The organism is Bacillus sp. JJ1562, assembly GCF_036962705.1.
Taxonomy (GTDB): domain Bacteria; phylum Bacillota; class Bacilli; order Bacillales; family Bacillaceae_L; genus Ferdinandcohnia.
The window spans coordinates 1-57,671 of record NZ_JBALOQ010000022.1; the positions used below are offsets into that span (position 1 = coordinate 1).

The window sequence follows — 57,671 nt, forward strand, 5'->3', positions numbered from 1 at the left end:
TTATTCGGGTCATAGTTCAATGAAGAAATGGTCCTTTTGATCGTTAATGAATGGTACGGTATACACCAATAACTTTTCCTAGAATGGATACATTCTTTAAAATGATTGGTTCGAGCATTGAGTTTTCTGGCTGTAGACGAATATGGTCTTTTTCTTTGAAGAAACGTTTTACAGTTGCTTCGTCTTCCTCTGTCATTGCGACAACAATATCACCATTGTTTGCTGAATGCTGTTGTCTAACGATGACATAGTCTCCATCAAGAATTCCCGCTTCAATCATACTGTCTCCCATAATTTCAAGCATAAAGATTTGGTCATCATGGGCAGCAAACCGGTCAGGTAATGGAAAGTACTCCTCAATATTTTCAATTGCTGTGATTGGTTGTCCCGCAGTAACCTTACCTATGACAGGAACATTCACAACATTTGCAGTTGGAATTGTTTCATTTTCATCAGCCTGTAAAATTTCAATTGCACGAGGCTTTGTCGGGTCTCTTCTGATCAAGCCTTTACTTTCAAGTCTAGACAAATGGCCATGGACTGTTGAACTTGATGCTAGTCCAACTGCCTCCCCAATTTCTCTTACTGAAGGTGGGTAGCCCTTTGCTTTTACTTCCTGTTTAATGTAATTCAATATGTCCTGCTGCCTTTTTGAAAGCTTTGTCGTCATCTACGCTCATCCCCTTACTGTTCATTTTTTATATGTATCTAATTCTCATTCTTCATCATGTTCGGTTATTTGTCTTTTGTATTCGACAAATACCGAATTTATTAACTAGAGTATAGCATGTTTTGGTAGATTATACAAACATAAGTTCGAATTTTTGTTGACACAAAACATTTGTTCGGTTTATAATAAAAATATCAAATACGAACAAACATTCTATAGGAGTGAAATGAACATGTTTAAAAAATTACAAGGCGGATTTATCTATTATGTATTATTTGTTTTATTAAGTATGGGAATGGTTTTAATCACTGCTAGTTAAGTGAATCTAAGTGGAAAACTTGTAAAAAACCTTTTCATCTAGTACTATGATTTAGAAAAGATGATACAAGGAGAAATTTTATGATTTCAAAAGATAAACTTGATCGGATCAATGCTCTTGCCAAAAAAGCAAAGTCACTTGGTCTTACAGATAAAGAAAAAGAAGAACAACAAGAGCTTAGACAAGAATATTTACGCGTTTTTAGAAGTTCTATGTCTAATACCTTACACTCAGTAACGGTTATAGATCCAGAGGGGAATGATGTAACCCCTGAAAAATTAAAAGAGAGTAAACGCAAAAATTTGCATTAATAAAGAATACATAGATTTCTATGTATTCTTTTTTTTTGTGCATACTACATAAGAACCGACTATTATTTGAAAGGATGTTTGTTTTATGACACACTCAATAACGGACTTGTCAATAGCGTCGATTCGAACACTTTCGATTGATGCAGTTGAAAAAGCCAATTCAGGACACCCAGGAATGCCAATGGGAGCAGCTCCAATGACGTATACTCTGTGGACCAGACATATGAAACACAATCCTAAAAATCCGAAATGGTTTAACCGCGATCGTTTTGTTTTATCAGCGGGACATGGATCGGCATTATTGTACAGTATGCTTCATTTATCAGGCTATGACTTAACGATTGAAGACTTAAAGCAGTTTCGTCAATGGAGAAGTAAAACACCTGGACATCCGGAGTATGGACATACAGCCGGTGTCGATGCAACAACAGGTCCGCTTGGACAAGGTATTGCAATGGCTGTTGGGATGGCGATGGCTGAGCGTCATTTAGCGGGTGTTTATAATAAAGACTCATTAGAAATTGTAAACCACTATACATACGCCATCTGTGGAGACGGTGACTTTATGGAGGGGGTTTCTGGGGAGGCATCATCACTAGCAGGTCATTTAAAATTAGGGCGTTTAATTGTTCTATATGATTCAAATGATATTTCACTTGATGGTGACCTTGACCAGGCATTCTCGGAATCAGTTGAACAACGGTACAAGGCTTATGGCTGGCAGTATCTTCGTGTAGAAGATGGAAATGATGTTGATGAAATTGATAAAGCAATCGAAGAAGCTAAAGGAGATTTATCCCGTCCTACACTCATCGAAGTTCGGACGACAATTGGCTATGGTTCTCCGAATCGTGCAGGTAAATCAAAGGCACATGGTGAACCTTTAGGTGCTGATGAATTAAAACTAACAAAAGAATCGTATAACTGGACCTTTGAAAATGATTTTCATGTACCAAGCGAGGTCTATGCTCATTTTGAGGAAACCGTAAAAAAGGCTGGAGAACAAACTGAACAAGATTGGAATCAATTGTTTAACAACTATAAAGAAAGCAATCCAGATCTAGGAAAACAATTAGAAATGGCTATAGATTGTAGGCTTCCAGAAGGCTGGGAAAAGACGTTGCCTGTCTATGAAGTAGGTAAGAAGCTTGCTACACGAGCATCATCTGGTGAAGCATTAAATGCAATCGCAAAGATTGTGCCACAATTCTTTGGTGGTTCTGCTGATTTAGCGGGGTCAAATAAAACGATGATAAACGATGCTGCTGATTTCATGCCTAAAGATTATAGTGGACGTAATATTTGGTTTGGCGTGCGTGAATTTGCAATGGGTGCTGCATTAAATGGAATGGCTCTCCACGGTGGACTTAAAGTATTTGGTGGAACATTCTTTGTATTCTCGGATTATTTACGACCGGCAATAAGGCTAGCTGCATTAATGAAAGTGCCAGTCACATATGTGTTTACTCATGACAGTATCGCAGTTGGTGAAGATGGACCAACACATGAACCGATTGAACAATTACCAGCATTAAGAGCGATGCCGAATTTATCTGTGATTAGACCGGCTGATGGAAATGAAACCGCTGCTGCATGGAGAACAGCTGTTGAATCAAAAGATGTTCCTACCGCGCTTATTTTAACAAGACAGAACCTACCGACTTTAGATGGAACAGATGAAAAAGCATATGAAGGCGTTCAAAAAGGCGCTTATGTTGTATCGCCTGCAAAAAGTGGTGATCCAGCAGCTCTTATTTTAGCAACAGGTTCTGAAGTAAGTCTTGCTGTGGAGGCACAAAAACAACTCGCAAACGAAAATATTGAGGTATCCGTAGTAAGCATGCCATCATGGGATCGTTTCGAGGCACAAACAAACGAATATAAAGAATCCGTTATTCCTAAAAATGTGAAAAAACGTTTAGCAATCGAAATGGCAACACCACTTGGCTGGGAGAGATATACCGGAGATGAGGGGGATATCCTCGGTATCCACGAATTCGGCGCTTCTGCACCAGGTGAAATTGTGATGAAAGAATATGGATTCTCAGTTGAAAATGTCGTGAATCGAGTGAAAAAATTACTTCAGTGACTAAAAAGGGGTCGAATCTGGCCCCTTTTCTATGTAAACACCGATTTCGACAAAACTAGACGATTCTTACTCCAGTTTCAGACAAAAAACACAGACTCTTTCGAATATACTATTCCTAACTGATAGTATTGGGAGGAAAGAGTATGAGAGAATATTACATATATCTAATAGAAGAAGAATTCGCCACTCATTACTTTGGGCGTGAATCACTAATCTATCATCTGTTTTTAGAATATAACCAATCCAAACAAGAGCGGCAACAAATTTTATATAAACAAATAGAGTTTATAACGAGGTCAATTCCAACTCTACGCATCCAGCAAAAAATTGAATCAAGCCTTGCACATTATTCCTATTATCAACGTGAAAGCCATATGCACACTCTAGATTGGAATGAATTTAATAGCTATGCAAAACTAACGATACATAATGATTACATCCATTTACAATCGACTGGAAGTTATGAGGCGGAAACTGCCTTTTTTGAAATCCTCCGTAAATATGATCGATGTTTTCTAGCAATGGATTTTTCTGCCAATAAATTTGGATGGCTAAATCCAATTAAGGAAAGAAAGTTTGTATAAAGGCTAGGAAAACATAAAACAAATATTGTATAATTGCTATTGGTTTAGTACACTGTAATGAGACAACATGAAGGAGGAAGTTTTTGTATGATGCAAATATGGTTAGCTATCGTACTAATCGTGGTAGCTTTACTTGGTGGCGCTGCATTAGGATTTTTTATTGCGCGTAAATACATGATGAATTACTTAAAGAAAAATCCACCAATCAATGAGCAAATGCTAAAAGTTATGATGATGCAAATGGGTCAAAAGCCATCACAAAAGAAGATCAATCAAATGCTAAAAGCAATGAACGGTCAAATGGACAAGCAATAAAAGTTGAACAACATAGTTTCAACTTCCATAAAAAGCCACTTTTCTAGTGAAATCTCACTAAAAGAGTGGCTTTTTTGTATTCGCTCTTATAAATCCCTTTGGTCTACATTTAGTTCGATTAAATTTCCATCAGGATCAGCACAAAAGATTTGTGCAAAACCGCTAACACTATCCGGTTTTTCTAGAACGATTACATTATGCATTGACAGCCAATTTAATGTGTCATAATAGTTTTCGACTCTTAGTGCGAAATGGCCCTCGCGGCTGCTGATGCTTTTATCCATTCGAATCGTCTGGGATTCCGGTAAGACAATTAAATGCAACTGTTGATTCTCAACCGAATACCAAGCACCAGGAAAATCAAAATTTGGACGTTCAATTTCTTTTAAACAGAGAATATTGCTGTAAAAATCCTTCGCTTTTTCAAGATTTGTTACTGTTAAACTCACATGATGAAGCTCCTTGTATTTAATCATCATTATTCACCTCAATTTATAATCTAAGGACAATTATAGTAGAAACTTTGGAAAAATATAATGATTTCAACTTATATATCATGAAAAGCTTTGTTACCATCTTCCTACAATTATAAAAATTTGGTAAACTTATATGGCACTTATTTCGTCAGTCGGAGGATTATTGGATGAAAATCTTTAAGGATCTAATGTGGTTTTTTAAGCAGGAGAAAAAATCATATATAACGGGTATATTCTTATTGCTGATCGTTGCTTTGCTGGAGCTCGTTCCACCCAAAGTAATCGGTATGACAGTTGATTTTATTGCACAAGGGACTTTAACGAAAGAAATCTTATTTAAATGGTTAGCTATATTATTAGCAACTGCATGTACCGTTTATGTCGTTCGGTTCTTTTGGCGAATCATGATTTTTGGGTCATCAGTAAAATTAGCAAGATTACTAAGGAATCGACTATATGAACATTTTACGAAGATGTCACAAGGCTTTTTCCAAAAAAGAAGGATTGGCGACTTGATGGCCCATTCAACGAATGATTTGCAGGCAATTCAGCAAACGGCTGGTGCAGGTGTACTGACATTAGTCGACTCACTTGCGACAGGCGGATTCGTATTATTGACAATGGCGTATACAATAAATTGGAGGCTCACATTAATCTGTCTGATTCCATTGCCGTTTATGGCACTTTCTACGAATTATTATGGAACGCTATTACATAGACATTTTCACAAGGCACAGGAAGCATTCTCAAGCCTTAATGATAAAGTACAGGAAAGTGTAAGTGGAATCAAGGTCATTAAAACCTTTGGACATGAGAAAGAGGATATTGAATCATTCCGAGAGCAGTCAGAAGATGTTGTTCAAAAAAATCTTAAGGTTGCAAAGGTTGATGCCCTATATGATCCAACAATTTCATTAATAGTGGGAATTTCTTTCTTTCTAGCTATTGTGTTTGGTTCTAGATATGTACTTGCAGGGGAAATGACGCTGGGAGAATTAGTTACTTTTACTACTTATTTAGGTTTGCTAATATGGCCCTTACTCGCCTTTGGCTGGTTATTTAATATTGTGGAGCGGGGAAGAGCATCCTACGATCGAGTATCAAACCTTCTAAATGAACCAATGGAAATAACAGATTGTGAGAATGCTAGTGAAATGACACCAACAGGTGATATTGAGTATTCCATTTCTCATTTTTCATTTCCAGGAGAGTCAAAACAAACTCTTCTAGGGATCCGTTTTAACTTAAAACGTGGTCATACACTTGGAATAGTTGGAAAGACAGGTGCAGGTAAAACGACATTATTAAAACTATTAATTCGCGAAAATGAAGGCTATGAAGGCAATATTATCATTGGAGAAAAAGAGATTAAAGCTTATACATTGGATGCGTTACGTAAGGGAATTGGCTATGTACCTCAGGATCATTTTCTTTTTTCTGCAACGGTTGCGGATAATATTGCTTTTGCTAATCCCGATGCATCAATGAGTGAAATTATGGAGGCAGCAAAGCTTGCCAATATTCATGATGATATTTTACAGTTTACAGATGGATATGAGACGGTCGTTGGTGAACGAGGAGTTTCATTGTCAGGGGGACAAAAGCAGAGAATTTCAATTGCAAGGGCACTGTTGATGAACCCGGAAATATTAATTCTCGATGATTCATTATCAGCAGTAGATGCAAAGACGGAAGAGGCAATTTTACGTGCCTTACGTGAAAATCGAGAAGGAAAGACAACATTTATTACATCACATCGTTTAAGCGCCATTCAGCACGCAAATCAAATCCTCGTACTAGAAGATGGCAGGATTGCTCAGCATGGTACACATGATGAGCTAATGGAAGAAGAAGGATGGTATCGTGATATGTATCATCGCCAACAGCTTGAATCACTTGTTGAGCATGGAGGGTAAATCATGAACATAATGTCAAAAAAAGAACAAAGGCGCACATTATTACGCCTCTTATCTTATACAAAATCACATACGAAGGAATTTATATTTGCATTTACTTTGCTTCTAATAGCAACCCTTGCGGACATCGCTGGTCCGATTTTAATTAAAATTTTCATTGACGATTATTTAACACCACGTCATCTACCGGTTGAACCATTAGTATACTTAGGGGCAATCTACCTCTTTATTCATCTTACAAAGGTAATTTTACAGTATTTTCAGCTTGTCAAATTTCAAGAAATTGCTTTGAAAATTATTCGTGAAATGCGGATTGAAGTATTTTCAAAGGTTCACAAACTAGGTCTGAAATATTTTGATAAAACGCCGGGTGGAAGTATTGTATCAAGGGTAACGAATGATACGGAGGCAATCAAGGATATGTTTGTCGAGGTTGTCGCCACGTTTGTACAAAATGGTGTGTTTTTAATTGGAGTTTTCATTGCAATGTTTTATCTAAATGTTCAACTTGCACTATTTTGCTTAGTGTTAATCCCGATTTTGTTTATTTTGATGCAAACATATCGTAAATTCAGCTCAAGATATTACCATGATATGCGGGAACGACTTAGTCAGTTGAATGCAAAGCTTAATGAATCACTTCAAGGTATGGCGATCATCCAGGTATTCCGTCAGGAAAAAAGATTGCGTCGTGAATTTGCCGAGATCAATGATGCCCATTATCAAGCGGGAATTAAAAATATAAAGCTTGATGGTCTGTTACTAAGACCAGCAGTTGATTTTATCTATATCGTGACAATTATTTTGGTATTAAGCTTTTTTGGAATATCTGCACTTGAAAGCCCGATTGAAATAGGTGTTCTTTTTGCGTTTGTGAATTACCTTGAACGATTTTTCGAGCCGGTTAACCATATGATGATGCGTTTATCGCTCCTGCAACAAGCAGTAGTCGCTTCACAGCGGGTATTCGAGCTTCTTGATCATGATGAACTAGCTCCTCAAACAGTTGGAAATGAAAACCCATCAATCAAAAAAGGGGAAATTGAATTTAAAAATGTCAGCTTTTCCTATGATGGAAAGCGAGATGTTTTAAAAAATATCTCCTTTACCGCAAAAAAAGGAGAAACTGTCGCTCTTGTTGGACATACGGGTAGTGGAAAAAGCTCAATTATCAATTTATTAATGAGATTTTATGAGATTGAACGTGGAGATATTTTAATAGATGGTCAATCCATTCAATCCTACGAAAATAACGAACTTCGGCAAAAGATAGGTCTCGTGCTTCAAGATCCATTTTTATTTGTCGGAACAATAATGGAAAATCTTCGTTTAAACAATCCAGATATCACGGATCATGATATTGAGGAGGCAGCTAAATTCGTTCAAGCCGATCAGTTTATTCAAAAATTGGAAGATGGCTACGATTATCAAGTTGTTGAACGTGGTTCAACCTTTTCGAGTGGTCAAAGGCAGCTATTGGCATTTGCACGGACAATTGTAACCAATCCGAAAATTTTAGTTCTTGATGAAGCAACCGCAAATATTGATACAGAAACAGAGGAAGAAATTCAAAAAGCTCTTGAAAAAATGAGGCAGGGAAGAACGACGATCGCAATTGCGCACCGGTTGTCCACGATTCAAGATGCCAATTTGATTTTGGTGTTGCATCAAGGGGAGATTGTAGAAAGAGGAACACATCAGGAGTTATTAGCACAAAAAGGATTATACTACAAAATGTTTTTACTACAGAATGGTAGTGTAGATAACGTCGAAAAAGCCGTCATGTAAAAAAAGCCTCTCATGAATTTGAGAGGCTTTTCTGTGTTCTTCCAGCATTATATTGATTTAAAAGATTATCTAAATCTTGGCTTACTTTAATGGTGACCGTAGCGGTAAAACCGTGTTTCAAGACAATTTCAACCAGTTCAGTTCTTTTTTGTTCAATTTTAAGCAGAAGTTGTTCTTTGGACACAAAGTAAAACCCCTTCGTTTGTTTTTAAAGTTTGTTATGGACAAGTTAGTTTATAGTATAACATATAATGGTAAATAGTTGGTAAGGATCTTACTTGGAAATATATTGCTTATAGTGGAATGACACAAAACGTTCATATTAAAAATTATGAATACGAATGTATTTTTGCTAGAATGGTAATGACGATCAATTTAGGAGTTGTTAAAATGGCAGATGTAAATGCGTTTCTTGCTTTTGGTGCAGGATTTTTATCTTTTATTTCACCTTGTGTTTTACCGATATATCCAGCATTTTTATCGTATATAACAGGTGCATCTGTAAGTGAATTAAAAACAGAAAATGGAATGCTGCAAAGACGTAGTATTTTACATACGATTTTCTTTTTAGTCGGCTTTTCAATTATTTTCGTTATGCTTGGCTTCGGAACATCTTTTGTTGGCCGAATTTTTAGTGAGTATCAAGATTTAATCCGTCAAATTGGTGCGATTTTCATTATTTTCTTCGGACTTGTTGTGCTAGGAATAATAAGACCTGGTTTCTTAATGAAAGATCGCAAAATAGAATTCAAACATCGTCCAGGAGGATATATCGGATCTATCTTTATCGGAATGGCTTTTGCTGCAGGATGGACACCATGTATGGGGCCAATTTTAGTGTCCGTTATCGCGCTTGCTGGTACAAACCCTGAATCTGGAATGCTGTATATGGTATTGTATTCATTAGGATTCTCCCTTCCATTCCTTGTGCTTTCATTTTTCATTGGACGGTTACAATGGATTCGTAAAAATAGCTTAAAGATTGTAAAAATTGGTGGCTATGCAATGATTATTATGGGAGTTGTACTGTATTTTGACTGGATGGCAAAAATAATTGCATATGCAACTGCACTCTTTGGAGGATTTACCGGTTTTTAGTCGAATTAGTTACTAGATAAGTGTTTTCAAGGAGGGAAAGTAACTGTGGCTAGAATCTTAGTAGTTGATGATGCGAAATTTATGAGACTTACTCTCACAGACATATTAGTTAAAGCGAATCATGAAGTGGTTTCAGAGGCAGAAAACGGACTTGAAGCTGTTGAAAAATACAAAGAGACAAAACCAGATCTTGTGACAATGGACATTACAATGCCAGAAATGAATGGAATTGAAGCTGTTAAATTGATTAAAGAATTTGACCCAAAGGCCCGAATTATCATGTGTTCTGCTATGGGTCAGCAAAAAATGGTCGTTGATGCTATCTCAGCTGGTGCGAAGGACTATATTGTAAAGCCGTTCGATGAAAGCAGGGTTGTTGAAGCGGTTAATAGAGTGTTAAATTAAGTGTAAACCCATTTAAGAAGCAACATCTTAAATGGGTTTCATTATCTATACATTAGACGATTAGTAAAAGGACTGATATATTTGGTAATTGCATCTTCAATTGTCGCAATTATGATGGCGATCTTCGTAACCTTTTTAAGAACAAAATCTTCCCAAAAACCCGCATCCGTAAAAAAAATAATTTTGCCTCCTGTTTTTATGAGCACAGGGGCACTCATGTTTGTACATCCGATGTTTCGTGTGACTCCAATTGAGATTTTAGAGGCTGTTGTCATTGGAATGCTTTTTTCCATCCTACTAATAAAAACTTCTTCATTTGAAATTAAAGAGAATGAGATTTATTTAAAACGGTCGAAAGCATTTATTTATATTTTAGTAGGTTTATTGGTAGTTCGAATTGTTTTAAAATCGGTATTAAGTACGGCGATTGATTTTGGAGCATTAAGTGGAATGTTCTGGATTCTTGCTTTCGCGATGATTGTCCCATGGCGGATTGCGATGTATGTAAAGTATAAAAAACTTGCTGCAGCAATATAAAACACTCGGCAGAGATGCCGAGTGTTTTTAAAATAGTTCATTATATGGTGTTACATCTATTTCCTTTTCATTTAAAGTTTTTATTAAGAATTTATGGTCACGCTTCGGTGTGGCTATGATATATCCTCGAACAACTAAATCCTGTGTAATTTTTTTCGCTTTTTCGGCTAGTGCAAGTTCTCCAATTTTACCAGCGATTTTTTGTCTGGCTACATCTCGGAAGAGCTCTGGTACAGGCTTTACTAAATCCTCTAATAACGCTTTCAGTTCGCTTGGCCACATATGACGCGTTTGTTCTATGTAATAATCCTGCCAATCTAAATCTGACATTCCATCTTCCTTTGGAAGTTTTTTTAAAAACTTTCGAAACATAAAAAAGCCGCCAATTGCTAGAATTGTGATAAAAAAGAATACCCAAATTAAAATAAACCATAAAAACCATCCAGTTAACTGCATGAAATTGTTCACCTCAATGGTTCATTATACCTTATTTAACGATAGATTTGTAATATGAAACAATCAAAAATTGATAGTCATATATTTCTTCATGAATGGGAAATATAGGGATATGAAAAAAATACTATTTTTTACGTGTTTATTTATTATTACATTTAATTTATCGCATGGGGATGCAGAAGAATTTGTACGGGTTCGCCTTGAAAATTTTGTAGGAGATGCGCAAGAGATACAGATGCAATTCACAGGTGATTATTTCACATTGGACCCGGCCTTATCATTGCAAGAAGGAGTGAACTATCGGCTATATGTCAAAAAGGGGAATCTCTATCTTAAAGGAGGAGAAGTAAATCAGCAGGTGGATAATAGTTTTTTATTAATCCCTCGAAGCTATAGTGAGAATCATCGCGTTTATATCAATGAACGACCATACTTAGGTGCGATGGAGTTTCAAGTAGAAAATAACCATTTTGTACGTCCGGTTAATCAGCTCCCTTTAGAAGATTATTTAAAAGGAGTTGTCCCACTTGAGGTGTTCCCTTCATGGAATATCGAGGCGTTAAAGGCTCAGGCGCTTGCTGCGAGAACGTATGCGGTATCCCATCTTGACGAAGATATGGATGATACAACCTTCTATCAGGTGTATGGTGGTTATGCATGGAATGCACGGACAACAAAGGCTGTTGAGGCTACAAAGGGTCAGGTGATTACATATAAAAATAAGCTAATTGATGCTTTTTATTCTGCTAGCAACGGCGGAATGACAGAGAATAATAAAAATGTGTGGGGAGGAGACAGTAGGTCATTCTATCCAATTAAAGAAGATCCATTTGATCCAATTCATCCTTGGGAATTTACACTATCAAAATCACAAATAAACCTTGAAGAGATCGATTGGGAATCGGTTAATGCATGGGAGAGTCTCCAGGAAAAGGACAAAGAAATTACGGCTGCCATGAAAAGATCAATTAATCGACAAGGGTATCCGGGGGATATTGCGATCCTTTCAATTCCTAAATTCGTAGTAGATGTAAAGAAATATAAATCAAACCGATCCATGATAGGTTCTATTGAAGTTGAATTTTTACAGAGATTACTTGATGGAACAGTTTTATTAGGGAAAGTTACGCTTGAAAATGTTAATTTAAATCGAATCCGACCGATGATTGGTGGTACTATTTTTAAAAGCTATTACATTGACTCACTTGATTCTGATGATACAAAATATGTGATGAAGGGAAGAGGCTATGGACATGGAGTTGGGATGAGTCAATGGGGAGCAAGTATTATGGGGGATAAAGGGAAAAAATATGAAGAAATCATTCAATTTTATTTTCCTGGTACAACAATTACAAATTTTGAAGGTATTTTAAATTAGAAAGGGTCCTGTAGCTTTTACAGGACTTTTACTTTTATCCTGCTTTTTTTCTTTTTACGGGTGCTATTTTTTTTGATGTATATTTCCAGAATTTCATTTTGAAATAGTGCTTGTATCCTCTTTTTTTCTAATTCGAATGGAAGGGTAACGACTCTTTCGGTCAATATTGTATCAATTGTAGGTTTTTCGCGATCTGTCAGTTTGATATGGAAGTTGTCGTTTTTCACATTTAGCTGGATCTGCTCGGGTTGATATCCTGATAATTCAGCCTCTATAATGTACTCATTTTGTGTTTCAAACAAATCAATTCGAAATTGATAATCGTCTAAAAGATACGGGTCTTCAAGAAATTGTTTCATCCAGTCCTCCACCCCATTTAAGGAGAGAGGATTTGAATCATCGAATTTATTCATGTTTTCAACCTCCGTGTAATTCTATATTTAGAGTATTCAAATGGAAGGCTGTTCGTGATAATGAAAACGTTGAAATTGTACAATCTGTTGTAAAGTCGGGTGCAATCATGTAAAAATAGACTTACATATGAAAGCTAATGTGGAGGAAATGGCATGAATAATAATTTAAAACTACTCCCAGCCATACATGATCTACAAGCGCATCCATCCTTTGGGCAGATTCAAACACTTCATCGTGTGGAAAAGGATTATATGACGACCGTATTACGGGATGTAGTAACAGAGATTCGAAATGAGATCATTCTTGGAGATTGGGATAAAGAGGTTTCATCTAAGGAAGATATGACGGCTTTTATCTTTCAAAAAGGGGAAAAAGAGCTAGTAAACAGAACTAAATACTACTTAACAAAAATAATCAACGCAACTGGGACGGTTTTACATACAAATTTAGGACGAGCAAGGCTAAGTGACGAAGCCATCCAACATGTTGTTAATATCTCAAAAGGTTATTCCAATCTAGAATACGATATAAGCAATGGCAAGCGTGGTTCAAGGTATTCAATTGTGGAATCTCTACTAACGGAGTTAACTGGTGCCGAGAGTGCGATGGTTGTTAACAATAATGCTGCAGCTGTCTTTATCGTTTTACGTGCATTGGCTAAAAACCAAGAGGTGATTGTTTCGAGGGGTCAATTAGTGGAGATAGGTGGCTCATTTCGTATATCCGCAATCATGGAGGAAAGTGATGCAAGGCTAGTTGAGGTAGGTACAACAAATAAAACACATCTAGAAGACTATGAGAACGCCATTACAGAAGAAACAGCAATGATTCTTAAGGTACACACAAGTAACTTCAGGACAATTGGATTTACGAAAACAATTGAAGTTTCAGAATTGGTTACACTCAAGGAGAAAAAAGACAATCTTGTTATTTATGAAGATCTCGGAAGTGGGGTTCTCTACGATTTTTCGCAGCATGGAATTGGGGATGAGCCTGTCATAAAAGATATTTTGGAACAAGGAGTTGACCTTGTATCATTTAGTGGGGATAAGCTTCTCGGTGGACCACAAGCAGGTATAATCGTTGGAAAGAAAGAGTTAATTGATCAATTAAAAAAACATCAGCTTGCTCGAGTTTTGCGTGTTGATAAAATGTCGTATGCAGCACTTGAAGCAACTTTATTTTCCTGTTTGAAAGGAAAGTACTCCGAAATACCGACCATAAGGGACATCATCGTTCCAAAAGAGGAGATCATGGAACGATGTCAGCTTTTTAGTAAATGTTTATTAGAAAAAACAAATCAATTTACAATCGAAATAAAAGAGGAAGGTTCGCCAATCGGAGGTGGAACAATGCCTGGAATTGAAGTTCCAACTAACGTAGTTTGTATATCACATTCTAAAAAGTCTGCAGAGGATGTGGCAACTCACCTTCGTCAGCACTCCACACCTATCGTTGTACGGATAAAAAATAACAAAGTCGTTCTTGATTTTCGGACAATTGAAAATGACGATATGAAAGAAATGGTAAAAGCTTTTACTCTTATAGGATAAAAAGCCGCAATTTGTGCGGCTTTTTATATTTAGAATCGTCCTTTACATATCATGTCCTTGGTTATGTTTTTGTCTTGTATGGTTGCGGTTTTTCACTTTTTTTGAACCACTTAAAGGCTGAGGTTGACTTCCTGTGTTTTGACCACCGTTTGCTCTAATATCCTTGAATGTATTTTTTTCACCCATGTTTTTATCCCCCCTTATATGTATTAGGATAGTGTTTTTCCACTTTTTTATGCGACCTAAGTTCTGAATGATTTTTTGGAAAAAAGGTAAGCTATAATTGCACGAATTACGTTAAGGGAGTTGAAAAAATGCCGTATCATAAGGATAAACAGCAGGCCTTCCAAGCTGCACAACAAGGGACAGAGCAAGCGAAAGATATTTATGCAAATATCGTCAGCGATGATCCGGATTATGGTGCTCATCTAAAACAATTGAAAAATGAGGTTAATGAAGCCTATCAACAAATCGAAAACGCGTTGGAAGTGGCTTCAGAGCACCAAAAATCTCAGCTTCAGCAATTTCAACAGGATTTACAATCGATCATTAATGAAGTAAATGAATAAAAACAAGCCCGCTTATGCGGGCAATTCATTTGTCTAGCTCCAGGAGCCATCGGCTCTATGGTGGTCTAGCCAATCGCTTTTGAAGGTAAAAGGCACCTTCTGTCAGCGCTCAGCTTATGCTTGTCGAGATGAGGGGCTCCTGGCTTTTCTATTTTATTGATTTTTCTTACGCTTTTTATTGTTTTGACGTTGTTCTGCCGTTAATGGCTCATTTGCAAATTCCTCGTTATATCCCGCTCCAACACCTTGTGCACTTGCATCGTTCATTCCAGGTCGAACATGATTGGCTTTACGTTTCGACATTCTTTTCACCTCCGACCTTATTTTATTCTTTTTTCAACAAATTATCCTTCCGTGTGATAAGTAAAACTTATAGAGGATAATAACAATCTTGTTATTTACTTATGTATATAGTTATATTAATATATGTATTGGAAGGGATTTAATGGGAGGAGTTTTAAAATCTCATAAATTTCGACAATTGCGTAAAATTTCGTTATCATTATAACAAAGGGGGAATACATATGGCAAAGCACGATGTATTTAATGCTCGTTCTTCTTTCGAAGCAAACGGAAAGAAGTATAACTTTTATAGCTTACAAGCACTAGAAGATGCTAAAATTGGTAACGTTTCAAAGCTGCCATATTCCATTAAGGTTCTATTAGAATCTGTATTACGTCAAGTTGATGGAAGAGTAATTACAAAAGAGCATGTTGAAAACTTAGCAAAATGGGGAACTAATGAATTAAAAGAGGTTGATGTTCCATTCAAACCTTCACGTGTAATTCTTCAAGACTTTACTGGGGTACCTGCTGTAGTTGATTTAGCTTCACTCCGTAAGGCAATGGCTGACATGGGTGGAGACCCACAAAAAATCAACCCAGAAATCCCTGTAGACTTAGTAATCGACCACTCTGTACAGGTTGACAGAGCAGGTACATTAGATGCACTTAAATATAATATGGAACTAGAATTTGAACGTAATGCTGAACGTTATAAGTTCCTAAGCTGGGCTCAAAAATCATTCGATAATTACCGTGCAGTACCACCAGCAACAGGTATCGTACACCAAGTAAACCTTGAATACTTAGCTAATGTTGTTCATGCGGTAGAAGGTGAAAACGGTGAGTTCGAAGCATTCCCAGATACACTTGTTGGTACTGACTCACACACTACAATGATCAACGGTATCGGTGTTCTTGGTTGGGGTGTTGGAGGAATTGAAGCTGAGGCTGGAATGCTTGGGCAGCCATCCTATTTCCCTGTACCAGAAGTAATCGGGGTTAAATTAGTTGGTACATTACCAAATGGTACAACTGCTACTGACTTGGCACTTAAAGTAACTCAAGTATTACGTCAAAAAGGCGTTGTTGGTAAATTTGTTGAGTTCTTCGGTCCTGGAGTTTCCCAACTTCCACTAGCAGACCGTGCAACAATTTCCAACATGGCTCCTGAATACGGTGCTACATGTGGATTCTTCCCTGTTGACGAAGAAGCTTTAGAATATCTTCGTTTAACTGGCCGTGATGAAGAGCAAGTGAAAGTTGTAGAAAAATACTCCAAAGAAAACGGCTTATTCTATACAGCTGATGCAGAAGATCCAATTTTCACAGATGTTGTTGAGATTAATCTTTCTGAAATTGAAGCAAATCTTTCAGGTCCAAAGCGTCCACAAGATTTAATTCCACTTTCAGAAATGAAAGATGCTTACCAGACTGCATTAACTGCAACTGGTAACCAAGGCTACGGTTTAACTCCTGAAGAAATTAACAAGGAAATTACCGTAAAATTCAACGATGGTGAAGAAGTACAAATGAAGACAGGTGATATCTCAATTGCTGCGATCACAAGCTGTACAAATACTTCAAACCCATACGTTATGTTAGGTGCGGGTCTAGTTGCGAAGAAAGCGGTTGAAAAAGGCTTAGAAGTTCCTAAATTTGTTAAAACATCTTTAGCACCAGGTTCTAAGGTTGTTACAGGTTATTTAGAAGATTCAGGTCTATTACCATACCTTGAAAAGCTTGGCTTTAGTACAGTTGGTTATGGTTGTACAACATGTATCGGTAACTCAGGTCCATTAGCTCCTGAAATTGAAAAAGCAGTGGCTGAAAATGACTTAGTCATTACATCTGTTCTTTCTGGTAACCGTAACTTTGAAGGACGTATTCACCCACTAGTTAAAGGTAACTACCTTGCATCACCACCACTTGTAGTGGCTTATGCACTTGCTGGTACTGTCGATATCGACCTTCAAAAAGAACCTATCGGTACAGATAAAGACGGAAATGATGTATTCTTTAAGGACATCTGGCCATCTGCTGAAGAAGTTAAGGCAGAAGTTAAAAAGACTGTTACACCTGAGCTATTCAGAAAAGAATATCAGCGTGTATTTGATGATAACGAGCGTTGGAACGCAATTGAAAGTACGGATGAAGCCCTTTACGTGTGGGATGAAGATTCAACCTATATTCAAAACCCACCATTCTTTGAAGGCTTATCGAAAGAGCCAGGTGAAGTTAAGCCACTTAGCGGTTTACGTGTAGTTGGTAAATTCGGAGATTCCGTAACTACTGACCACATTTCACCAGCAGGTTCAATTGGTAAAGATACACCAGCAGGTAAATACCTTCAAGAAAACGGTGTAACGCCACGTGATTTCAACTCATATGGTTCACGTCGTGGTAACGACCGTGTTATGACAAGAGGAACTTTTGCGAATATCCGTATTCGCAACCAAATCGCTCCTGGTACAGAAGGTGGATGGACTACTTACTGGCCAACTGGAGAAGTTATGTCTATCTATGATGCATGTATGAAATACAAGCAAGATGGAACTGGCTTAGCTGTTATCGCTGGTAACGACTATGGTATGGGATCATCACGTGACTGGGCTGCTAAAGGTACAAACCTACTTGGCATTAAGACAGTCATTGCTGAAAGCTTCGAGCGTATTCACCGTAGTAACCTTGTATTAATGGGTGTACTACCATTACAATTCAAGCAAGGTGAAAATGCTGAAACTCTTGGCCTAACTGGTAAAGAAGCAATCGAAGTTCAAATTGACGAAAATGTAAAACCACGTGACTATGTAAAAGTTACGGCTACTGACGAAGAAGGAAATAAGAAAGAATTTGAAGTACTCGTTCGTTTCGATAGTGAAGTTGAAATTGATTACTACCGTCACGGCGGTATTCTTCAAATGGTACTTCGTGAAAAAATGAAGGGTTAATTTCCTTTAATTCTAAGGCAGTTTTGTGGAGTTCACAAAACTGCCTTTTAAATTTGTCAACTTGTATGGTTAAATAGATATAATGATAATAGGGAAGACCTTTGATTTTGTTGAATGAATTACGGAGGATTCAAATGGTTAAAAAAATTGTTATTACACTCATTCTTATTGGCCTGATAGGTTATGCTGTTTTTGAGTTTGTTCAAGATCAGAAAAGAGGAGTAACCGGTATTGAAATTGGAAATATGGCACCTGATTTTGAACTTCAATTATTGAATGATGAAAACGAGACTATTCGTTTATCCGATTTAAAAGGGAAAAAGGTTGTTGTGAACTTCTGGGCATCATGGTGTAAGCCATGTCGAGAAGAAATGCCTGAAATTCAAACGTTTTATGAAAATAAAAGCGATGATATTGAAGTGCTAGCTGTCAACATGACTGCTTCCGAAGTTAAGGCAGAAAATGCACATAAATTTGTCGAAGGTAAGGGTTACACATTTCCACTTTTAGTCGATCCTAAAAACCAAGCTAGTAGTGATTATAAGGTATTAGGATTACCTGAAACATTTTTCATTAATTCTGATGGAACGATTAATGATTATATCAAAGGTCAAATGGACTTAGAAATGCTCGAAAGCAAAGTAAATAAATTAAAGTAACAAGAAGAACCAATATTCAATTTGGTTCTTTTTTTCTGCTCCTTTTTCAACAAAAACAGTACTTTTTAACATTTTTAAATAAATTTTCGAAAATTTGTAATAATTTTATCTGTTTTTGGGGATTATTACTATTACAATAGTAGTTAGAGGAAGGTGAGAAAATTGAGAAAAGTTAGAAAGATATCGTTTGCAGATTTGGTTAAAGAAAACAAGCAACAATTGTTAAAGGACCAAGAAGCAATGGATCGTATTGAGGCTAGGTTAGAGCAAAAAAGATTAGAAAAAGCTGAGTAAATTTCCATCAAAATCCTTTACTGAATATAATCTCCACTCTTCTTTTTACATGAGAATCCCCTTTCCGGGTGATAATGAAAAGGAGGAGGGGAATAAATAATGCCACAAAAAGACCATGAAAAATACAAACCTAACCAGATTGGTACTCAACCACGTGGATTTGGTGGAAATAAAGGGAAAAAGATGCAGGATAAATCAGGCCAGCATGTTCAGGTTATGCAAACAAAAGGTGAATAATTTTGTACACACTCAATAAAAGGGCGTTTTTACAACGTCCTTTTATTTTTGTAGCAAAAATTATCCTTTATTTACATGAGAATCCTCTTTCTTTTCAGAAATAAATTTTATATATATGAAGCAAAATAGTGGTGTACTACATTACATAGGAGGAAGAAGCATGACACAAAACAAACCAAAACCAGACGATCGTAGTGATAATGTAGAAAAGCTACAAGACATGGTTCAAAACACAATAGAGAACATTGAAGAATCTCAAGAATCAATGGAGTTCTCAAATGCACAAGATCGCGAAAGAATTCAGGCAAAGAATGAACGTCGTGAAGAATCAATAGCTGCAATGAGAGAAGAAATTCAAGACGAAGCATCAGCACGTGAAAATGGGTATCAATAACAAAATGGAGTATGCCTAGTTTATGGCATACTCCATTTTTTTTAGCTTGCATCCATTTCTTTTTAAGAGCTTTTCCATTTATGTTACTATATTTGTATGAGAATTACATTTCAATATAGTGTAGGGAGAGATCCGAATTGCTCATTTCAAAGAAGGAAGTCGAAGTACGATATGCAGAAACAGACCAAATGGGTGTCGTTTATCATGCAAATTATTTAGTGTGGATGGAGTTAGGAAGAACCCAGCTTATTAAGGATTTGGGTTTTAGCTACGCATCGATGGAGAGCGATGGTATTATTTCTCCTGTTATTGATCTGCAAGTTTCTTACAAAAAACCGTTAAGTTATGGAGAAACGGCATTAGTTAAGACTTGGATTGAACATTATGATGGTCTTCGTGTCATATATGGGTATCAAATTGAAAGGCCAGATGGTGAGGTTTCCGTTAATGCGACCTCATCACATGTTTGTGTAAAAAAAGACTCATTCCGTCCAATCTCAATTAGAAAGCATTATCCTGACTGGCATGATGCATACGACAATGCAAAAAAGCAAAAGGAATAGAAAAAACAAGGCATATCCATATGATATGCTCCCCTTAAGGTAGACAGATTTAAAAATAAAAATCTGTTTCCTTAGGGGGAGCTTTTTATGTCCAATAAATTTTATTCTAGTCAGTTTAAGTATGAAGTGTTGAAAGCTTACCAGACAGAAGCATATACTCTTGAGGAATTAACTACAAAATATCAGATCGCCTTAGTTACCTTATATAATTGGATAGAGAAATTTGAGAAAGATGGAATAAGTGGATTTGAGGACTCAAAAACATGGAAACCTTATTCTAAAGAATTAAAGAAAGCAGCTGTGAGAGATTATTTATCGGGGGAATACTCTCAAAATGAGATTATTCGTAAGTATGAAATTTCAAGTAGATCCGTCCTCCAAAGGTGGATTAACAAGTATAATAGTCATAGAGATTTAAAGGATACGTCGAAGGGAAGGACGAGCTCTATGACTAAAGGTAGAAAAACTACTTTGGATGAACGGTTTCAAATTGTACTTGATTGCTTGGGGAACGGAAAAGATTTTCAAAGAACAGCTGAGACATATAAGGTCTCATATCAACAAGTGTACCAGTGGGTTAAGAAGTATGAAGTTGGTGGAGATGAAGCACTTAAAGATGGGCGTGGAAGGAAGAAAGAAGCGGCTGAATTAACTCCGGAAGATGAAATCAAGCTTCAGATGAAAAAGCTAGAAAGAGAAAATGAACGTTTACGCGCGGAGAATTTATACTTAAAAAAGTTAGAGGAGATCGAAAGGAGGCGAAAATAAGCCAAATCCGATTCGAGGACAAGTATATCGCTATTCAGGAACTTCATAAGAAAGAAAATCTAAGTATTCTCTTGCTTTGTGAAACTGCTGGTGTTACACGAGCAGCTTACTATAAGTGGCTAAAGCGTACACCTTCCGCTCGAGAACTTCAGAATGAAGAAATTATTCAAGAGATGAAAGTTCTCCATGAAAAAGTGGATGGTATCTATGGTTATCGTAGAATGATGATGACCATAAATAGAAAACTGGGTCAAAATTTCAACCACAAACGCTATTATAGGCTGATTAAACTGGCCGGAATACAGTCTGTCATTCGAAAAAAGAAGAAACGTCATAAGCACTCTACCCCTGAACATGTAGTGGAAAACGTATTAAACCGCGAATTTACTGCAGAAAAGCCAAATGAGAAATGGGTAACGGACGTAACAGAATTTAAATATGGTTCGTCAAAGAAAGCTTATTTAAGCGCCATTAGAGATCTATATGATGGGTCGATTGTTAGTTATGTTTTTGGACATTCAAATAATAATAAACTTGTTTTCAAGACCTTTGACCAAGCTACAAAGTTGTTGGATGGAGACCATCCACTTATTCATAGTGATCGTGGTTTCCAATACACTTCTCATGGCTTCAAACGCAGAATAGACAAGGCAGAGATGACACAAAGCATGTCCAGAGTTGGAAGATGTATAGATAATGGACCGATGGAATCCTTTTGGGGAACACTCAAATGTGAGAAGTATTATTTGCGTAAGTATGAGACATTTGAAGAATTGTCTAAAGCAATAAATGAGTATATACATTTCTATAATCATTATAGATATCAAAAACGACTAAACGGCCTCAGCCCTATGGAATATAGAGCTAAAGCCGTTTAGGTACCTTTTTATTATTTCCACTGTCTACTTGACAGGGGGCAGTTCAATAGGATGTGCCTTGTTGGGTTATTGCGCTGACTCTAGCCACTGATTCATATGATTAGTCATTTCTTCATATTTACTAGTTGCATTGCCTAACCCAAAGTTATTCGCGTCTTTGAGTGGTACGACTTTAAAGCTTTTATTGTGAGTGTTTGATACAAATGTTGGTGTGAATTGCGGATTTTGAACTCGGATGATGGTTTCATCCTTTGATTTTACCTCTTTTACAATTTCAACCTGTAAAACCCCGCCAATATCCTTATAGTCCCACATCTGTCCAGATAAGAAATTGCCAAGTGAGTAAACAACAAATGTTTGATTTCCATTTTTACCTGTTAACCAATCCATCGGCTGTAATACGTGGGGATGGTGACCTATAATGAGGTCAACACCTTCATCTGCAAGTTGTTGGGCCAGTTGTTGTTGGTGATCATTCGGGTATAATTGATACTCATTTCCCCAGTGCATACTTACCGAAACGACATCAGCTACTTCCTTTGCTGCTTTGATGTCATTTTTGATCAATTCCATATCAATTAAATTAACGAGATAGTCTTTTCCTATTGGTACAGGTATACCATTGGTCCCATATGTGTAGGAAAGGAATGCAATGCTGATTCCATTTCGATTTAGCACACGAATTTTACTTTTATCTTCAGGACTTTGATAGCCTCCTGTATATTCCATGCCTATTTTATTTAAATAATTTGTTGCGCTTATAATTGCCTTTTCGCCTCGGTCTAGTGTATGGTTATTCGCAATTGAAACGATATCAACACCTGCATCCTTAAATGCATCAGCAACCTCATAAGGGCTATTAAAGCTCGGATAGGTAGATAATCCGATTTCAGTTCCACCAACGATTGTTTCCTGATTGGCAATCGTGAGGTCTGCATTTTCAAGTAAATCCTTTACATTTGCGATCATTGGTTTGAAATCATATCCATTGCCTGTATTTGCATCATTATAAACAATTGAGTGAATTAAAATATCCCCAATTGCTGCAAGTGTCATTGATGTTGTAAAAGGCTTAAATTCTTGCTCAGTCTTCTTATAATCATGATTTTGAGCAACGTAATTTTTAGTTACCGAATTAGCTTTTACACTATTTAGCGTGAAATAAACACCTAACGGAATAAGCAATAAAACAAGTAAACTGATGAGATATTTAATGATGTTGATTGATTTTCGTTTCCTTCTACTTCTTCTCATATGACACTGCACCCCATAAATATATAATAAGTCTACTATAATATAAAACTATAAAAAATGTTAGAAATTTATCGAATATTGTCAAAGATATTAGTTATTTCATAAGTCGAAATAACTAGGAAGGATAATTTGGAAATCTGTCGAATCTATTTATGTATGAGATATTAATCTGAAGAAGTAGGTGTTCATTGATGAAATTTCAAAAGCCGGATGTCGAACAGTTTTTTAGAACCTTTGGTATTCAAGACTTTACCATTAGTCCTGATGAAAAACAGCTCGTATTTAGTACGAATTTGAGTGGAAAATATAATCTTTGGGCAATGGACTTACCAAACCTATTCCCATATCCCATTACATTTATAGATCAAAGCTGTCAAGAGCTTACATATGATAAGAATGGTCAATTTTTAATTGCAGGGTTTGATAAAGATGGCGATGAAAATACTCAATTATATGCAATGCAGCCACAAGGTGGGGAGTTAAAGCCAGTAAGAATTCAAGAAGGGCATCGTCATATGATTGCAATTCTCTCAAAGGACGGAAAAAAATTGTATTATACTTCAACGAAGGACAATGCAATGTTTTTGAATTCATATTGTTTTGACTTAGAAACGGAAGAAGAGTCAATTATTAACGAAGGAAAAGATGCAGCGACCTATTTAGCTACACTCAGTCCAGATGAAAGTAGTCAAATCTATTTAAAGCATTTTGCAAACACATATTCATTAGCCTTTCTACGTAAAAACGGTAAGGAATATCGCTTAACACCAGAAACTGATAAACAACATACTGTTTCTGATGTCTTGTTTGCATCTGAATCTACGATTTATTTCTTAACAGATTATGATGATGATTTTTCATATCTTGCAAAATATGATGTAAACACGAATCAATTTTCAAAGGTTGTTTCACTTGAAATGGAAGATTTTAAGTCCATTAAATATAATGAACATACACAAACCATTTATATTGTTAGTGAAAAGGGTGTTGAGGACTTTTTGTATGTCTTTAATATCCAATCTGGTGAATTAAAGAAGCTCGAGACCCCGACCTCTATAATTGAAAAATTAATTGTGACCGACAATGATAACCTTTATTTACTTGGTCGTTCTGCTACAAGTCCATTTAACATCTATAAGTACATGGCTAATGAAAATACATGGGTTCCATGTACCAATTACGGAGTCCCTGGTGTAACAGAAGAGGAGCTTGTTCAGCCTGAAGTTATTACTTATCCGTCCTTTGACGGGCTAGAAATAGAAGCGCTCTTTTTTAAGGCAAATGAAGATGTATCGAATGGTCATGTAATATTGTGGCCACATGGTGGTCCACAGGCTGCTGAAAGAAAATTCTTTCGAGCGATGTTTCAATTTTTAACTAATCGAGGTTATAGTATTTTTGCACCAAATTTCCGTGGTTCAACGGGCTACGGTTTGGAATTCACGAAAATGGTAGAGGGTGACTGGGGACATGGACCTCGCCTAGACAATATCGAAGGACTGGAATGGTTAATAAAAAATGGCTATGCTGACCGTGACAAAATCCTTCTATTGGGTGGAAGCTATGGAGGGTATATGGCACTTTTACTTCATGGTAAGCATTCAGATTACTTTAAGGCCGTAATTGATATCTTTGGACCTAGTGATTTATTCTCCTTTATTGATTCAGTTCCCGAGCATTGGAAGCCTGTCATGAATCAGTGGGTAGGGGATCCTATAAAGGACCGTGAGAAGTTAATCGATTTTTCACCAATTACCCATTTAAATGGCATGGTGAAGCCGATGTTAGTGATCCAAGGGGCTAATGATCCCCGTGTTGTAAAGGCAGAGTCTGATAAAATCGTCCAAGCTTTGCAAGATAAAGGTAGAGAAGTCGAATATCTTGTCCTTGAGGATGAAGGACATGGATTTTCGAAGAAGGAAAACGAAATCAAGGTAAACCGAAAAATATTAGAATTTTTTGATCGATTTATCTAGAAAGAAAGACGTGTGACCAATTAGGCTCACACGTCTCTCTTATAACCATTTAATCTTAGGTTCTGTTTTATTTTTTATCCGGGAGATGTTTGCACGGTGGCGATAAAATACGAATACCGCAAGTAATGAAACAACGATAATTAAAGGATAATCTGTTTTAATAAAAATACTATACATAACACTGTATGTGATACAATAAATGGCAACTAGCATAGAAGATAACGAAACCATTTTCGTCAATTTTAATAAAATAAAAAAACATAATAAGGTCGTTAAAAACAGAATTGGATTATAACCTAACAGAATCCCACCAGAGGTTGCGACTGCTTTACCACCTTTAAAGCCTGCGAAAACTGGATACATATGACCCACAACTGCTACTATACCAACTAATAAAGGGAAATAATCTGGAAATGAATCACCCAATAATAGAAAAGGAAGCAAGGTTGCCAAAGTTCCTTTTAAAATATCAGCGGTCGTTACAATTAAACCGGCCTTTTTCCCAAGCGTACGGAATGTATTTGTCCCACCTAAATTTCCGCTGCCATGTTCCCGAATATCAATACCGTAGCCAACCTTTCCAACGATTAACCCAGATGGAATCGAACCAAGAAGATAAGCTAGGAGAATAATCACAATATTTAATACCATACACATAACTCCTTTAATAAAATAATATAGATAAGTGCTACTGAGCAACATTGTACCATGCTATTGTAATAATACCATGCTTGTACAAGTATTCTCATTATACTAGAAATTTTTCCTTACAATGATTATTTTTATTAATTTCGACAAAAAATTGTTGGATGCCTTATAATGAACAATCAATCGTATTGAAAATCTAATTAAATGAAGGAATATCTATGCTTGGGACCGAAATACTATGAGAGATATCAAATCGTAAAATTTTAAAAGGGGATATAAATATGGTATTAGAAATTCCAGCTCGTGCTGAGCTCGGTGAGATTTTAAAGAAAAGTAAAAGGATTGCTGTTGTAGGATTATCAGATAAGCCTGAAAGAACTTCCAATATGGTTAGCAAGGCCATGCAGGATGCTGGATACGAAATCATTCCTGTAAATCCTACTATTGATGAAGCAATTGGTGTAAAAGCAGTTAAGTCACTTAAAGATATTGAAGGGCATATTGATATTGTCAATGTTTTTCGCCGTTCTGAGCACTTAATGGATGTTGCGAAAGAATTTGATGAAATCGATGCAGATGTGTTTTGGTCTCAGCTTGATTGCGTTAGTGAGGAAGCATATAACTTCTTAAAGGGTCGCGGATATACCGTTGTCATGGATCGCTGTATTAAGGTTGAGCATGCGCTGACAAAATAACAGATCGCGAGACAAAAATCCTTGTTTTTACACAAGGATTTTCGCCTTTTTGCGAGAAACGGTTTGCGAAATCTGGATAAAGATATAAAATAAAGGATAGGGCATTAAAAAACAAAACATTTGTTCTGTAAAGTAAGATATACTTATATTAGTGAAACTACTTATATAGAGAGAAGCTATTTGTTAGCTATGTACTTGGGTATCTCCCAAGTGTTTTGTATATGAAAGGGGTATGTTTTTTGGTTAAGCAACAATTTGATTACAATGATGATGCAATTCAGGTATTAGAAGGCCTTGAAGCCGTTAGAAAAAGACCTGGTATGTATATAGGAAGCACCGATGGTAAAGGTCTTCACCACCTTGTCTATGAAATTGTCGATAATTCAGTGGATGAGGCTTTATCTGGTTATGGAAATCACATCATTGTTAAAATCCATAAAGACAATAGCATAAGTGTCCAAGATAAGGGTCGTGGAATGCCAACCGGGATGCATAAAATGGGTAAGCCAACACCAGAGGTTATTTTCACAGTACTGCACGCAGGTGGAAAATTTGGACAAGGTGGCTATAAAGCGAGTGGCGGACTCCATGGGGTTGGAGCTTCTGTTGTAAATGCATTATCTGAGTGGCTAACTGTTACAATTAAGCGTAATGGATTTGTTTATGAGCAGCGCTTTGAAAACGGTGGAAAACCTGCTACTACACTTGAAAACATCGGGAAAACGAATCAATCAGGTACGACTATCCATTTCAAGCCAGATACAACGATTTTTAGTACAACGACTTTTAATTTTGAAATTTTAAGTGAACGCTTGAGAGAATCAGCCTTTTTATTGAAAGGGTTGAAAATTGAAATTATAGATGAGCGTAATGATTTCCGTGATGTTTATCATTATGAAAATGGCCTTGAAGCGTTTGTGGAATACTTAAACGAGGAAAAGGATGCCTTACATCCTGTTGTATCATTCGAGGGTGTTCAGAACCGAATGGAAGTAGATTTCGCCTTTCAATTTAATGATGGGTATTCAGAGAATATTTTATCCTTTGTAAATAACGTTAGAACAAAGGATGGAGGTACTCATGAAGTTGGATCAAAGACTGCTTTAACTCGTGCCTTTAATGAATATGCACGGAAAACGGGCCAATTAAAAGAAAAGGATAAAAACCTTGATGGCTCTGATATTCGTGAAGGATTAACGGCGATTGTGTCTGTTCGTATTCCTGAAGAATTATTACAATTTGAGGGTCAAACAAAAGGTAAGCTTGGAACAAGTGAAGCCCGTTCTGCTGTTGATTCAGTTGTGTCCGAAAACCTTTCATATTTCCTTGAGGAAAACCCAGATGTAAGTACACTTCTTGTAAAAAAAGCAATCAAAGCTTCTCAAGCAAGAGAGGCTGCTCGAAAAGCAAGAGAAGAAGCTAGAAGTGGAAAAAAACGTAAGAAATCTGAAACATTGTTAAGTGGTAAGCTAACTCCTGCTCAATCTCGAAACCCTGACAAAAATGAACTTTACTTAGTTGAAGGTGATTCCGCAGGGGGTTCAGCGAAACAAGGTCGTGACCGTCGATTCCAAGCGGTTCTTCCTCTTAGAGGTAAGGTCATCAATACGGAAAAAGCAAAGCTTGCTGATATTTTTAAAAATGAAGAAATCAATACAATTATCCATACTATCGGCGGTGGTGTTGGGGCAGATTTTACTGTTGAAGATATCAATTATGACAAAATCGTTATTATGACGGACGCTGATACCGATGGGGCGCATATTCAAGTCTTGCTATTAACGTTCTTTTACCGTTATATGAAGCCATTAATTGAAGCAGGAAAGGTCTATATTGCCCTTCCACCACTTTATAAGGTAAGTAAAGGAGCAGGTAAGAAGGAAGTCATTGAGTACGCATGGAGTGATGATGAGTTACAGGGTGCAATTAACAAAATAGGAAAAGGATATATGATTCAGCGCTATAAAGGTTTAGGAGAAATGAATGCTGATCAACTATGGGATACAACCATGAACCCCGAAACGAGAACGTTAATTAGAGTCCGGATCGATGATGGAGCAAGAGCAGAGCGTAGAGTAACAACACTGATGGGTGATAAGGTAGAACCGCGACGTAAGTGGATTGAATCCAATGTTGCCTTTGGTCTTGAAGATGATTCGAATATATTGGACAATGAAAATTTATCGGTAGTAGAAGGGGAGTAACAGATAGATGGTACAAGCAGAGAAATTTCGTGATTTACCTCTTGAGGATGTAATTGGTGATCGCTTTGGTAGATATAGTAAATATATAATTCAAGAGCGTGCATTACCAGACGCAAGGGATGGACTAAAACCAGTGCAAAGACGTATTCTGTACGCGATGCATGTTGAAGGAAATACTTCAGACAAAGGATTCCGTAAATCGGCTAAAACAGTTGGTAACGTAATTGGTAACTACCATCCACATGGCGATACATCTGTTTATGATGCGATGGTTCGTTTGAGCCAGGACTGGAAGGTTCGGAATGTCTTGGTTGAAATGCACGGAAATAACGGTAGTAATGATGGTGACCCACCAGCAGCGATGCGTTATACGGAAGCACGACTTTCAAGCCTTGCTTCCGAGCTTTTACGTGATATCGAGAAAAACACAGTTGAATTCATTCCAAACTTTGATGATACGAGTAAAGAACCCGTTGTATTACCAGCTAGTTTTCCTAATTTACTTGTAAATGGTTCAACTGGAATCTCAGCAGGATATGCTACTGATATTCCACCACATCATCTTGGTGAAGTGATTGATGGTGTCATTAAGCGAATCGATCATCCAAATTCAACAGTCGATGACCTTATGCAGGTGATTAAAGGTCCTGATTTTCCAACGGGCGGTATTATCCAAGGAATTGATGGCATTAAAAAAGCCTATGAAACCGGAAAAGGAAAAATTATTGTACGTGGAAAAGCGGATATTGAGGATCTTCGTGGTGGAAAACAACAAATTGTCGTTACTGAAATTCCTTATGAAGTGAATAAAGCTAATATGGTTAAAAAGATTGACGAGATTCGTTTAGACCGTAAAGTGGAAGGGATAAGCGAAGTCCGTGATGAAACAGACCGAACAGGCCTAAGAATCGTCATAGAACTAAAAAAAGACGCGGATGCACATGGAGTTTTAAATTTCCTCTATAAAAATACTGATCTCCAAGTAACGTATAACTTTAACATGGTTGCGATTTTAGATAGAAGACCAGTATTGATGAGTTTACCGATGATTTTGGATGCGTATATTAACCATCAAAAAGAGGTTATTACCAATCGATCACATTATGAATTGGCAAAAGCACGTGAACGTCAACATGTGGTTGAAGGTCTTATTAAAGCTTTATCAATCTTAGATGAAGTCATTGCAACAATTCGTGCTTCAAAAGATAAAAAGGATGCAAAAAATAACTTAATCCATAAATTTGAATTTACAGAACCACAAGCGGAAGCGATTGTTTCCTTGCAACTATATCGTTTAACAAACACAGACATTACAGCACTACAGCAGGAATTTGAGGAGTTAAACAAAAAGATTAGCGAATTAGTTGAAATTCTTCAAAATGAAAGTAAGCTTTTACAAGTTATTAAAACAGACCTAAAGCGTGTGAAAAAGACGTATGCCGATAATCGCCGTTCAAAAATTGAAGATGAGATTGAAGAGATTAAAATTAATCTTGAGGTATTGATTCCATCCGAGGATGTAATCGTAACAGTGACCCAGGACGGCTATGTCAAACGAACAAGCCCTCGATCATATGCCGCATCAAATGGCCTTGATTTTGGCATGAAGGATACAGATCGACTATTACGCCAGTTTGAAATCAATACAACGGACACTTTATTACTTTTTACAAACAAAGGGAACTTCTTATATATTCCAGTACACGAGCTTCCTGATATAAGGTGGAAGGACCTTGGCCAGCATGTCACCAATATTATAAGTATAGACCGCGACGAGTTCATTATTGAGGCATACCCTGTTACGAATTTTGAGCTGCCAGAATATCTTCTTTTCATTACGAAAAAAGGAATGGTGAAAAAATCAGAGCTTTCGTTGTATAAAGCACAGAGATATTCAAAACCACTTGTTGCGATTAATCTAAAAAATGACGATGAAGTCGTAAATGTTTACATCACAAATGGAAACATGGATGTCTTCTTAGTTACACATTTAGGCTATGGACTTTGGTTTGGGGAAGAAGAAGTAAATGTTGTTGGTCAAAGAGCAGCTGGGGTTAAAGGAATTAATCTAAAAGACGATGATTATGTTGTCGCTGGAAATGTCATTCCTCCATCTACACCAGCTGAATTAAGCATTGTTACACAACGTGGTGCAGTTAAGAAAATGAAAATCTCAGAATTTGAAAAAGCAACCCGTGCAAAACGTGGATTAGTCATGCTTCGTGAGTTAAAAAATCACCCACATCGCGTTGCAGGAGCACATTTTGTTACGAATTTAGATGAAATTTTCCTTAAAACACAAAATGGAAAAATTGAATCTGTCGAAGCAAATTCGTTACGTCCAAATGATCGATATAGCAATGGTTCGTTTGTAGTCGATACAGATGAAGCGGGAGAAGTAATCGATACGTGGATTGTCACGCAAGAAGAAAACGAATGACGAAATAAAATAAAGATACGAAAGAACAGCTACTAAATGGTAGCTGTTCTTTGTCAATAAAAAGTTGTCAAATCAAATGTCTCAATTTCGAAAAATATTTATATTTTAAATATGGCTGCTTTACTGTACAATAATTTTATAAGGATGTCGGATTCAACAGGTAGAGAGTAGGTAATATTGCGAAAATGATTAAAAAATATATTAATAAAAGAAATATTATCCTTGTAATCGCACTAGTTGCTGCATTGTATTTATTACCAATGTCAATTTCATTAATTTTAGCCTTTTTAACCGCTCTATTATTGGAGCCAATTGTCAATTTACTAATTACAAATTATCGATTTAAAAGAATCTATTCTGTTACGGTGACGTTTGTCGTTTTTATGGTATTCGTATTGTTTTTGGGTTATTTATTAGTCAATGTGATTATTAATCAATTGATTACGATTGTGAAAAATATACCATTTTATGTTTCAAGTATTGATACAGACCAAATTATTGCGACCTTTCAAAAATTTGAAACTTATTTTGAGGATTTACCAAAGGAAGTTATGGATTCAATCATGAATACTCTGTATTCCTTCCAGGATTTATTGATTGTTGTAGCTAGGAATATAACAGAGGGAACTTTTGGATTTGTTTCGAGTCTTCCACAACTATTATTAGAGCTAATTGTGTATTTAGTTGCAGCTTTTCTTTTCATGAACGATCTTCCTACAATTAAAAATAAGCTTAAAGATATGCTACAGGAGAGTTCAATTGAAAAAATAAAAATCGTAACGACTCAATTGAAAAAGATATTTATCGGCTTTTTAAAAGCACAAATCGTACTTAGTGGCATAACATTTATCATCACTTATGTTGGACTTTGGATTTTAGATGTAAAGTATCTTTTAATTCTCTCCTTGCTCATTGTTCTTGTCGATTTGCTACCTATACTAGGGACTGGATCCTTCATTGTTCCGTGGGCCGTTTTTGTGTTAATTAACGGGAACACCAAGCTTGGGGTAGGATTATTGATTCTGTTTGTACTCATCACTGTGATTCGAAAAATTATCGAACCAAAGGTTTATTCGCAAAGCTTCGGTATAAGTGCGTTAGCTGCGCTAATTAGTATGTATTTAGGGTTTAAAATAATCGGGATTGTTGGTTTACTACTTGGACCGCTTCTAGTCATCCTTTACGATTCACTAACAAAAGCTGGAGTGATCAACTTTGGCTTAAAATCGGATAAATTTTAAGAAAAAAAGCTACCTTTAGGGGTAGCTTTTTCTCTTAAATCGTTTCTTTTATTTTTGTTTCTAGAAGGTTTTTAAATGCTTCAAGGTCGCTTAAGTTATCAAAAGCAGCCTGGGCAGTGGTATTGTTGCCGCCACCTTTACCATGGTAATTTTTTAATTCTTGTTTGAGTAATTGACCACAATGAACCGGAACGGAGCCATTATGTGAGATAAGCAGCTTATTTTCAAGTAGTGTCGTAAAAATCACACATTGATTAGATAATTCATTGATTTGTTTTGCAATTCCTTGAATTTCTTTTAAAGTTTTATCCTCGAAAGTATTGATAATCATAGGGCCTTCATTAGATTGAATTAATTCCCGTGCAAGAAATTGATTCATTTTTCCTTTTAATTCTTCAATTTCTTTTTGATATTGTTTGTTTTCAACTTCTATTTTGTTGATTTTTTCAATGAGACCCTCGCGATTTGTACTATATTGGTTGGCTAAGGTCGTTAATATCGAATGTGTAGTCTGATAATCTTTAAGTGCTCTACCTCCAAAAATAAAGTAAACCCGTGTATTTCCTTTATTTTTTTCAGTTTTTAATAGCTTCATTAATCCTAATTCACCGGTTCTCGATACGTGAGTACCCGCACATGCAGATGTATCAATTCCTTCAATCTCAACAATCCGCATTTCATCTCCTTCAACATCAGGCATTTTTCGAAGCGGAAGGGTGTCAGCTTTCTCCTTTGAAACAAAATATGTTTTAATTTCTCGGTTTTCATATATTGCTTTATTCACCTGTTTTTCAATTTGTAAAAGCTGATCATCACTAAATTCTGGAACACTTAAATCTATTGAAACGATGTCTTTTCCTAAATGAAAGCTTGTTGTGTGTGCATCATATTCATCAATACAAATTGCTGACAGCAAGTGTTGACCTGTATGCTGCTGCATGTGGTCATATCTTAGCTCCCAATCAATCTGACATTCAACTGTCGTATTTTCTGGGGGATGGGGGAGTTTATGGTATACTTCACCATCTTCCTGAAAGACGTCCAATACTTTAATAGTATCAATCAATCCTGTATCAGAGGGCTGCCCACCGCCATCAGGATAAAATGCCGTTTCCGCTAGGCTAACGAGGAAGTAATCATCCTTTGGTATAATATTGGTAATTGTAGTTGTCCATCTTGTTAAATAAGGATTTTCATAATATAGCTTATTTGTCATTCTTGTACTCGATCCTTTCGACATCAGATATTAAAAACATACTAGAAAAGGTAAAAAGATTCAATTATTTAAATGGATTAGTTGTAATAAATAGAAGGGAGGAAGAGCAATTTAACATTAGATAAGGAGGCATATTATATGGAAGAGAACAGACTGATTGCTGGTGAAATTGAAGAAGGTGTATATGTTTTAACACAATTTAAGCATCTGCAAACGCAATCTGTAATAAGTAGAGAGAGGCTTGAGGCGATTTGCAATTATTTAGTGAAAAAAGTAGAAAGTGGGGAACAGGAGCATTTTATTACGTTGAATGACCAAATGCCAGTGAGGATTAGTCATTCAGAGATGGAGGAGCTGCTGGAAGAATTGATAGAAGTTCAAGGGAAGTTTAGTTGAGGTTAAGTATACGAGGTAATGAAAAATGATATTGGTTTATTATAATAATGTTATGTAAACTAAAATAATCAATAATATGAGGGAGGGTTGGAATTAATCATTTTTATATTTTTCAATAATAAATTCCATTCCAATTTCGATTAAAGTATTTGCGTGTGTATTAAGTCTTCGTGCACGAACTTTTAGCAATTCATATTGGATATTACTAAATGTTGTGCCCATTTGAATTCGATCCTTAGGTTTGACTGGAGTTTTAAATTCTTTAGTTTTCTTATAAGTATTTAGAACGTAATCAATTCCTTCAGCCAGTAATTGATTAATCGGAACTTGTTTGTGATTTGCAATTTCTTTAATTTGATCGAGTAAACTGCGGCTAATTGTCGTATTTTTGGTAACACGATCAGCATTATGCGGTCTAATTTTGCTTTCATAAGGCATATGTAGAACAACTCCTGGGCTAAATTTGCAATTTGACGTGCTATAAGATTCGTTTACTATATAGATTGATAAAAGGAAAATAATTTGAGTTAATTTAATTATAGCATCGATTGTTATAATTTTGTTTACTTTAACTAACTTCCTAGAATAGATATTATGTAAACTAGAATGAAAGTTAAATAGTTAGTTAGACTAGATACCTACCTACCATGACGAGCGACACGAAAAGTACTGAAATAAAAGACATAAAAGTGCTTAATCTTCTCATCTAATATTTGTCTCTCTTATTTTTATACAATAAATAAGCGCTTGGAAAGAAAACCAAACGCTTATACTAAAAATCAAAATTTCCTTATTGAACTAAAGCATCCGTTTCTTGAATAAATCATTTAAATCGAAAAAATGGCGACATATCTTCACGAAGATGGTGGATATAAAAATAATCATTACTTGCTGGATCATAAACGTAGTCCTTTTTCCACTCATCAATGTTATCTATAATTTCCCTTATCGCCTTAATAAAAGTTAGTATTTCTTCATCTGTCATAATTGGATGTATTGAAAATCGGACCCACCCAGGTTTAGTAGACATATCTCCATGAGTAATTTTTTCAGAAATTTGTTTGGAAGTGGTTTTATTGATATTTAAAAGATAATGACCATATGTTCCAGCACATGAACATCCCCCTCTTACCTGTATACCATATCTGTCGTTTAAAAGACGAACAATTAAATTATAATGAATGGTTTCAATATAAAACGAGACTATACCGATTCTATCCTTAATATTTCCTGCTAATATATGAACCTCTGGAAACTTTTCCAAATGGGAAAATAAAAGACTATGCTGTTCTTTTTCTCTTTTTAAAATATTTTTTATTCCCATTTTACTTTTCAAATTCATACATAGTGCTATCCGAATGGCCTGTAGAATCCCCGGAGTACCGCCATCTTCTCGCATCTCTACGTCATCGAAATAAATGTGTTCCCCCCAAGGATCGGTCCATAACACCGTTCCTCCGCCGGGATGATCTGGGACTTTATTTGTGTGAATTCTCGAATCAAAGACCAATACTCCACTTGTTCCTGGACCGCCTAAGAACTTATGTGGTGAGAAAAATATCGCATCAAGTTTCTCAAGCGGATCTTCGGGATGCATATTGATCTCGACGTATGGTGCTGATGCTGCAAAATCAACAAAACAAAGTCCTCCATGTTGATGCATAAGCTTGGCAAGTTTGTGATAAGGGGTTTGAATTCCTGTTACATTTGAACATGCTGTAAAAGAACCTATTTTCAGTTGGCGGTCCTTATAAATATTAAGCAGTTGTTCTAGATGATTTAAGTCCACCTTTCCTTCCCTATCCGGGTTTATCAAAATGACTTCCCCAAGTGTTTCGAGCCAGGATGTTTGATTTGAATGATGCTCCATATGGGTTATGAAAATGACTGGTCTTTCCCTTTCTGGAAGTTGCAGATGTTTTCTCCAAATCTCTGGTACTCTTAACCCTAAGATTCTTTGTAGTTTATTTACCACCGAAGTCATCCCAAAACCATCTAAGATTACTACATCATGTTTATCTGCATTAACATGTTCCTTAATAATTGTTTTTGACTCCTTGTATAGCCCAGTCATCATTAAACTGGTTATATTCGACTCTGTATGGGTATTCGCCATAAAAGGTCCAAAATCCTCGGATATTTTTTTTTCGATAGGCTGATATAATCGCCCACTTGCTGTCCAGTCGGCATAAATGATTTTCTTTTTTCCATTGGGGGAATCAAAATCTTGGTTCAATCCAATCACATGTGAACGGAATGGTTGAAAATATTCTTCAAGGGTTTCCGGGAATCGAAAGGTTTTACTTCCAATGGTGGCTGTGATCATTTGTTTCACACCTTACACTTTTTATTCTGTATTCAATATATGCAAGGTTCTTTTATATAGTTTTTTATTATTTTCAAGACAAAGGAAAGACAGTATAGATAAGTCCTTTACCATTTCCCTTTTTATTAACTCACATTAACTTATCAACTTTATTTTCTCCCACTTCATTAATAAACTCTTATTAAGCTCCCTCAGTTAGATTCAATTATCTCTCGTATGCTCACAAAAATGTATATTGTGAAGTTGGCTCAAACATCTAGCCACATTCAGAACCAAGTCCTTTACTCAGTTTCTTACTAGAATTGTGTGTTATTTCCACAAAAACAAGAAAAACCTGTAGCTTGGCTTACGTCTACAGGTTTTTCTTATCCTATCTACTCTTAACTATTTCTTCCTCCACATTATGGTCTGTTGCTAATGGTGGAGTAATTGCTAAGGATGCAATTTCTTCCCACTGATTCATTTTTAAAGAGATATTAATAGAATCAAGCGATGGTTCCAACTGCTCTAAGTTCCTCGCCCCAATGATAGGCGCTGTAATACTCGGATTTCCTTTCACCCAAGCAACCGCAAGAGAAACTGGATTATACCCATTTTCATTTGCATATTGTGTGAATCGATCAGCAATTTCATAATAATTCTCTTGCCCGTATCTTAGTTGATAATTTTGTTGTTCTATTAACCTGCCTTCCTTGGGCTTCTTTGCTTTTCCATACTTTCCGGTTAGGAGTCCTCCACCTAATGGGCTATAACTAATGACCCCAAGTTTCTCCGATTGAGATAGCGGTAGTATCTCAACTTCCGCTTGTCTTTTCACTAGATTATACATCGGTTGAATTAGTTTAAATTTAGCTAAAGCTTTTCGTTCGGATATACCAAGGGCTTTTGCAATTTGCCATGCTGCCCAATTACTAACCGCAGGATATAGTATCTTCCCTTGTCTTTGTAAATCATCTAAAGCAATCAGTGTTTCCTCGATATCGGTTTTATCATCGAACCGATGGAGGAAGTAAAATTCAATTCGATCTGTTCCCAAACGCTTTAGAGTTTTTTCAATAGAAAGAAAAATATTTCTTCTTGAAGTGCCTCCTACGTTTCTATCAACCCCAGAAGGAAGACCGACCTTAGATGTCAAAACAATGTCATCACGGCAATCGGCTATACACTTACCAAGTATTTCTTCTGACCTTCCATTATTATAAATATTAGCTGTATCAAAAAAAATTATCCCAACTTCCCTACACCGATTAAACATCGCCTCAGATGTTTTTTCGTCTGCAACTCCACCAAAAGACATTGTACCGAAACACAATTCTGATACGTAAATACCAGTATCTCCGATTGTTTTATATTCCATAAATACTCCCTATCCTTATAAAAAAATATATGTTACTTCCCTTCTAATATGGCTGCCTTCCGATATTGACTTCCCGGATGATCGTTTGGTAATAAACTACTTCCGTAATCAAATAACTTTTCTCTAAAGGTTCCCTGTTCATATTCTGTTTTGTAGATTCCTCGTCTCTGTAATTCAGGAATGACCAAATCAACAAATTCCTTTAGGTTTTCCGGTGTGACAAGATGAGCTAGGTTAAATCCATCTACACCACTCTCTTCGAATTGAAATTGAATCGCATCAGCCACTTCTCGCGGGTTTCCCACTAGTACATGGTTCCGATCTATTGTTTCAAATCGGTTTAATACCTCCCTGACTGTTAGTTTTTTAGGTGCATCTTTTGTAAGGGAAGCAGCTCTTGATTGTCCATGTTCGGTATGTTTATATTCAAAAGCACTGTCTAAGTCCGTATACTGTGATAAATCGTAACCACTAGATCCACCATATTGGGCTTTTGCAGCATCAGCACTCCAATACCTAGCTAATTCCTGATACTTTTCCTCTGCTTGTTCTGTGGTCTCAGCTACAATTACATTCAAAAAAGTAAATGCCTTAATATGGTCAGGGTTTCGACCATACTTTTGTGCTTTTTGTCGGATATCCTGAACAGAAGATTTAATTTTATCCACTGTTCCTCCAACAAATACACATTCCGCATGTTTGGCTGCAAACTCCTTGCCACGTTCAGAAGTACCTGCTTGATAAAGAACGGGAGTACGTTGTAAGGAAGGCTCACTTAAATGAGGGCCTTCTACGGAAAAATACTCACCTATATGATTTATCTCATGTACTTTTGATGGATCTACTAGGATTTCTTTAGCAGCATCCTCTATGACCGCATTATCCTCCCAGCTCCCTTCCCATAGCTTATAAGAGACTTCCAAGAACTCATCAGCCAATTCATAGCGTGTATCATGCTTGAGCATTTCTGGTAAACCGAAATTCCTCGCAGCATTAGGAAGATAGGAAGTCACGATATTCCACGCAACTCTTCCCTTTGTTAGATGGTCTAAGGTAGAAAACCTCCTAGCATGGCCGAACGGATGCTCATAGGTAGTACTTACTGTCACTGCAAAAGAAAGATGTTCAGTTACACTTGCCATCGCTGGTACAACAAAAGCTGGATCATTCAATGGTACCTGAACTCCGTCACGAATGGATGGATCTTTACTTTGCTGATAAACATCATAAATACCTAGCACATCTGCAAAAAACACCGCATCAAACTTCCCTCGTTCCAATAATTTGGCTAAGTCTATCCAATAGTCCAAATCCTTGTATCGAATATGTCTCTTACTATTTGGATGCTTCCAAAGCCCATGTGAATTATGCATAGCACTCGTCATATCAAATGCATTTAATCGTATTTGTTTTACCAAATTTGTCTCACTTCCTTTTCATTAATTAATAAACCTATAAGTACTTGATTTTACCTAATTATTGGCTATTCTTAATGCTTTCTTCTAACTGCTTTAAAGTCTTTTGAAGATCTTCAGCAGGAATATCAACGACAATACTTCCTCCATTCGTATCTGCTATGACAGCCTCTTTAACGTCAGCTTCCTGGTATAGCTTTGCAATCGTTTTGTATGTTTCATTGTCTTTATCCTCTTCGCGAACAGCAAATACATTAACATATGGTCTTGCTTCTTCACTTTCTGGATCGTCATATAATAACGCATCCTTAAAATTCAATCCTGCTTGACCAGCAATACCATTATTTATTAGAGATGCGGCAACATCCTGAAGCGCCTGTGCAGTTTGTTGAGAAACGACTGGAACGATTTCTAGGTTTTTCGGGTTCTTCGCAATATCATCTAGAGTTCCGTAAATACCAACACCATTTTTTAGCTCAATTAATCCTGCAGCTTCTAATAAAATTAAGCCTCTTCCAAGGTTTGCAGGGTCGTTTGAAACCGCTATTTGTGAACGATCTGGTATGTCTGATAAATTATCATGTTTTTCAGAATAAATACCTGTTGGGTTAATTGTCGTCGAAGCAATCGGAACAATTTTAAAACCATTCTCTACGTTAGCAGGACCTAGAAAAGCAAGATGTTGGAAAGAATTCATGTCAATCTCTCCATTTGCTAAAGCATTATTAGGCTGAATGTAATCGGAAAACTCTACTAACTCAATTATGATACCTTTTTCCTTTGCTTTTTCTTCTATTAGCTTCCAATAAGGTCCATCAGCACCTGTTACACCAATCTTTACTACCTCATTGGATTTTCCGGATGTACTATTATTGCACGCTGTAAGTATTGAAATTAAAACCACCATGGATAAGAAAATAATCAATCTCTTTTTCATATAAAACTCTCTCCTTTTTTAAAAAATTATCTTCGTAAAAAGAATCTAGATAAAAAGTTCCCCGAAAACTGTGCGATTTGAACGAGTAGTATTAATATAACAACTGTGACAATCATTACCGATGTATCAAACCTCTGGTAACCATATGTCATTGCTAGGTCACCTAATCCGCCACCACCAACTGTTCCGGCCATTGCTGAGAAATCAACAAGCCCAACAGTAACAAAGGTGAGACCAAGAATCAGAGGACCCAAAGCCTCAGGTATAAGTACGCCAAATATTATGCGGGCTGGGCTTGCACCCATAGCCTGTGCAGCTTCAATAATTCCTGGTTCAATCGAGACAAGGTTACTCTCTACTATCCTAGCAACCGCAAAGCATGCAGCTATTGTCATAGGGAAAATTGCTGCTGCCGTTCCAATCGTTGTACCCATTACTGCCCGAGTTAAGGGACTGAGTGCAACAAGCAAAATAATAAAAGGGATTGGACGAACAATATTCACTAATAAGTTAAGTACGAGAAATATATATTTATTTTCCAATATGTTCCCTTTACGTGTGACAAAAAAGAGCACCCCCATTGCTATACCAATAATGCTTGAAAAAACTAACGTAAAAACTACCATCAAAATCGTTTCACCAGTTGCTTCGACAATACGAGGCCAAAATGTACTCCAATCAACTCTCATGGTTAATCACCTCCCTTATTTCAACAATTTGTTCAAGTTCATTGATTACTTGCTGAATTAATTGATCGGAACCCTGAAACTCAACAATTAAACTACCAAACAATTGATCCTGTAACTCGTTAATGCTTCCGTAAATAATATTGAAATCAATCCCATGCTTTCTCGTTACTCGTGACAGTATTGGCTCACTAGAAGCACCACCTGAAAAAATCACACGATACAAATTTCCTGAATGGTTATTGCGCAATTTTTCTAAAAGTTTGCTAGAAAGCTTGTCGTTTAACACAGAACTAATAAAGTTTTTCGTCGTTTTTGATTGTGGGTTCGAAAATATATCATAAACATTTCCTTCTTCAATCACAGATCCATTTTCCATAACGGCCATTCGATGACAAATACTACGGATTACATGCATCTCATGAGTAATAAGCAAAATTGTAATATTATACTCTTCATTAACCTTACGTAATAATTGAAGGATTTCTCCTGTTGTTTCGGGATCCAACGCAGAAGTCGCTTCATCACAAATAAGAATGTCTGGTGATGTCGCAAGCGCTCTTGCAATACCGACTCTTTGCTTTTGTCCACCCGAGAGCTGCTCTGGGTATTGATCTGCCTTATCTTGCAAACCAACAAATTGAAGTAATTCTTTCACACGGTTGTCAATTTGCTGTTTCGGCATCTTAGCAAGTTTTAAAGGATAAGCGATATTTCCATATACTGTACGTGAGTTAAAAAGATTAAAAGATTGAAAGATCATCCCTATTTTTCTTCGTAATTTCCGTAGATTTGCTTGAGAAATACTAGAAATGTCTAAGTCGTTAACCAATACCCTTCCAGACGTAGGACGTTCCAGTAAATTAACGAGTCGGAGCAATGTACTTTTACCAGCACCACTAAATCCAACCACCCCAAAGATTTCTCCTTTTGAAATTGTTAAGGAAATATCTTTTACCGCTTGTATCTCTTTCCCACCGGAACTAAAAACCTTACTTACTTCCTCAAACTTAATCAACTTGTAATCCCCCTCTGTTTATGGTCACTTTTAATGACCCAAAGTTTTACTCCTAGAAAACGAATCCCCTTTAAAAAAGACAAGAAAAAAAGGCATCCTTATTCCAATATCATCAAAAGAAGCTATTGGATAAAGATGCCTTTAGTTGTCTAATCGGCATAGTATTTTTTTATATGTAATCTTTCTAGTTACGGAGCCATACTTTCCCATCCCCCCTATTCATTCAATGCCCTAATTGACCAATGAGCACGTAATTTTGGCAAAAAATAAAACCCTCTTCACCAAAGAAGAGAGTTTAAAGTTTAAATTTAATCTTCTCTTCTTATCTTTCAAGCTCTTTGCTTGCAGGATTTGGCACAGTACTAACTAGTCTGTTGCCGAGGCTTCAAAGGGCCAGTCCCTCCACCTCTCTGGATAAGAATTCATCGATAATTTAATTGTACTTAATAAGTTACATGGAACACCTTTAATTGTCAATAAGTTTTTTAAAAATTCTTGTTATTATTTTAGGTAATAATTTACTTATGATACGGTTAATCATAATGTATCTAAATGAGTATTTAACTTTTCCTATTTGGTGATTGAACAATATCCTTTTATCTATATAGTTATTTATTTTTCAACACCTCGGCAAGTTCATACAAGGAATGGTGTTGTTTAATTTGGTAGTTCCGACCTTCCTTTTGCAGGTAATTTTTATCGCAAAATTTTGTAAGTACATGCAATAGGTGCCGATAAGATACACCTAAATAATCACAAACTATTACGTGTTTCTCCCTATAAATCCCTTCATCAGCAGTTTGCAAAATAAAATCGGCAAGCCTATTTTCAAGAGGGAAAGCGAGGCTCTGTGAATACTTTGCTGCCATAAGTGTTGCTTTTACACTTAATAACTTAGTTAATTCACGTAGAAACTTTGTATCCCCAAGTAATTTTGCGCGATATCGATAAAATGGAAGTGCAAAACAAATAGTCTTCGTTGATACTTGAATTCCCTTTGTATAGTACACATCATTTAATAATTCCATCTCCCCAATGTAGTCATTTGCACTAATAAAATTTATTAAAGATACTTTCCCATTTTGATGTGTTACATATATTTTTGCTTTTCCTTCCGTTACATAAAATAAAAAATCCGGTCTCCTTCCCTCTTGAATAATCCATTCACCACGTTGATATTCGTGCACTTCTATAAACTCTTCAACTTGAAAGGAAAATAGATGTGCTATTGAGTTATTTTCCAAATACAGCCGTTTCTTCTCACCTTTGTAAATTTCCATACTCCACCTCAAAAACATGAGATATCTCATATTAATTCTATATATTCCATGATATCATGCGATCAATAAGGAGGGTAAGTATGAATACACAACGTTGGATGAGTACACATTTTTTTAGTTTTTTTATGACATGGGGTATTTTTCTACCTTATTGGTCAGGTTGGATGATTTTTACAAAAGGAATTACAGTCTCAGAAGCTAGTTTAATCATGAGCCTCGGTTTAATCGCAAGAGGCCTGTCCACATTATTTGCATTTCCTTATTTATCAGAGAGATTTAGCCATAAAATTCAATTAAATGTGGCAGGAATCGGCACACTGGTTGCACTTCTTTGTTATATTCCGGCAAGTTCCTTTGCTAGTTTACTAATAGTAACGATTGTTTTACACATATTTTATCCAACTTTGATGCCAGCTTTAGATAGTGCTGCTAGTGTCCTTGTGCAAAGTAAACAGTTAATACACTATGGAAGAAGTCGTCGATGGGGATCCATTGGATTTGTCTCAGTCGGCATAATTTTAACCATTTTTACAGGAATGTTTGGAGATGAAGTTATTTTCTGGGCACTATTGCTCGGTATAATTGGATTTTTGTGTCTTAGTTTTATGAGTGCGCCTGATATTTTATCTAAAAAGCCACAAGTAGATCAGACACAAAAAGTAAGTATGTTACATCTATTTCGCATCAAACATTTTATGTTAGTACTTATTATTGTCATTTTACTTCAAGCTGCACATGCTACTTATTACAATTATGGCTATATTTTTCTACAAGATATCCATGCACCAATATATCTAATTGGTCTGATTATTAACATTGCCGTGATAGCAGAAATCATTTTCTTTTCACTTGCAGATAAAAGCTTTAATAGATTTTCAACAGGCACACTTTTGATGTTAGCCGCAATTGGCTCTTCCCTACGTTGGATATTAGTGTTTGCCTTTCCGAATGTTATTGTTTTCTGTATCGCACAAACTTTACATGCATTCTCATTTGCTATGGCGCATTATGCCTTTATGAAATACTTAACCAACAACATTCCACTCGCACAGATACCGAAAGCACAAGGCATATACTCAGCCCTTGCACTTAGCTGGAGCACTGCAGTGTTTACAATTTTCGGGGGTTATTTATACGAAATTGAGCCAAGATTTGCCTTTATCGGGATGATAGTTTGTACCCTACCAGCAATGTTGATTGCGCTTGTATATCGAAAGCTTGAACTTAGAAAGGAAGTTTTATTTTCTATCTAAAACTTCTATTCTAAGTCCTATAAAGCTGATCCATTTTTTCAACTTCACTATTATTGTTTTTCTAACCTTTTATAGCCAAAACAAAAAAGATGAGATATCACTGATTTAGATAAGTCTCATCCTTTTTGTAACTATGCATAACAAATTAGAAAAACCTCATTTACATCTGATACGGTTCTCCCTAATAATTCTAATTGAGGTTTAAATTGCATTAGTATTTTCGATTTATTACATAAAAAAGATTCATTTTACTAATGCAACATCAAGGCATAGTATGGAGGTATTAAGAATTGTTTGAAAGGAGTTAATAAAAGATGAGAGAAATCAGAGTTTATCATGTAGATGCTTTTACAACCGAAAAATTTGGAGGTAATACAGCAGGCGTAGTGTTAGATGCTGAAAGATTAACTGAAGATGAAATGCAAAGTATTGCAAAAGAGCTAAATTTACCTGAATCTGTATTTTTACTACCTTCAAACAATGAAGAGGTAGATTATAAGGTGAAATTTTTTACTCCAGTTGAAGAAATCAATTTTTGCGGACATGCAACAGTTGGGTTAACCTGGCTTTTGGCGACAGAGTTTGGTTTAGCAGAGAAAAAAGAAGGCATTGTATTAGAAACGAACATTGGTAATGTACCTGTTATTTGGCATAAAGAAAATGGAAACCTAATTGATGTGGTAATGACACAAGTTACTCCAAAAATCAAAGATTTCGCAATTGATCTTGTAGAGCTTAGTCAGCTAATTGGTGTCAAAGTTACAAGTATCGACCTAAACTACCCAATTAAACTAGCTAATACAGGTAACTGGCATTTACTCGTTCCAATTAAAGATCAATTTGACATTGACCAAGCAATTCCAGACTTAGCGGCTTTAGGAAAGCATAATAAAGAACATAATATCAGTACGACACATCTTTATACTTTTAACACATCAAAAGAATATGATTTATATACAAGAGATTTCGCACCTGGTATTGGTATTCCTGAGGATCCTGTTACTGGTGCTGCAAATGGAGCATTAGCTGGTTTACTTTATTTAGAAGGAATTATTCCTTCAAGTGAACCGACACATCTTAAAATCGCTCAAGGAAATGCAATTGGAAGACCTGGAATGCTTTACGTGTCGGTCATCCCACATGAATCAAGACCAGTCATCAAAGTGTCAGGAGCAGCAACCATTACCATTCGTGGCATCTTAACTTTATAAACAAGATCAACTTGAAATAGATTCCTTATAAAGAACTTATTATTCAAGCTGGTCTTGTTTAAATTTTTCTTTTGTAATCTCTATAAATTTCTTTACTGAAGGTGACGCTAGCTTAATAGATTTTATGGCTATACCTATTTCGCGATACAAATCTGTTTCAATCGGAATCACTTTCGTGTTAGGAATGTTTTTCGGTAAGACTATTTCAGGGATAATGGTTATCCCTAGCCCTTCTTGAACCATAGAAATGATTGTATTGTTATCTTCTTTTTCAAAAATCACATTCAGATGTACGTTATTTTCTCTTATAAGCCTCTTTACTAAAACATCACAGCCTGCTTTCGGCATTATAAATGGCTCATTATGTATTGATTTTACCGGTACTCGTTTAAGTGTGTTCATTCGGTGGCTTTCATGTACTAAAACAAATAATTCGCCTTTGAATAATTGAATGGTATCAAATTCCTTGGATGGGAGCGCTAAAAAACCCATATCAATTGCTCCTAAAGAGATCCATTCTTTAATATCGCCATAGCCACCTTCGTAAAGCTCTATCTGGATACCTGGATATTTTTTTATAAAGATACGAATGAGACCCGGGAGAAATCTTGACGAAAAACTAGGGAAGGTACCGATTTTTATGCTTCCTACTTCGATTCCTTGAATAAGTGCTGCTTCCTGCTCAAGCATTTTTTCATAATGAAGTATCTGACGAATATGTGGTAAAACTCGCTCTCCTGCATCGGTTAAGGCTATTCCATTCCGATTACGTAGAAGCAATACAATTCCTAATTCTGTTTCAAGTGTTGAAATGTTATGGCTTACCCCTGATTGAGTCAAACCTAGTTTTTCACCAGCTTTTGTAAAACTGCCACTTTCAACAACTGTTAAAAAAACTTCATACTGGAAAATTGACAACGCCCTCACCCCGTTCATCAAAGATTTTTTTTTATTGTTCAATACCATGAAACTGAAAAATGCAATAATCGATAACATCGGAAATAAATTAATCAAAACCGTAAATCGTTTCTTTTTCACTCAGTCAAAAACCTTACTATACTATCAATATAACTAATTAAAAAAGGGTAGTACAATAAGAATCTATTTATCGGTAAAGGCTGATCCAAATAGGCCGTAAAACCCTACAAATTTAACTTCATTAATTAAAAAAACAATAAATGAGCAGGCTCCCATATCTGCCTGCTCATTTATTTTCTTGAAATATTAAATAGATAGTAAAACAGAGTATTTGACACTTTCTAAAAACCTCATTTACTTATGGTACGGTTCACTGTAGTTAATCCATATATTTTAGAAGAATACTGCCGACTAGTATGTGATTGATGTTCCAGTAATTTTTCGATAGTTTTAAAGTATTTCCTTTCTTTTTATCCACCCATTAGCCACATGTAAAGTTAAGGTGATCTCGTTTTTTGAAGCTACTTCCCTATCCATTTATTAATGTACTCCCAGAATACATGTTTTTCATTACTTCATGTCGTTGAACCGTTTTCGAAAGTCCATCCTCCTCCTTAATTAAATCGCACACAAAGATAGACCCTTAATGAGCGAAGTGTAACATTCATCTTGCTACACACTCACGATAGCTAGATAGATTTAAATAATACGCAGTGGTATGATTAGCCTCTATCACTTTCAAAGCCTTTTCACTAACACTAAATAAAAAATTAAATATTATTTCCTAAACTGAAAAAGCATTATTTGTTGTATCGTTAGAAAAAAATATTATTTTTTTAAAATCTGCATATAGGATGTCGCCTTTATTTATATGACCTAACTCGTTATATTGATTTGTAAGCATCTCAGTTTCAAATAACTCGTCAGTATCGATCCTTCTTAATATTATTCTTACGGTTGAACCAATTGTAAGAATATGGGTAATCTCCGAAGGTACAAGATTGTCTAGGGGACGTTTTTGCAAAACAATGTCATGTGGTCTAATGTAGCCAACTCCTTTTTCAATTTTGTCCGATGAATCTGTATACTGTAATAAAGACTCCCCTCTGAATGTATTGACTTTCCCTAAGAATCTACAAACAAATGCATTAGCAGGATAATGATAAACTTCTTCAGGCGTTCCAATTTGTTCAATATGTCCATTATTCATTACCACTACTTTATCAGACATTTCTAAAGCTTCTTCTTGGTCATGAGTAACAAAAATTGTTGTTATGTTTAACTTTTGGTGTATTTGTCTTAACCATTGACGCATCTCCTCTCGTACCTTTGCATCAAGTGCTCCAAAGGGTTCATCGAGAAGCAGAACCTCTGGATCAACAGCAAGTGCCCTTGCTAATGCAACACGCTGTCGCTGCCCACCTGAAAGCTGTGAAGGGTATCTTTCTGCAAACTGTTCAAGTTGAACTAGTTTTAACAAGTTATTTACTTTTTCTTTAATTTCAAAATTAGAAGGGCGAACTTTGCGCGGCTTAACCTTTAATCCGAAAGCAATATTATTAAAAACTGTCAAATGCTTGAATAATGCATAATTTTGGAAAACAAAGCCTATTTTCCTTTCTTTAACCGATTTTAATGTATAATCATTTCCATTAAACAAAATGGTTCCAGATTCCAAACCCTCCAGACCGGCGATAATTCTAAGCAATGTAGTTTTTCCAGAACCGGATGGTCCTAATAAAGCTACAAAATTTCCGTTTTGTATCTCTAAATCGATATTTTTCACAGCACGAAACGTTCCAAAGACTTTCGAAACATCCTGAATTTTTATTTCCATTATGAAGCCTCCAATGAAATTGATAGAAAATGAATTTCAAAGTTTTATTAGATTTTATTAGTTTTCCATTCTACTATAGCTTTAATAACTAAGGTTACTAGCGCAAGCAAAGCTAAGATTGATGCAATCGCAAACGCAGCAGTAAAGTTATATTCGTTATATAAAATTTCAACATGAAGAGGAATCGTATTCGTTAATCCTCTTATATGTCCAGAAACTACTGATACTGCTCCAAATTCGCCCATAGCTCGGGCATTGCAAAGAATAACGCCATATAGCAAGGCCCATTTTATATTTGGTAATGTTACACGAAAAAATATATGCCAACCATTCGCTCCGAGGGTAGTAGCAGCCATTTCTTCTTCTGTTCCCTGTTCTTGCATGATTGGCAGTAGTTCCCGAATAACAAAAGGTAACGTTACAAATATAGTTGCCAAAATGATGCCAGGCACTGCAAAAATAATTTGTATATTATTTGATTCTAAAAATGGACCTAAAATTCCCTGGGCTCCAAACAAGAGAACAAATATTAATCCTGCGATTACCGGAGAAACAGCAAATGGGATATCAATTAAAGTGATGAGCATATTTTTACCTTTAAAATCAAATTTAGTGATTGCCCATGCGGATATTACCCCAAACAACGTGTTTATTGGGACTACGATTGCCGCTGTGACAAGTGTCAATTTAATGGCGTTTAACGCATCACGCTCAGTCAATGATGCAATATACAAGTTGAATCCTTTACTTAAAGCTTCTGTAAAAACCACGATTAATGGCAATAGAATAAGGATTCCTAAAAAGAAAAGGGCAATCGTAATAAGAATCCATTTATTTGAATTACTTTCTCTAGATGTAAGATTATTCTTGTTTCTGGGACTATTGTTCTTCCTCATAAATAAATTAGCCTCCTTTCCTAGGTTGTCTGATGTTTTTTAGCAGTCCTCCACTGCCAAAAATTAATAAAAAATAAGAGAATGAAAGAAAAAATAAGCATGACGGCTGCAATTGCAGCTGCACCTGCATAATTATATTGTTCTAGTTTTGTAATAATCAGTAATGGGACAATTTCCGTTTTCATTGGCATATTACCCGAAATGAATACAACTGAACCGTATTCCCCTAAAGCCCTTGCAAAAGCAAGGGCGAAACCTGTCAGGATTGCTGGGAATATGGTTGGAAGGATGATCTTGATAAATACTTGAATTGAATTTGCGCCTAAAGTAGATGCTGCCTCTTCATATTGTGGATTTAAATCGAGTAAAACCGGCTGAACAGAACGAACAACAAATGGAAGCCCAATAAATGTTAGGGCAATCATTATTCCAAGAGGTGTGAAAGCTACTTTAACTCCTATACTTTCAAAGAATTGACCAATCCATCCGTTTGGTGCATATATTGCAGTTAAAGCGATTCCGGCTACAGCTGTGGGCAGGGCAAAAGGTAGGTCAACAATGGCATCAATAAATCGTTTCCCCCAAAAATCATATCTTGCTAAAACCCACGCTATTAGAGTGCCAAATATGGCGTTGACCAAAGCTGCAATCAAGGAAGTTTTAAAGGTCAATTGATAAGATGCTACGACTCTCTCATCCGTTACAGTGTTCCAAAATTCAGCAAAGCTCATAGTTGACGCTTTTAAAAATAAGGCTGCAAGAGGAATAAAAACAAGTAGACTTAGATAGACAATCGTATATCCCATGGAAAGTCCGAAACCCGGTAAAACTCGATGGTAGCTTTTCCTTTTATACACTTTTTAGCTCTCCTTTATTATTTCGGTTGATAAATTTCATCAAAAACTCCGCCATCATCAAAGTGGGTTTTTTGTGCATTCTTCCAGCCACCAAATACTTCATCTATTGTAAAGAGGTTGATATTTGGAAATAGATCAGCATACTTTTCAGCTGCTTTTTCAGATCGAGGACGATAATAATGTTTAGCTGCAATTTCCTGCCCTTCATCTGTATAGAGATATTCCAAGTAAGCTTTTGCTACCTTCTCAGTTCCATGCTTTTCAGCGATTTTGTCTACTACCGCTACAGGTGGTTCTGCCAAGATACTAATAGATGGAACCACTATTTCAAAATCATCTTTTCCTAACTCATTTAAAGCCAAAAATGCCTCATTTTCCCATGCAATTAATACGTCACCGATTCCTCTTTCAACAAACGTTGTTGTAGATGCACGTGCCCCTGAATCCAAAACGGGTACATTTTTAAATAGACTATTGACAAATTCTTTAGCCTTTTCTGTATCATTGTTATATTGTTCTAAAGCATATCCCCAAGCGGCCAAATAGTTCCAGCGAGCACCACCGGAAGTTTTCGGGTTAGGAGTAATAACAGAGACTCCATCTTTCACAAGATCATCCCAATCTTTGATTCCTTTTGGATTCCCTTTCCGAACCAAGAAAACTATTGTTGATGTATAAGGAGAACTATTATTTCCTAATCTTTCTTGCCAGTTTTCTGCAAGCTTGCCCGTTTCAGCTATTGCATCGATATCATATGCCAAAGCAAGTGTTACAATATCTGCCTCCAATCCATCAATAACAGATCGTGATTGTTTTCCAGAACCACCATGAGATTGATTAATTGTTACTTTTTGGCCCGTTTCTTTTTCCCAATAGGCTGCAAATTTCTCATTAAATTCTTCATACAATTCTCTAGTTGGATCATAGGACACATTCAATAATTCAATTTCTTCACTGTTTGTTGTTGAAGGTTGAGCGGAACAACCTACTACCGATAAAATTAGAAACAAAGATAACATTGAAATCATCATTTTCTTCATCTTCATTCATACCCCTTTGATTATTAAGAAATTTTTCTAACAAAAAAACCCTTTTAGTTGTAATCCGCAAACTTTTATTTACGGAAGAACTAAAGGGCCTTCGGTGGTCCGATTGGCAACAATTAATAAAATCTATAACTTTCCTTACTTTTTTATTTCAGTCTTTTTTAATGGAATTCGGTGTTTTTCTAATCGATCAATTTGGGTTATTTTTGAATCATGTACGATTATTTGAACCGTCCCGAACTCAAGTCCTTCTAATAAACTAGCAATTTTTTTCATTACTTCGGTTTCAAGATTGCCTTTTAAATACAACAAAATCCTCTCCTTCCAGTTTTACAATTTCATTTTTTAGCAAATCTTCAAGAGTTGTTCGTTCTAAAACATAGGCTATTGTATCACGCACTAAGGTCCATAAAGGTTTTAATTGACAACCTGCTTCCAAGGGACAAGGTTCATATTTTGTTAATGAAGCACAACTCATAGGTGACAAAGGTCCTTCTAAATCCCGAATAACTTCGCCAATATTAATATTCTTCGGTTCCTTGTATAGCTGGTAACCACCTTTTGCTCCCCGTTTACTCATTACATATCCTAGCTTTTTTAATTGAAGTAAGATTTGCTCTAGATATTGATTGCTAACTAAAGTCTTTTCTGATATTTGCTGGATTCCTAATACCTTTCCTTGATTGCTACCAAGCAGAAGTAGAGCTCTTAATGCGTATTCTCCCTTACTCGATACTTTCAATGCCTCGCCTCCATTTATTGTTGAGTGTTTCAGTCAACATTCAATGATAATAATAAATCTCAATCGGTAAAGGACAGAACCTACCAAATTCAGATTTTAGATAATTATAGATATATGCCCTTCGTGATTAAATGTCACATAAAATTAATTTTTATGCATAAATTACAGTAGACACATCGGAATTATCGGTTTAAACTATAAGGTATAGTTAAGAAAAAATTTTATATGAAATGCTTATCAAGAGAGGTGGAGGGTCTGGCCCTATGAAACCTCAGCAACAGATTCATAAGAATACTGTGCTAAATCCTGCAAGCTTACAGCTTGAAAGATAAGTTGAGGTTACGACCACAACCAAACTAAAAAATCCTCTCCTTATCTTTTCAATGGTATTTATTGAAAAATATTATAAAAGGGAGAGGATTTTATTATGAGTTTATTAAGAGATTCAGTTGAAAAAAGACGAAACGATTTAATTGGTAAATTGCTTGAGCTTGACCAATATAAAAAAGGTGGAAAACACCTTTTTGAGTTAACTTTATCCGACTTAGAATATGCATATTTTAAAGCTCAAACTGATGTACATCCACACTCTAATCATTCATCCTTAAGGTGGAAAAATTTCTAATATATTAAAAAACAGACATGGCTGCCTTTCAATACATTGCAGCCTATGATTCTCTCCATTGGAGGAACCAAAAAATTTATAGCTTACTTATCGGTAAATTGGGGTTCTCTTTTTTGAATAAACGCTTCAACGCCTTCCTTTACATCGTTTGTTTGAAAAACATGGCCAAAATTTTCAGCTTCCGTGACTAAGCCTTCAGGAAGTAGCTGTTCGCAGCCAATATCAATTGAACGCTTTGCAAAAGAAAGTGCTTGTAAAGAAAATCTGCTAATAGATTCTGCAAGTTCCAACGCCTTTGCAAAAGATTTTCCTCTAGGAACGACAAGATTGACTAGCCCTATTTGTTTGGCTTCTTCTGCGGTAAGAGGCTCTCCGGTGAAAATCAATTCTTTTGCTTTTGCTTTGCCAACTAGCCGCGGCAGCCTTTGTGTTCCACCTGCACCTGGAAATAACCCTAATTTAATTTCAGGAAGCCCAATTTTAATTTGTTCCTCCGCTATTCGAAGATCACAACATAAAGCCAGTTCACATCCCCCTCCTAATGCTGCACCGTTAATTGCAGCAATAGTCGGCTGAGACAAACGTTCAATTCTATTAAGGGGTTCTTGAAGCCAGAGTGACTTTCTCTTTGCTTCCTCCACCCCTTTTCCCATCCAATCCGGGAATCCCTTAATATCTCCTCCAGCTACAAAAGCCCTATTGCCTTCACCAGTAACAATCACGACTTTAATTTCAAAATCATTTTCAATTTCATCCATCACAAGATTCAATTGTTCGATAACGTCAGCACTAAGTATATTTACAGGCGGATTATCGATCACAATTTTAGCGATTTGGCTTTGCTTCGACCAGGAAACAACATGAATCTTACTCATTGATTTCTCCTCAGCTTTCTGAATAGATAGAATTTAAATGTTATTAAGATTGTGTATTTTTTAATCCATACCACTATACTGCTTTCGCAAGATGTACTTTTGTACCTTTCCAGAAGGAGTACGAGGTATTTCATCAACAAATATTACTTTTCTAGGCTTCTTATAGCTAGCCAAGCATTGTTTACAGAAATCAATAACAACCTCTTTCGTAAGATTGGCCCCTTCCTTCTTCACAATAACAGCGCATACAGCTTCAATATATGTCGGATCAGGAATACCAATGATAGTAACTTCCTTCACATCCGGGTGACGATATAACACATCTTCAATCTCCGCTGCATAAATGTTTTCGCCACCACTTCGTATCATGTCTTTCTTTCGGCCTGCAATTGATATATAACCATCTTGATCGAACACTCCCAAATCTCCTGTTTTACACCACCCATTTACGAATGTTTCCATTGTTGCTTCCGGTTTTCTCCAATACCCCTCTGAAACTCCTGGACTTTTAATCGCAATTTCTCCGACTTCTCCAACAGGAAGCGGCATTCCATTATCATCAATAATTTTTATTTCTGTAAGAGGCATTGGCTTTCCAACTGTATGTCCTTTCGTAATAACATCCTCTGGATCGAGAGCAGCCGCAATTGGCTGGCCTTCAGTTAAACCGTAAACTTGAACAACCCCTAGATGCGGATACTTCTCTTTTAACTGCTCTAGTGCCCATGGCATTAACGAGTCACCACCGGTGTAAATCGTTTTTAACGACCTTAGCTGATACTTATCAAGGTCGAGATAATTTAGCATTTCATAAATCATAAATGGAAATAAAAAGCAATCAGTTACGTTTTCACTTTCAATTACTGAAAGTATTCTACTAATCTCGAATCCTTGGCTTTTAGTAATAATGACCGTTCCCCCCATCATCATGATTGGAAGTGCAATATCTTCCATCGCTCCAACATGATAGAGAGGTCCCGTGGTCATTCCGATTTCTTCTCCAGTAAACTTCCATTTCAATGCCTGTATAGCCGAAAACCAGTAAGTTGTATTATGTGTCCAAATGGCACCTTTAGGTCTACCGGTTGTCCCAGATGTATACATCAGCATAACTGGATCGCTTAGCTTTATACCATTGATTTCAACTTCATCTGATGACCCGCTTTCCAAAATACTCCAAGGCTCAGACCAACTCGGGATTCCATTTTTACTATTTTCGAGACAAATAAAACGCTCAACAGAAACGTGATGAAGAACTGATGCTAGTTGTTGGGATAAATTTGAATGAAAGCATACTACTTTCGTCTGCGAATCATTTAATGCATATTCAAGCTCAGCACTTGAAAGCCGAAAATTAAGCCTAACGGCAACAGCTCCAATCTTGGCAGTTGCAAAATAAAGTCCAAAATATTCAAGACAGTTATAAAGCAAAATGCCCACACGGTCTCCTTTTCGTACACCTAATTCGATCAGCTTATTTGCATAAGCGTTTGATGTACGGTGCAGATCTGAATACGTCCATGACTTTCCTGATTCTTCTTGTATGGCTATTTTTCGTTGATTTAACGGATTAAAATCATTTGCCATTTTTCTTGTAAAGAAACTTACATCCAATGAACTTCCCCCATTTCCTGAATAATTGTTTAGCGAATATTCAATTGGTGTTACCTCCTAATTCCAGACTTGTAACTTTTGAAGGGCATCTGACCGTATTACGAACTTTATATGAACTATTTGCTATTGTTGTAATATAACTAATATGCATCTAGTCTAGCTACACATCCTTTATACTTGATTATATTTATATGTATGTGATAGGAACGGTAAATCATTACTAATTAACGATGTACTAATGGAAATTACTAATCTTTCAAAAGAACAGTTTTATAGTCATAATCTGAAAGAATTAGTGGAATTATGAACTTTTCGAGGTAGTACATGGGGATGATTAGACTTTTATAACGAAACCATTTGTATATATGGTAAGGGATACAGGAGCGCCTCCTCCCCTCCATCTATTTTTTGTCCCTGTCTTAATACAATAATGTTTCAGTTGCTTTTAACAAAAAAAGCAAAGAATGTATTTTATCTTTGCTCTTTTAAAATATTTACTTGTAATTTGTTTTAGCAACGTAAGCTACCTCTTAACCATGGACGAGGTCGATATGGACCGATTGGTATTTGGATTAAACTAGTTTTTTTATGTGAATCCATCTTGTAAATTTTATCAGATACGTTCGAACTAAATCCAAGTAGTGGATGCCCTCCCCACCCAATCGCTGAGGCTACCAAAAGTAATCTCTGCACCAGCATACCTGCTTCCATTTGTTGGATTCGGTAGCCTCTTAGGCCTAGTGATGTTTTGTAGTGATCCTTATCGCCTGCAACGTGAAAGCAGAGTGGAACTTGGATCAAATTTACATTATCTGCAGACATTCCGTATTGCAGATTGAGTCGATGGTCTCCAGGTTCTATCTGTTGTAACGAATGAGTCGTCCTGTCATAAAAATAGGCTCCATCCGGAATTCCTTCTACATTATTAAAACAGCCATACAGTGAGGCGCGGGGATTATGCTCATTTAGTTCACTGTCCAAATCATTTCGATATGAGAATGAAGCTGTTGCCTCTCGTAGTAAAGTGGCCAATTCTAGTTGATTTACTTTACCCATAATGAAATCCATGTCAGGTGAAAAACGTTTTTGTAAGACTGGCGCAAGGTCGTATGATAAACGATTCTCTTGAGGAAGAGTTACTTTACGACCCTCACAAATCATTCTATTTTTCGGATTAATTTTCCTAATTGATTCCGTTGATTCAATCAAAGACTCTTCGTTCAACTTTGTTAATATTGGATACTCCAGTATATTTCGCGATCGTATATAATAATTATCATTCTTAATTTCAGTCAGCTTACTAGACAATTCCACGGAATTGACAATCCCGTATCTGTCACTCTGATTAATATTCCAGTTTGTTGCTTCTACAGTTAGTGGGATTACCGCATATACGCTTTCTTCCTTCTCGGAAAGGCCGAGCAGATGGTTGATTGACCTATCAAGAAATTGGAAATACACACCTGTCTCAAATCCAAATCGTTTTGCTACTTCGAGTAACTGTCCTATCAGTACACCTGTATCTAACCCTTGCAAACGGTAGGAAAAGTTATTGTATTTAAAGAAATTTTTCCAAAACATTGTTGATATAAAAACAGTACCAAAACACGTAGACAAATCAATACGATTACCGAGTGCTTGGTTGATATAAGAATCGAAATTGCCTTCTCGCAGTAATACCAATCGATGATGTGCGACATCGTAGTGATATACTCCCCAAGGCAAATCATCCAATTTCAAATAAACGTATAATTCATTGGGATATAACGCTCCCCCGGAAGGGACAAACCGTCTGTTCGACTGCATTAGATCAACATCTTGCTCCGTTGTAAAAACTGATTGGCTTATTTGATTAAGACCGAATACATACCATAGAAAATGTCCCATTCTACTATGATTAGGTTTGCTGGGAACATCCTGCTGTTCTAGCTTCAATGGCACATCTAAAGTCAACGGAAAATCATGTAAGTCACGATATAGTTTATATGACAAAGGTGAATCTTCCCAGTCGACTACATTATCTGGTGGGCTTACTTTATCAGTATCAAAATGTAAGTTGTGCAGAAATTCATCCAGACTCATCCTACTACCTCCTAGTCAATCTTATGGAAACGGGTGTGGATGTGGATTAAGCTGTTCAAGTGAAAGAGGTTGATTCTCATACCCAAGTTCCATCGGTACCCTAAGTACCCTCTCAAGTCCAGTTATTCGGGTAAGATGCTGACCGAATGTCATCGGCAACATCCCTGGAATCAATACTTTTACACAGTGAAGTCCATTTCTTAGTGTTTCAGCTGTCGTCTGATCCACTACAATTACATCGAGTTTCAATCTACGAAACTCCTGAAGAATGTCTTTAAGATCTTCGGTAAGGTCTGAATGAGGCTCCTTCAACTTGAATTCCTCGGCGAACGTTCGCATTGGACGATTTTCATGCAGCAAAAAATTTAGACGCTCTTCAGCTTGCGGCAATCCATAGAGCATGCCATGATCATCCATTTTCTTAACAAGGGAAGAATCCTGCAACATTTGAACATACTCTCCCTTGTTCTCCTCGAATTTCTCGTCAAGCGTAAGCATCATTCCGGCCAACTCATGAACTGCGCTTTTTACAGCTCGTATTGGGTCAGGGTGCGCTCCTGCTGCACATATAATATTTAAACCGTCTTTCTTTCTGTTTTTTGCCAATGCCCATACGCTTGGAATTCCGTTCTCCATCGTCGAGTTGAACAAAAATATTTCATAGCCTGCAACTGCACGTATTCGATCTAACATTAACTCCAATTCCCGATCGTTAGATGAAT

At 36.4% G+C, this 57,671-nt stretch carries 57 protein-coding genes and 2 riboswitches (1 of these 59 running past the window's edge); of the genes, 28 read left to right on the forward strand and 29 right to left on the reverse strand.

From position 1 onward, the window contains the following. Positions 1-43: 43 nt before the first annotated feature. Positions 44-670 carry a transcriptional repressor LexA gene (lexA, locus tag V7097_RS14220; RefSeq protein ID WP_335704288.1) on the reverse strand — a complete coding sequence of 209 codons (627 nt, stop codon included), beginning with the start codon at positions 668-670 and terminating at the stop codon, positions 44-46. Positions 671-1,069: 399 nt separating this feature from the next. Here lexA and V7097_RS14225 point away from each other — a divergent pair, with 399 nt between their 5' ends. From V7097_RS14225 to V7097_RS14240, 4 genes are all read left to right on the forward strand, one after another. Continuing rightward, on the forward strand, positions 1,070-1,300 hold the full coding sequence (locus tag V7097_RS14225) for a DUF896 domain-containing protein (RefSeq protein ID WP_335704289.1): 231 nt from the start codon (positions 1,070-1,072) through the stop codon (positions 1,298-1,300). A gap of 85 nt (positions 1,301-1,385) precedes the next feature. Beyond that, on the forward strand, positions 1,386-3,389 hold the full coding sequence (tkt, locus tag V7097_RS14230) for a transketolase (RefSeq protein ID WP_335704290.1): 2,004 nt from the start codon (positions 1,386-1,388) through the stop codon (positions 3,387-3,389). Between the two features lie 143 nt (positions 3,390-3,532). Beyond that, positions 3,533-3,973 (forward strand): sporulation inhibitor of replication protein SirA, encoded by a 441-nt coding sequence (gene sirA / locus V7097_RS14235; RefSeq protein ID WP_335704291.1) that lies wholly within the window; start codon positions 3,533-3,535, stop codon positions 3,971-3,973. A gap of 90 nt (positions 3,974-4,063) precedes the next feature. Continuing rightward, entirely contained in the window at positions 4,064-4,288 is a 225-nt protein-coding gene (locus V7097_RS14240) for a YneF family protein (RefSeq protein ID WP_335423220.1), read from the forward strand. Between the two features lie 86 nt (positions 4,289-4,374). Here the strand turns inward: V7097_RS14240 and V7097_RS14245 are convergent, their stop codons facing one another. Next, positions 4,375-4,764, reverse strand: coding sequence for a VOC family protein (locus V7097_RS14245; RefSeq protein ID WP_335704292.1), 390 nt, complete (start codon positions 4,762-4,764; stop codon positions 4,375-4,377). Between the two features lie 167 nt (positions 4,765-4,931). Between V7097_RS14245 and V7097_RS14250 the strand changes: the two genes are divergently transcribed. Both V7097_RS14250 and V7097_RS14255 read left to right on the forward strand, forming a co-directional pair. Then, complete coding sequence (locus V7097_RS14250; protein ID WP_335704293.1) at positions 4,932-6,680, forward strand: ABC transporter ATP-binding protein; 1,749 nt, start codon at positions 4,932-4,934, stop codon at positions 6,678-6,680. A 3-nt stretch (positions 6,681-6,683) separates the two neighbouring features. Next, positions 6,684-8,468 carry an ABC transporter ATP-binding protein gene (locus V7097_RS14255; protein WP_335704294.1) on the forward strand — a complete coding sequence of 595 codons (1,785 nt, stop codon included), beginning with the start codon at positions 6,684-6,686 and terminating at the stop codon, positions 8,466-8,468. Between the two features lie 10 nt (positions 8,469-8,478). On the opposite strand, the gene V7097_RS14260 is transcribed toward V7097_RS14255, so the two are convergent. Beyond that, the gene (locus tag V7097_RS14260; RefSeq protein WP_335704295.1) at positions 8,479-8,652 is read right to left on the reverse strand and encodes an aspartyl-phosphate phosphatase Spo0E family protein; all 174 of its coding nucleotides are present in this window, start codon (positions 8,650-8,652) and stop codon (positions 8,479-8,481) included. 206 nt (positions 8,653-8,858) lie between these two features. Between V7097_RS14260 and V7097_RS14265 the strand changes: the two genes are divergently transcribed. The 3 genes from V7097_RS14265 (at position 8,859) to V7097_RS14275 (ending at position 10,508) form a co-directional block, all read left to right on the forward strand. After that, positions 8,859-9,566: a cytochrome c biogenesis CcdA family protein gene (locus tag V7097_RS14265; protein ID WP_335704296.1), complete on the forward strand. Its 708-nt coding sequence runs from the start codon at positions 8,859-8,861 to the stop codon at positions 9,564-9,566. 45 nt (positions 9,567-9,611) lie between these two features. Next, positions 9,612-9,971, forward strand: a complete 360-nt coding sequence (locus V7097_RS14270; RefSeq protein ID WP_335704297.1) for a response regulator — start codon at positions 9,612-9,614, stop codon at positions 9,969-9,971. 111 nt (positions 9,972-10,082) lie between these two features. Next, the gene (locus V7097_RS14275; protein ID WP_335704547.1) at positions 10,083-10,508 is read left to right on the forward strand and encodes a CcdC family protein; all 426 of its coding nucleotides are present in this window, start codon (positions 10,083-10,085) and stop codon (positions 10,506-10,508) included. Positions 10,509-10,535: 27 nt separating this feature from the next. Here the strand turns inward: V7097_RS14275 and V7097_RS14280 are convergent, their stop codons facing one another. Next, positions 10,536-10,964 (reverse strand): DUF2621 domain-containing protein, encoded by a 429-nt coding sequence (locus V7097_RS14280; protein ID WP_335704298.1) that lies wholly within the window; start codon positions 10,962-10,964, stop codon positions 10,536-10,538. Positions 10,965-11,076: 112 nt separating this feature from the next. Between V7097_RS14280 and V7097_RS14285 the strand changes: the two genes are divergently transcribed. Continuing rightward, entirely contained in the window at positions 11,077-12,342 is a 1,266-nt protein-coding gene (locus V7097_RS14285) for a SpoIID/LytB domain-containing protein (protein ID WP_335704299.1), read from the forward strand. A gap of 17 nt (positions 12,343-12,359) precedes the next feature. Here V7097_RS14285 and V7097_RS14290 read toward each other — a convergent pair whose 3' ends face one another. Further along, positions 12,360-12,755, reverse strand: a complete 396-nt coding sequence (locus V7097_RS14290; RefSeq protein WP_335704300.1) for an Hsp20/alpha crystallin family protein — start codon at positions 12,753-12,755, stop codon at positions 12,360-12,362. Positions 12,756-12,908: 153 nt separating this feature from the next. Between V7097_RS14290 and selA the strand changes: the two genes are divergently transcribed. Then, positions 12,909-14,309, forward strand: coding sequence for an L-seryl-tRNA(Sec) selenium transferase (gene selA / locus V7097_RS14295; protein WP_335704301.1), 1,401 nt, complete (start codon positions 12,909-12,911; stop codon positions 14,307-14,309). A gap of 42 nt (positions 14,310-14,351) precedes the next feature. Here the strand turns inward: selA and V7097_RS14300 are convergent, their stop codons facing one another. Then, positions 14,352-14,495, reverse strand: a complete 144-nt coding sequence (locus V7097_RS14300) for a small acid-soluble spore protein P (RefSeq protein ID WP_335704302.1) — start codon at positions 14,493-14,495, stop codon at positions 14,352-14,354. Between the two features lie 128 nt (positions 14,496-14,623). Between V7097_RS14300 and V7097_RS14305 the strand changes: the two genes are divergently transcribed. After that, positions 14,624-14,878 carry a hypothetical protein gene (locus V7097_RS14305; protein ID WP_335704303.1) on the forward strand — a complete coding sequence of 85 codons (255 nt, stop codon included), beginning with the start codon at positions 14,624-14,626 and terminating at the stop codon, positions 14,876-14,878. A gap of 153 nt (positions 14,879-15,031) precedes the next feature. Here the strand turns inward: V7097_RS14305 and sspO are convergent, their stop codons facing one another. Continuing rightward, positions 15,032-15,181 carry a small acid-soluble spore protein O gene (sspO, locus tag V7097_RS14310; RefSeq protein ID WP_057999856.1) on the reverse strand — a complete coding sequence of 50 codons (150 nt, stop codon included), beginning with the start codon at positions 15,179-15,181 and terminating at the stop codon, positions 15,032-15,034. Between the two features lie 221 nt (positions 15,182-15,402). Here sspO and acnA point away from each other — a divergent pair, with 221 nt between their 5' ends. The 7 genes from acnA to V7097_RS14345 all read left to right on the forward strand — a co-directional run bounded on the left by acnA (position 15,403) and on the right by V7097_RS14345 (position 21,904). Beyond that, positions 15,403-18,111 (forward strand): aconitate hydratase AcnA, encoded by a 2,709-nt coding sequence (acnA, locus tag V7097_RS14315; protein ID WP_335704304.1) that lies wholly within the window; start codon positions 15,403-15,405, stop codon positions 18,109-18,111. A gap of 134 nt (positions 18,112-18,245) precedes the next feature. After that, positions 18,246-18,770, forward strand: a complete 525-nt coding sequence (locus tag V7097_RS14320; RefSeq protein ID WP_335704305.1) for a TlpA family protein disulfide reductase — start codon at positions 18,246-18,248, stop codon at positions 18,768-18,770. Positions 18,771-18,932: 162 nt separating this feature from the next. Beyond that, positions 18,933-19,064, forward strand: coding sequence for an FbpB family small basic protein (locus tag V7097_RS14325; protein ID WP_335704306.1), 132 nt, complete (start codon positions 18,933-18,935; stop codon positions 19,062-19,064). Between the two features lie 99 nt (positions 19,065-19,163). Beyond that, positions 19,164-19,301, forward strand: coding sequence for an acid-soluble spore protein N (locus V7097_RS14330; RefSeq protein WP_335704307.1), 138 nt, complete (start codon positions 19,164-19,166; stop codon positions 19,299-19,301). 160 nt (positions 19,302-19,461) lie between these two features. Next, a complete protein-coding gene (gene tlp, locus V7097_RS14335; protein ID WP_335704308.1) occupies positions 19,462-19,695 on the forward strand; it encodes a small acid-soluble spore protein Tlp in 234 nt (77 codons plus the stop codon). Positions 19,696-19,832: 137 nt separating this feature from the next. Next, a complete protein-coding gene (locus tag V7097_RS14340; RefSeq protein WP_335704309.1) occupies positions 19,833-20,258 on the forward strand; it encodes an acyl-CoA thioesterase in 426 nt (141 codons plus the stop codon). Positions 20,259-20,345: 87 nt separating this feature from the next. Next, positions 20,346-21,904 (forward strand): IS3 family transposase gene (locus V7097_RS14345; RefSeq protein ID WP_335704310.1). Its coding sequence is split into 2 segments (ribosomal slippage): positions 20,346-20,985 and positions 20,985-21,904, totalling 1,560 coding nucleotides; the frame shifts between segments, so codons are not numbered across the junction. A 66-nt stretch (positions 21,905-21,970) separates the two neighbouring features. Here the strand turns inward: V7097_RS14345 and V7097_RS14350 are convergent. Continuing rightward, positions 21,971-23,158 carry a CapA family protein gene (locus tag V7097_RS14350; protein ID WP_335704311.1) on the reverse strand — a complete coding sequence of 396 codons (1,188 nt, stop codon included), beginning with the start codon at positions 23,156-23,158 and terminating at the stop codon, positions 21,971-21,973. A 191-nt stretch (positions 23,159-23,349) separates the two neighbouring features. Here V7097_RS14350 and V7097_RS14355 point away from each other — a divergent pair, with 191 nt between their 5' ends. Next, positions 23,350-25,134: a S9 family peptidase gene (locus V7097_RS14355; RefSeq protein ID WP_335704312.1), complete on the forward strand. Its 1,785-nt coding sequence runs from the start codon at positions 23,350-23,352 to the stop codon at positions 25,132-25,134. A 39-nt stretch (positions 25,135-25,173) separates the two neighbouring features. On the opposite strand, the gene plsY is transcribed toward V7097_RS14355, so the two are convergent. Then, on the reverse strand, positions 25,174-25,785 hold the full coding sequence (plsY, locus tag V7097_RS14360) for a glycerol-3-phosphate 1-O-acyltransferase PlsY (RefSeq protein WP_335704313.1): 612 nt from the start codon (positions 25,783-25,785) through the stop codon (positions 25,174-25,176). Positions 25,786-26,063: 278 nt separating this feature from the next. On the opposite strand from plsY, the gene V7097_RS14365 reads away from it, so the two are divergent. The 4 genes from V7097_RS14365 to ytvI all read left to right on the forward strand — a co-directional run bounded on the left by V7097_RS14365 (position 26,064) and on the right by ytvI (position 32,362). Beyond that, on the forward strand, positions 26,064-26,477 hold the full coding sequence (locus V7097_RS14365) for a CoA-binding protein (protein WP_335704314.1): 414 nt from the start codon (positions 26,064-26,066) through the stop codon (positions 26,475-26,477). A 221-nt stretch (positions 26,478-26,698) separates the two neighbouring features. After that, entirely contained in the window at positions 26,699-28,681 is a 1,983-nt protein-coding gene (gene parE / locus V7097_RS14370; RefSeq protein ID WP_335704315.1) for a DNA topoisomerase IV subunit B, read from the forward strand. A gap of 7 nt (positions 28,682-28,688) precedes the next feature. Then, positions 28,689-31,121, forward strand: a complete 2,433-nt coding sequence (parC, locus tag V7097_RS14375) for a DNA topoisomerase IV subunit A (protein WP_335704316.1) — start codon at positions 28,689-28,691, stop codon at positions 31,119-31,121. A gap of 185 nt (positions 31,122-31,306) precedes the next feature. Then, positions 31,307-32,362: a sporulation integral membrane protein YtvI gene (gene ytvI, locus V7097_RS14380; RefSeq protein WP_335704317.1), complete on the forward strand. Its 1,056-nt coding sequence runs from the start codon at positions 31,307-31,309 to the stop codon at positions 32,360-32,362. A gap of 34 nt (positions 32,363-32,396) precedes the next feature. Here the strand turns inward: ytvI and V7097_RS14385 are convergent, their stop codons facing one another. Next, positions 32,397-33,578 (reverse strand): alanyl-tRNA editing protein, encoded by a 1,182-nt coding sequence (locus V7097_RS14385; RefSeq protein WP_335704318.1) that lies wholly within the window; start codon positions 33,576-33,578, stop codon positions 32,397-32,399. 138 nt (positions 33,579-33,716) lie between these two features. Between V7097_RS14385 and V7097_RS14390 the strand changes: the two genes are divergently transcribed. Next, positions 33,717-33,974: a hypothetical protein gene (locus V7097_RS14390; protein WP_335704319.1), complete on the forward strand. Its 258-nt coding sequence runs from the start codon at positions 33,717-33,719 to the stop codon at positions 33,972-33,974. 93 nt (positions 33,975-34,067) lie between these two features. On the opposite strand, the gene V7097_RS14395 is transcribed toward V7097_RS14390, so the two are convergent. The 8 genes from V7097_RS14395 to yeiL form a co-directional block, all read right to left on the reverse strand. Further along, positions 34,068-34,412 carry a hypothetical protein gene (locus V7097_RS14395; protein WP_335704320.1) on the reverse strand — a complete coding sequence of 115 codons (345 nt, stop codon included), beginning with the start codon at positions 34,410-34,412 and terminating at the stop codon, positions 34,068-34,070. Between the two features lie 385 nt (positions 34,413-34,797). Then, positions 34,798-36,300: an aminotransferase class V-fold PLP-dependent enzyme gene (locus tag V7097_RS14400; RefSeq protein ID WP_335704321.1), complete on the reverse strand. Its 1,503-nt coding sequence runs from the start codon at positions 36,298-36,300 to the stop codon at positions 34,798-34,800. Positions 36,301-36,670: 370 nt separating this feature from the next. Continuing rightward, entirely contained in the window at positions 36,671-37,657 is a 987-nt protein-coding gene (locus V7097_RS14405) for an aldo/keto reductase (RefSeq protein ID WP_335704322.1), read from the reverse strand. A 32-nt stretch (positions 37,658-37,689) separates the two neighbouring features. Continuing rightward, on the reverse strand, positions 37,690-39,075 hold the full coding sequence (locus tag V7097_RS14410) for an LLM class flavin-dependent oxidoreductase (RefSeq protein ID WP_335704323.1): 1,386 nt from the start codon (positions 39,073-39,075) through the stop codon (positions 37,690-37,692). 58 nt (positions 39,076-39,133) lie between these two features. Further along, positions 39,134-40,009 (reverse strand): MetQ/NlpA family ABC transporter substrate-binding protein, encoded by an 876-nt coding sequence (locus V7097_RS14415; RefSeq protein ID WP_335704324.1) that lies wholly within the window; start codon positions 40,007-40,009, stop codon positions 39,134-39,136. Positions 40,010-40,035: 26 nt separating this feature from the next. Next, a complete protein-coding gene (locus V7097_RS14420; RefSeq protein ID WP_335704325.1) occupies positions 40,036-40,698 on the reverse strand; it encodes a methionine ABC transporter permease in 663 nt (220 codons plus the stop codon). After that, positions 40,688-41,713, reverse strand: coding sequence for a methionine ABC transporter ATP-binding protein (locus V7097_RS14425; RefSeq protein WP_335704326.1), 1,026 nt, complete (start codon positions 41,711-41,713; stop codon positions 40,688-40,690). Before V7097_RS14425 ends, V7097_RS14420 begins: the two co-directional genes overlap by 11 nt. 319 nt (positions 41,714-42,032) lie before the next feature. After that, positions 42,033-42,134: riboswitch (SAM riboswitch) on the reverse strand. Positions 42,135-42,321: 187 nt separating this feature from the next. Beyond that, positions 42,322-42,993, reverse strand: coding sequence for a transcriptional regulator YeiL (yeiL, locus tag V7097_RS14430; RefSeq protein WP_335704327.1), 672 nt, complete (start codon positions 42,991-42,993; stop codon positions 42,322-42,324). A gap of 80 nt (positions 42,994-43,073) precedes the next feature. On the opposite strand from yeiL, the gene V7097_RS14435 reads away from it, so the two are divergent. Then, positions 43,074-44,246, forward strand: coding sequence for an MFS transporter (locus V7097_RS14435; RefSeq protein ID WP_335704328.1), 1,173 nt, complete (start codon positions 43,074-43,076; stop codon positions 44,244-44,246). A gap of 314 nt (positions 44,247-44,560) precedes the next feature. Next, positions 44,561-45,457, forward strand: coding sequence for a PhzF family phenazine biosynthesis protein (locus V7097_RS14440; RefSeq protein ID WP_335704329.1), 897 nt, complete (start codon positions 44,561-44,563; stop codon positions 45,455-45,457). A gap of 39 nt (positions 45,458-45,496) precedes the next feature. On the opposite strand, the gene V7097_RS14445 is transcribed toward V7097_RS14440, so the two are convergent. The 7 genes from V7097_RS14445 to V7097_RS14475 form a co-directional block, all read right to left on the reverse strand. Beyond that, positions 45,497-46,384, reverse strand: a complete 888-nt coding sequence (locus V7097_RS14445; protein WP_438824242.1) for a LysR family transcriptional regulator — start codon at positions 46,382-46,384, stop codon at positions 45,497-45,499. Between the two features lie 775 nt (positions 46,385-47,159). Next, positions 47,160-48,212, reverse strand: a complete 1,053-nt coding sequence (locus V7097_RS14450; protein ID WP_335704331.1) for a sulfate/molybdate ABC transporter ATP-binding protein — start codon at positions 48,210-48,212, stop codon at positions 47,160-47,162. A 47-nt stretch (positions 48,213-48,259) separates the two neighbouring features. After that, positions 48,260-49,108 (reverse strand): sulfate ABC transporter permease subunit CysW, encoded by an 849-nt coding sequence (cysW, locus tag V7097_RS14455; RefSeq protein ID WP_335704332.1) that lies wholly within the window; start codon positions 49,106-49,108, stop codon positions 48,260-48,262. Between the two features lie 20 nt (positions 49,109-49,128). Next, positions 49,129-49,965: a sulfate ABC transporter permease subunit CysT gene (cysT, locus tag V7097_RS14460; RefSeq protein ID WP_335704333.1), complete on the reverse strand. Its 837-nt coding sequence runs from the start codon at positions 49,963-49,965 to the stop codon at positions 49,129-49,131. Between the two features lie 17 nt (positions 49,966-49,982). Next, complete coding sequence (locus V7097_RS14465) at positions 49,983-51,011, reverse strand: sulfate ABC transporter substrate-binding protein (RefSeq protein ID WP_335704334.1); 1,029 nt, start codon at positions 51,009-51,011, stop codon at positions 49,983-49,985. A gap of 138 nt (positions 51,012-51,149) precedes the next feature. Continuing rightward, complete coding sequence (locus tag V7097_RS14470; RefSeq protein WP_335704548.1) at positions 51,150-51,287, reverse strand: YezD family protein; 138 nt, start codon at positions 51,285-51,287, stop codon at positions 51,150-51,152. Between the two features lie 10 nt (positions 51,288-51,297). Next, complete coding sequence (locus tag V7097_RS14475) at positions 51,298-51,753, reverse strand: RrF2 family transcriptional regulator (protein WP_335704335.1); 456 nt, start codon at positions 51,751-51,753, stop codon at positions 51,298-51,300. 231 nt (positions 51,754-51,984) lie between these two features. Then, positions 51,985-52,088: riboswitch (SAM riboswitch) on the forward strand. Between the two features lie 92 nt (positions 52,089-52,180). Here V7097_RS14475 and V7097_RS14480 point away from each other — a divergent pair. Continuing rightward, a complete protein-coding gene (locus V7097_RS14480; RefSeq protein WP_335704336.1) occupies positions 52,181-52,378 on the forward strand; it encodes a Fur-regulated basic protein FbpA in 198 nt (65 codons plus the stop codon). 83 nt (positions 52,379-52,461) lie between these two features. On the opposite strand, the gene V7097_RS14485 is transcribed toward V7097_RS14480, so the two are convergent. The 4 genes from V7097_RS14485 to V7097_RS14500 all read right to left on the reverse strand — a co-directional run. Beyond that, a complete protein-coding gene (locus V7097_RS14485; protein WP_335704337.1) occupies positions 52,462-53,253 on the reverse strand; it encodes an enoyl-CoA hydratase in 792 nt (263 codons plus the stop codon). 60 nt (positions 53,254-53,313) lie between these two features. Next, complete coding sequence (locus V7097_RS14490) at positions 53,314-54,867, reverse strand: AMP-binding protein (protein ID WP_335704338.1); 1,554 nt, start codon at positions 54,865-54,867, stop codon at positions 53,314-53,316. A gap of 510 nt (positions 54,868-55,377) precedes the next feature. Next, complete coding sequence (locus V7097_RS14495) at positions 55,378-56,949, reverse strand: SagB family peptide dehydrogenase (protein ID WP_335704339.1); 1,572 nt, start codon at positions 56,947-56,949, stop codon at positions 55,378-55,380. A 21-nt stretch (positions 56,950-56,970) separates the two neighbouring features. Then, a protein-coding gene (locus V7097_RS14500; RefSeq protein ID WP_335704340.1) for a TOMM precursor leader peptide-binding protein crosses the window boundary here: on the reverse strand, positions 56,971-57,671 show its 3' end. The gene runs 1,243 nt beyond the window's last position; 701 of the gene's 1,944 nt are visible here — the last part of the coding sequence; its start codon lies beyond the right edge, outside the window; its stop codon occupies positions 56,971-56,973.

What these genes read in the sequence shown, in the direction of transcription:
- V7097_RS14245 (WP_335704292.1), bottom strand. Translation starts at nt 4,764, where the DNA reads ATGATTAAATACAAGGAGCTTCATCATGTGAGTTTAACAGTAACAAAT.
- V7097_RS14330 (WP_335704307.1), top strand. Translation starts at nt 19,164, where the DNA reads ATGCCACAAAAAGACCATGAAAAATACAAACCTAACCAGATTGGTACT.
- V7097_RS14355 (WP_335704312.1), top strand. Translation starts at nt 23,350, where the DNA reads ATGAAATTTCAAAAGCCGGATGTCGAACAGTTTTTTAGAACCTTTGGT.
- V7097_RS14400 (WP_335704321.1), bottom strand. Translation starts at nt 36,300, where the DNA reads ATGATCACAGCCACCATTGGAAGTAAAACCTTTCGATTCCCGGAAACC.
- V7097_RS14255 (WP_335704294.1), top strand. Translation starts at nt 6,684, where the DNA reads ATGAACATAATGTCAAAAAAAGAACAAAGGCGCACATTATTACGCCTC.
- V7097_RS14365 (WP_335704314.1), top strand. Translation starts at nt 26,064, where the DNA reads ATGGTATTAGAAATTCCAGCTCGTGCTGAGCTCGGTGAGATTTTAAAG.
- V7097_RS14305 (WP_335704303.1), top strand. Translation starts at nt 14,624, where the DNA reads ATGCCGTATCATAAGGATAAACAGCAGGCCTTCCAAGCTGCACAACAA.
- V7097_RS14395 (WP_335704320.1), bottom strand. Translation starts at nt 34,412, where the DNA reads ATGCCTTATGAAAGCAAAATTAGACCGCATAATGCTGATCGTGTTACC.
- tlp (WP_335704308.1), top strand. Translation starts at nt 19,462, where the DNA reads ATGACACAAAACAAACCAAAACCAGACGATCGTAGTGATAATGTAGAA.
- V7097_RS14485 (WP_335704337.1), bottom strand. Translation starts at nt 53,253, where the DNA reads ATGAGTAAGATTCATGTTGTTTCCTGGTCGAAGCAAAGCCAAATCGCT.
- ytvI (WP_335704317.1), top strand. Translation starts at nt 31,307, where the DNA reads ATGATTAAAAAATATATTAATAAAAGAAATATTATCCTTGTAATCGCA.
- V7097_RS14225 (WP_335704289.1), top strand. Translation starts at nt 1,070, where the DNA reads ATGATTTCAAAAGATAAACTTGATCGGATCAATGCTCTTGCCAAAAAA.
- V7097_RS14350 (WP_335704311.1), bottom strand. Translation starts at nt 23,158, where the DNA reads ATGAGAAGAAGTAGAAGGAAACGAAAATCAATCAACATCATTAAATAT.
- sspO (WP_057999856.1), bottom strand. Translation starts at nt 15,181, where the DNA reads ATGTCGAAACGTAAAGCCAATCATGTTCGACCTGGAATGAACGATGCA.
- lexA (WP_335704288.1), bottom strand. Translation starts at nt 670, where the DNA reads ATGACGACAAAGCTTTCAAAAAGGCAGCAGGACATATTGAATTACATT.
- V7097_RS14495 (WP_335704339.1), bottom strand. Translation starts at nt 56,949, where the DNA reads ATGAGTCTGGATGAATTTCTGCACAACTTACATTTTGATACTGATAAA.
- V7097_RS14285 (WP_335704299.1), top strand. Translation starts at nt 11,077, where the DNA reads ATGAAAAAAATACTATTTTTTACGTGTTTATTTATTATTACATTTAAT.
- V7097_RS14470 (WP_335704548.1), bottom strand. Translation starts at nt 51,287, where the DNA reads ATGAAAAAAATTGCTAGTTTATTAGAAGGACTTGAGTTCGGGACGGTT.
- sirA (WP_335704291.1), top strand. Translation starts at nt 3,533, where the DNA reads ATGAGAGAATATTACATATATCTAATAGAAGAAGAATTCGCCACTCAT.
- acnA (WP_335704304.1), top strand. Translation starts at nt 15,403, where the DNA reads ATGGCAAAGCACGATGTATTTAATGCTCGTTCTTCTTTCGAAGCAAAC.
- plsY (WP_335704313.1), bottom strand. Translation starts at nt 25,785, where the DNA reads ATGGTATTAAATATTGTGATTATTCTCCTAGCTTATCTTCTTGGTTCG.
- cysW (WP_335704332.1), bottom strand. Translation starts at nt 49,108, where the DNA reads ATGAGGAAGAACAATAGTCCCAGAAACAAGAATAATCTTACATCTAGA.
- V7097_RS14440 (WP_335704329.1), top strand. Translation starts at nt 44,561, where the DNA reads ATGAGAGAAATCAGAGTTTATCATGTAGATGCTTTTACAACCGAAAAA.
- V7097_RS14385 (WP_335704318.1), bottom strand. Translation starts at nt 33,578, where the DNA reads ATGACAAATAAGCTATATTATGAAAATCCTTATTTAACAAGATGGACA.
- V7097_RS14480 (WP_335704336.1), top strand. Translation starts at nt 52,181, where the DNA reads ATGAGTTTATTAAGAGATTCAGTTGAAAAAAGACGAAACGATTTAATT.
- V7097_RS14420 (WP_335704325.1), bottom strand. Translation starts at nt 40,698, where the DNA reads ATGAGAGTTGATTGGAGTACATTTTGGCCTCGTATTGTCGAAGCAACT.
- parC (WP_335704316.1), top strand. Translation starts at nt 28,689, where the DNA reads ATGGTACAAGCAGAGAAATTTCGTGATTTACCTCTTGAGGATGTAATT.
- V7097_RS14415 (WP_335704324.1), bottom strand. Translation starts at nt 40,009, where the DNA reads ATGAAAAAGAGATTGATTATTTTCTTATCCATGGTGGTTTTAATTTCA.
- V7097_RS14390 (WP_335704319.1), top strand. Translation starts at nt 33,717, where the DNA reads ATGGAAGAGAACAGACTGATTGCTGGTGAAATTGAAGAAGGTGTATAT.
- V7097_RS14465 (WP_335704334.1), bottom strand. Translation starts at nt 51,011, where the DNA reads ATGAAGATGAAGAAAATGATGATTTCAATGTTATCTTTGTTTCTAATT.
- V7097_RS14435 (WP_335704328.1), top strand. Translation starts at nt 43,074, where the DNA reads ATGAATACACAACGTTGGATGAGTACACATTTTTTTAGTTTTTTTATG.
- V7097_RS14275 (WP_335704547.1), top strand. Translation starts at nt 10,083, where the DNA reads ATGATGGCGATCTTCGTAACCTTTTTAAGAACAAAATCTTCCCAAAAA.
- yeiL (WP_335704327.1), bottom strand. Translation starts at nt 42,993, where the DNA reads ATGGAAATTTACAAAGGTGAGAAGAAACGGCTGTATTTGGAAAATAAC.
- V7097_RS14290 (WP_335704300.1), bottom strand. Translation starts at nt 12,755, where the DNA reads ATGAATAAATTCGATGATTCAAATCCTCTCTCCTTAAATGGGGTGGAG.
- selA (WP_335704301.1), top strand. Translation starts at nt 12,909, where the DNA reads ATGAATAATAATTTAAAACTACTCCCAGCCATACATGATCTACAAGCG.
- V7097_RS14240 (WP_335423220.1), top strand. Translation starts at nt 4,064, where the DNA reads ATGCAAATATGGTTAGCTATCGTACTAATCGTGGTAGCTTTACTTGGT.
- V7097_RS14280 (WP_335704298.1), bottom strand. Translation starts at nt 10,964, where the DNA reads ATGCAGTTAACTGGATGGTTTTTATGGTTTATTTTAATTTGGGTATTC.
- V7097_RS14405 (WP_335704322.1), bottom strand. Translation starts at nt 37,657, where the DNA reads ATGGAATATAAAACAATCGGAGATACTGGTATTTACGTATCAGAATTG.
- parE (WP_335704315.1), top strand. Translation starts at nt 26,699, where the DNA reads ATGAAAGGGGTATGTTTTTTGGTTAAGCAACAATTTGATTACAATGAT.
- V7097_RS14450 (WP_335704331.1), bottom strand. Translation starts at nt 48,212, where the DNA reads ATGGAAATAAAAATTCAGGATGTTTCGAAAGTCTTTGGAACGTTTCGT.
- V7097_RS14250 (WP_335704293.1), top strand. Translation starts at nt 4,932, where the DNA reads ATGAAAATCTTTAAGGATCTAATGTGGTTTTTTAAGCAGGAGAAAAAA.
- V7097_RS14300 (WP_335704302.1), bottom strand. Translation starts at nt 14,495, where the DNA reads ATGGGTGAAAAAAATACATTCAAGGATATTAGAGCAAACGGTGGTCAA.
- V7097_RS14320 (WP_335704305.1), top strand. Translation starts at nt 18,246, where the DNA reads ATGGTTAAAAAAATTGTTATTACACTCATTCTTATTGGCCTGATAGGT.
- V7097_RS14265 (WP_335704296.1), top strand. Translation starts at nt 8,859, where the DNA reads ATGGCAGATGTAAATGCGTTTCTTGCTTTTGGTGCAGGATTTTTATCT.
- tkt (WP_335704290.1), top strand. Translation starts at nt 1,386, where the DNA reads ATGACACACTCAATAACGGACTTGTCAATAGCGTCGATTCGAACACTT.